General features: G+C 65.5%; 47 protein-coding genes, 1 tRNA gene and 2 pseudogenes (2 of these 50 running past the window's edge). 17 read left to right on the top strand and 33 right to left on the bottom strand.

Annotated features, from left to right (window positions below; genetic code table 11):
* The 3 genes in view from prmC to hisS are tightly spaced (at most 17 nt apart) and all read right to left on the bottom strand, a layout consistent with a single transcriptional unit that may run on beyond the window.
* Positions 1 to 170, bottom strand: the 5' end (the start) of a protein-coding gene (gene prmC, locus IM784_RS05685) for a peptide chain release factor N(5)-glutamine methyltransferase (protein WP_235976594.1). 661 nt of this gene lie to the left of the window's left edge; 170 of the gene's 831 nt are visible here — the first part of the coding sequence; the start codon lies at positions 168 to 170; its stop codon lies off the left edge, out of view.
* Positions 171 to 187: 17 nt separating this feature from the next.
* Complete coding sequence (gene prfA / locus IM784_RS05680; protein WP_199554337.1) at positions 188 to 1270, bottom strand: peptide chain release factor 1; 1083 nt, start codon at positions 1268 to 1270, stop codon at positions 188 to 190.
* Positions 1271 to 1276: 6 nt separating this feature from the next.
* Complete coding sequence (gene hisS, locus IM784_RS05675) at positions 1277 to 2617, bottom strand: histidine--tRNA ligase (RefSeq protein ID WP_199554633.1); 1341 nt, start codon at positions 2615 to 2617, stop codon at positions 1277 to 1279.
* A 119-nt stretch (positions 2618 to 2736) separates the two neighbouring features.
* On the opposite strand from hisS, the gene IM784_RS17400 reads away from it, so the two are divergent.
* Positions 2737 to 4536: an LnmK family bifunctional acyltransferase/decarboxylase gene (locus IM784_RS17400; protein ID WP_199554336.1), complete on the top strand. Its 1800-nt coding sequence runs from the start codon at positions 2737 to 2739 to the stop codon at positions 4534 to 4536.
* A gap of 35 nt (positions 4537 to 4571) precedes the next feature.
* Here the strand turns inward: IM784_RS17400 and IM784_RS05665 are convergent, their stop codons facing one another.
* From IM784_RS05665 to IM784_RS05575, 19 genes are all read right to left on the bottom strand, one after another.
* The gene (locus IM784_RS05665) at positions 4572 to 5228 is read right to left on the bottom strand and encodes a glutathione S-transferase family protein (protein WP_199554335.1); all 657 of its coding nucleotides are present in this window, start codon (positions 5226 to 5228) and stop codon (positions 4572 to 4574) included.
* Positions 5229 to 5266: 38 nt separating this feature from the next.
* Complete coding sequence (locus IM784_RS05660; protein ID WP_199554334.1) at positions 5267 to 5737, bottom strand: GNAT family N-acetyltransferase; 471 nt, start codon at positions 5735 to 5737, stop codon at positions 5267 to 5269.
* On the bottom strand, positions 5734 to 6888 hold the full coding sequence (gene ispG / locus IM784_RS05655; protein WP_199554333.1) for a flavodoxin-dependent (E)-4-hydroxy-3-methylbut-2-enyl-diphosphate synthase: 1155 nt from the start codon (positions 6886 to 6888) through the stop codon (positions 5734 to 5736). Before ispG ends, IM784_RS05660 begins: the two co-directional genes overlap by 4 nt.
* Complete coding sequence (pal, locus tag IM784_RS05650) at positions 6889 to 7443, bottom strand: peptidoglycan-associated lipoprotein Pal (RefSeq protein WP_199554332.1); 555 nt, start codon at positions 7441 to 7443, stop codon at positions 6889 to 6891. It abuts the gene before it with no gap.
* Positions 7444 to 7536: 93 nt separating this feature from the next.
* Entirely contained in the window at positions 7537 to 8862 is a 1326-nt protein-coding gene (gene tolB, locus IM784_RS05645) for a Tol-Pal system beta propeller repeat protein TolB (protein ID WP_199554331.1), read from the bottom strand.
* On the bottom strand, positions 8859 to 9668 hold the full coding sequence (locus IM784_RS05640) for a TonB C-terminal domain-containing protein (protein ID WP_199554330.1): 810 nt from the start codon (positions 9666 to 9668) through the stop codon (positions 8859 to 8861). Before IM784_RS05640 ends, tolB begins: the two co-directional genes overlap by 4 nt.
* Complete coding sequence (locus IM784_RS05635; protein WP_199554329.1) at positions 9665 to 10105, bottom strand: ExbD/TolR family protein; 441 nt, start codon at positions 10103 to 10105, stop codon at positions 9665 to 9667. The genes IM784_RS05640 and IM784_RS05635 overlap by 4 nt, the downstream gene beginning before the upstream one ends.
* The gene (tolQ, locus tag IM784_RS05630) at positions 10105 to 10782 is read right to left on the bottom strand and encodes a protein TolQ (protein ID WP_235976639.1); all 678 of its coding nucleotides are present in this window, start codon (positions 10780 to 10782) and stop codon (positions 10105 to 10107) included. Before tolQ ends, IM784_RS05635 begins: the two co-directional genes overlap by 1 nt.
* A 145-nt stretch (positions 10783 to 10927) precedes the next feature.
* Positions 10928 to 11389 carry a YbgC/FadM family acyl-CoA thioesterase gene (locus tag IM784_RS05625; RefSeq protein WP_199554328.1) on the bottom strand — a complete coding sequence of 154 codons (462 nt, stop codon included), beginning with the start codon at positions 11387 to 11389 and terminating at the stop codon, positions 10928 to 10930.
* An 8-nt stretch (positions 11390 to 11397) separates the two neighbouring features.
* A complete protein-coding gene (gene rplS / locus IM784_RS05620) occupies positions 11398 to 11787 on the bottom strand; it encodes a 50S ribosomal protein L19 (protein ID WP_199554327.1) in 390 nt (129 codons plus the stop codon).
* 94 nt (positions 11788 to 11881) lie between these two features.
* The gene (gene trmD / locus IM784_RS05615; RefSeq protein WP_199554326.1) at positions 11882 to 12565 is read right to left on the bottom strand and encodes a tRNA (guanosine(37)-N1)-methyltransferase TrmD; all 684 of its coding nucleotides are present in this window, start codon (positions 12563 to 12565) and stop codon (positions 11882 to 11884) included.
* The gene (locus tag IM784_RS05610) at positions 12562 to 12942 is read right to left on the bottom strand and encodes a type II toxin-antitoxin system VapC family toxin (RefSeq protein ID WP_199554325.1); all 381 of its coding nucleotides are present in this window, start codon (positions 12940 to 12942) and stop codon (positions 12562 to 12564) included. Before IM784_RS05610 ends, trmD begins: the two co-directional genes overlap by 4 nt.
* The gene (locus IM784_RS05605) at positions 12935 to 13204 is read right to left on the bottom strand and encodes an AbrB/MazE/SpoVT family DNA-binding domain-containing protein (protein WP_199554324.1); all 270 of its coding nucleotides are present in this window, start codon (positions 13202 to 13204) and stop codon (positions 12935 to 12937) included. The genes IM784_RS05610 and IM784_RS05605 overlap by 8 nt, the downstream gene beginning before the upstream one ends.
* Positions 13205 to 13235: 31 nt before the next feature.
* Positions 13236 to 13757, bottom strand: coding sequence for a ribosome maturation factor RimM (rimM, locus tag IM784_RS05600; protein WP_328799459.1), 522 nt, complete (start codon positions 13755 to 13757; stop codon positions 13236 to 13238).
* A 5-nt stretch (positions 13758 to 13762) separates the two neighbouring features.
* Positions 13763 to 14230: a 30S ribosomal protein S16 gene (gene rpsP, locus IM784_RS05595; protein ID WP_199554323.1), complete on the bottom strand. Its 468-nt coding sequence runs from the start codon at positions 14228 to 14230 to the stop codon at positions 13763 to 13765.
* A 64-nt stretch (positions 14231 to 14294) separates the two neighbouring features.
* Positions 14295 to 15728: a signal recognition particle protein gene (gene ffh, locus IM784_RS05590; RefSeq protein WP_199554322.1), complete on the bottom strand. Its 1434-nt coding sequence runs from the start codon at positions 15726 to 15728 to the stop codon at positions 14295 to 14297.
* Between the two features lie 343 nt (positions 15729 to 16071).
* On the bottom strand, positions 16072 to 16728 hold the full coding sequence (locus IM784_RS17085) for a PEPxxWA-CTERM sorting domain-containing protein (protein WP_235976593.1): 657 nt from the start codon (positions 16726 to 16728) through the stop codon (positions 16072 to 16074).
* 162 nt (positions 16729 to 16890) lie between these two features.
* Positions 16891 to 18210 (bottom strand): adenylosuccinate lyase, encoded by a 1320-nt coding sequence (gene purB / locus IM784_RS05580; RefSeq protein WP_199554321.1) that lies wholly within the window; start codon positions 18208 to 18210, stop codon positions 16891 to 16893.
* Positions 18211 to 18425: 215 nt separating this feature from the next.
* Positions 18426 to 20075 (bottom strand): alkaline phosphatase D family protein, encoded by a 1650-nt coding sequence (locus IM784_RS05575; RefSeq protein ID WP_199554320.1) that lies wholly within the window; start codon positions 20073 to 20075, stop codon positions 18426 to 18428.
* Positions 20076 to 20279: 204 nt separating this feature from the next.
* On the opposite strand from IM784_RS05575, the gene IM784_RS05570 reads away from it, so the two are divergent.
* Positions 20280 to 21071, top strand: coding sequence for a class II aldolase/adducin family protein (locus tag IM784_RS05570; protein WP_199554629.1), 792 nt, complete (start codon positions 20280 to 20282; stop codon positions 21069 to 21071).
* Between the two features lie 295 nt (positions 21072 to 21366).
* Here the strand turns inward: IM784_RS05570 and IM784_RS05565 are convergent, their stop codons facing one another.
* A complete protein-coding gene (locus IM784_RS05565) occupies positions 21367 to 21732 on the bottom strand; it encodes a hypothetical protein (protein WP_199554319.1) in 366 nt (121 codons plus the stop codon).
* Positions 21733 to 23401: 1669 nt separating this feature from the next.
* Here IM784_RS05565 and IM784_RS17690 point away from each other — a divergent pair.
* From IM784_RS17690 to IM784_RS17060, 4 genes and pseudogenes are all read left to right on the top strand, one after another.
* A pseudogene (locus IM784_RS17690) lies at positions 23402 to 25150 on the top strand (TonB-dependent receptor); the annotation flags it as partial.
* A 167-nt stretch (positions 25151 to 25317) separates the two neighbouring features.
* Positions 25318 to 25512: a hypothetical protein gene (locus tag IM784_RS17070; RefSeq protein ID WP_235976590.1), complete on the top strand. Its 195-nt coding sequence runs from the start codon at positions 25318 to 25320 to the stop codon at positions 25510 to 25512.
* Between the two features lie 2 nt (positions 25513 to 25514).
* Complete coding sequence (locus tag IM784_RS17065; RefSeq protein ID WP_328799458.1) at positions 25515 to 26546, top strand: MFS transporter; 1032 nt, start codon at positions 25515 to 25517, stop codon at positions 26544 to 26546.
* Complete coding sequence (locus IM784_RS17060; RefSeq protein ID WP_328799478.1) at positions 26516 to 27769, top strand: sulfatase-like hydrolase/transferase; 1254 nt, start codon at positions 26516 to 26518, stop codon at positions 27767 to 27769. The genes IM784_RS17065 and IM784_RS17060 overlap by 31 nt, the downstream gene beginning before the upstream one ends.
* Before the next feature lie 73 nt (positions 27770 to 27842).
* Here IM784_RS17060 and IM784_RS05555 read toward each other — a convergent pair whose 3' ends face one another.
* Positions 27843 to 31358 carry an indolepyruvate ferredoxin oxidoreductase family protein gene (locus IM784_RS05555; RefSeq protein ID WP_199554317.1) on the bottom strand — a complete coding sequence of 1172 codons (3516 nt, stop codon included), beginning with the start codon at positions 31356 to 31358 and terminating at the stop codon, positions 27843 to 27845.
* A 67-nt stretch (positions 31359 to 31425) separates the two neighbouring features.
* Positions 31426 to 33267: pseudogene (gene ilvD / locus IM784_RS05550) on the bottom strand (dihydroxy-acid dehydratase); the annotation flags it as partial.
* 96 nt (positions 33268 to 33363) lie between these two features.
* Between ilvD and IM784_RS05545 the strand changes: the two are divergent.
* The 4 genes from IM784_RS05545 to IM784_RS05530 all read left to right on the top strand — a co-directional run bounded on the left by IM784_RS05545 (position 33364) and on the right by IM784_RS05530 (position 40642).
* Positions 33364 to 34053, top strand: coding sequence for a Crp/Fnr family transcriptional regulator (locus IM784_RS05545; protein WP_199554315.1), 690 nt, complete (start codon positions 33364 to 33366; stop codon positions 34051 to 34053).
* 235 nt (positions 34054 to 34288) lie between these two features.
* Positions 34289 to 35791, top strand: coding sequence for an aldehyde dehydrogenase (locus IM784_RS05540; protein ID WP_235976587.1), 1503 nt, complete (start codon positions 34289 to 34291; stop codon positions 35789 to 35791).
* 140 nt (positions 35792 to 35931) lie between these two features.
* Complete coding sequence (locus IM784_RS05535; RefSeq protein ID WP_199554314.1) at positions 35932 to 38283, top strand: TonB-dependent receptor; 2352 nt, start codon at positions 35932 to 35934, stop codon at positions 38281 to 38283.
* Between the two features lie 196 nt (positions 38284 to 38479).
* Positions 38480 to 40642 (top strand): PQQ-dependent dehydrogenase, methanol/ethanol family, encoded by a 2163-nt coding sequence (locus IM784_RS05530; RefSeq protein WP_199554313.1) that lies wholly within the window; start codon positions 38480 to 38482, stop codon positions 40640 to 40642.
* 375 nt (positions 40643 to 41017) lie between these two features.
* Here IM784_RS05530 and IM784_RS05525 read toward each other — a convergent pair.
* The 6 genes from IM784_RS05525 to IM784_RS05500 all read right to left on the bottom strand — a co-directional run bounded on the left by IM784_RS05525 (position 41018) and on the right by IM784_RS05500 (position 46969).
* A tRNA-Lys gene (locus IM784_RS05525) sits at positions 41018 to 41093 on the bottom strand.
* Positions 41094 to 41183: 90 nt separating this feature from the next.
* Complete coding sequence (gene rodA, locus IM784_RS05520; RefSeq protein WP_235976586.1) at positions 41184 to 42299, bottom strand: rod shape-determining protein RodA; 1116 nt, start codon at positions 42297 to 42299, stop codon at positions 41184 to 41186.
* Positions 42296 to 44254 carry a penicillin-binding protein 2 gene (gene mrdA / locus IM784_RS05515; RefSeq protein WP_199554312.1) on the bottom strand — a complete coding sequence of 653 codons (1959 nt, stop codon included), beginning with the start codon at positions 44252 to 44254 and terminating at the stop codon, positions 42296 to 42298. The genes rodA and mrdA overlap by 4 nt, the downstream gene beginning before the upstream one ends.
* 4 nt (positions 44255 to 44258) lie before the next feature.
* On the bottom strand, positions 44259 to 44774 hold the full coding sequence (mreD, locus tag IM784_RS05510; protein ID WP_199554311.1) for a rod shape-determining protein MreD: 516 nt from the start codon (positions 44772 to 44774) through the stop codon (positions 44259 to 44261).
* Positions 44771 to 45859 carry a rod shape-determining protein MreC gene (gene mreC, locus IM784_RS05505; RefSeq protein WP_199554310.1) on the bottom strand — a complete coding sequence of 363 codons (1089 nt, stop codon included), beginning with the start codon at positions 45857 to 45859 and terminating at the stop codon, positions 44771 to 44773. The genes mreD and mreC overlap by 4 nt, the downstream gene beginning before the upstream one ends.
* Before the next feature lie 63 nt (positions 45860 to 45922).
* The gene (locus IM784_RS05500) at positions 45923 to 46969 is read right to left on the bottom strand and encodes a rod shape-determining protein (RefSeq protein ID WP_328799457.1); all 1047 of its coding nucleotides are present in this window, start codon (positions 46967 to 46969) and stop codon (positions 45923 to 45925) included.
* A 299-nt stretch (positions 46970 to 47268) separates the two neighbouring features.
* Between IM784_RS05500 and mutL the strand changes: the two genes are divergently transcribed.
* The 4 genes from mutL (at position 47269) to IM784_RS05480 (ending at position 50356) form a co-directional block, all read left to right on the top strand.
* The gene (gene mutL / locus IM784_RS05495) at positions 47269 to 49038 is read left to right on the top strand and encodes a DNA mismatch repair endonuclease MutL (RefSeq protein ID WP_199554308.1); all 1770 of its coding nucleotides are present in this window, start codon (positions 47269 to 47271) and stop codon (positions 49036 to 49038) included.
* Positions 49039 to 49228: 190 nt separating this feature from the next.
* The gene (locus tag IM784_RS05490; RefSeq protein ID WP_199554307.1) at positions 49229 to 49561 is read left to right on the top strand and encodes an MliC family protein; all 333 of its coding nucleotides are present in this window, start codon (positions 49229 to 49231) and stop codon (positions 49559 to 49561) included.
* 9 nt (positions 49562 to 49570) lie between these two features.
* Complete coding sequence (locus IM784_RS05485; protein ID WP_199554306.1) at positions 49571 to 49882, top strand: MliC family protein; 312 nt, start codon at positions 49571 to 49573, stop codon at positions 49880 to 49882.
* 12 nt (positions 49883 to 49894) lie between these two features.
* Positions 49895 to 50356: an MliC family protein gene (locus IM784_RS05480; RefSeq protein WP_199554305.1), complete on the top strand. Its 462-nt coding sequence runs from the start codon at positions 49895 to 49897 to the stop codon at positions 50354 to 50356.
* A gap of 201 nt (positions 50357 to 50557) precedes the next feature.
* On the opposite strand, the gene IM784_RS05475 is transcribed toward IM784_RS05480, so the two are convergent.
* The gene (locus tag IM784_RS05475; RefSeq protein ID WP_199554304.1) at positions 50558 to 52093 is read right to left on the bottom strand and encodes a 2-isopropylmalate synthase; all 1536 of its coding nucleotides are present in this window, start codon (positions 52091 to 52093) and stop codon (positions 50558 to 50560) included.
* Between the two features lie 329 nt (positions 52094 to 52422).
* On the opposite strand from IM784_RS05475, the gene IM784_RS05470 reads away from it, so the two are divergent.
* The 3 genes from IM784_RS05470 to ptsP are packed head-to-tail and all read left to right on the top strand — an operon-like array spanning position 52423 to position 56935.
* Positions 52423 to 53643: an aspartate kinase gene (locus IM784_RS05470; protein ID WP_199554303.1), complete on the top strand. Its 1221-nt coding sequence runs from the start codon at positions 52423 to 52425 to the stop codon at positions 53641 to 53643.
* A complete protein-coding gene (locus IM784_RS05465) occupies positions 53640 to 54668 on the top strand; it encodes an NAD(P)H-dependent flavin oxidoreductase (protein ID WP_328799456.1) in 1029 nt (342 codons plus the stop codon). The genes IM784_RS05470 and IM784_RS05465 overlap by 4 nt, the downstream gene beginning before the upstream one ends.
* On the top strand, positions 54668 to 56935 hold the full coding sequence (gene ptsP / locus IM784_RS05460) for a phosphoenolpyruvate--protein phosphotransferase (RefSeq protein WP_199554302.1): 2268 nt from the start codon (positions 54668 to 54670) through the stop codon (positions 56933 to 56935). The genes IM784_RS05465 and ptsP overlap by 1 nt, the downstream gene beginning before the upstream one ends.
* A 177-nt stretch (positions 56936 to 57112) precedes the next feature.
* Here ptsP and IM784_RS05455 read toward each other — a convergent pair whose 3' ends face one another.
* Positions 57113 to 57671: the 3' portion of a hypothetical protein gene (locus IM784_RS05455; protein WP_199554301.1), read on the bottom strand. Its footprint extends 170 nt past the window's final position; 559 of the gene's 729 nt are visible here — the last part of the coding sequence; its start codon lies beyond the right edge, outside the window; the stop codon is at positions 57113 to 57115.

The following is a 57671-nucleotide window of genomic DNA, read 5'->3' as shown; positions in this document are numbered from 1 at the left end:
AGCCGCTCGAAGCGCACCGCATCGGTTTCGCTCACCGCCTCGCGGCTCGCCAGCACAGCCAGCCGCTCTTCCCCCAGCACATGCGCCAGCAGCAATTCCGCATCCAGCCGCGGCGTGTCGCCCGGCAAAGTCTCCGCCGCCCCGCGCAAAAGCGCATGGCGATCACGCATGTTGGTCGCCATCCGGCTCAGGCATCCAGCGCCGCCAACCGCTCCGCTTCATCCTCGGCAATCAAAGCCGTCACCAGCTCCTCCAGCCCGCCGCCTTCCAGAATCTCCGGCAACCGATGCAGCGTCAGGTTGATTCGATGATCCGTCACCCGCCCTTGCGGGAAATTATAGGTGCGGATCCGCTCGGACCGATCGCCCGACCCCACCATCGCCTTCCGGTCCGCCGACCGCGCGCTCGCCAGCTTCTCCCGCTCCATGTCATACAGCCGGCTGCGCAGCACCTTCAGCGCCTTCGCCTTGTTCTTGTGCTGGCTCTTCTCATCCTGCTGGATCACCACCAGCCCGCTGGGCAGGTGCGTGATCCGCACGGCGCTGTCGGTGGTGTTCACGCTCTGCCCGCCCGGCCCCGAAGACCGATAGACATCGATGCGCAGATCCTTGTCGGCGATCTCCACATCCACTTCCTCGGCCTCGGGCAGCACCGCCACCGTCGCCGCCGAAGTATGGATGCGCCCCTGCGCCTCGGTCGCCGGAACCCGCTGCACGCGGTGCACGCCGCTCTCGAACTTCATCCGCGCAAACACGCCTTCGCCGTTCACGCCCATCACCACTTCCTTGAAGCCGCCCAGCTCCGCCGGCGAAGCACTGATCGTCTCCACCCGCCAGCCGCGAAGCTCGGCATAGCGCTGGTACATCCGCGCCAGATCGCCCGCGAACAAGGCCGCCTCATCCCCCCCGGTCCCGGCGCGGATTTCCAGAATTGCCGGCTTCGCATCCGCCGAATCCTTGGGCAGCAGCTTCAGCGCCAGGGCCCGCTCGGCCTCCGGCAACCTGGCCTTCAGCTCCGGCAATTCCTCCGCCGCCAGCTCGCGCATCTCGGCATCGGCAGACGCATCGCCAACCAAGGCCTCCAGCTCCGCCAGCTCCCGGCGCATAGCCGCCACCGCGCGCGCCGCATCCGCGGCAGGCGTCAGCTCCGCATAATCCTTGGACAGCGAAACAAAACGCGAAGGCTCCAAAGCCGGATTCGACATCTCGCTGGCCAGCGCTTCATGCCGTTGGATCAGCTGCGCCAGCCTTTGGTCGGGCAGATGCACCATCAGCGCCTATGTCCTGGAAAAGAATGAGAGATTGCCTGGCCCGTCTTCATTTTGGTCGCCTGAAAAATCCAACGCATGACCGTTCGCCAAGGCATTCTTGATATCATTGGCAAAGATGAGTGTTTCATCTCTAGAATCGGTTCCTCTTTTTGGTTCGACGCCAACCGATTTGCTTCCAAACGTCGGTGCGTTAACCATTAGAATGATTTTCGGTTGTCTCTTTTTGGCCTTTTCGAAGCGCTTATTGGGAGAGCCCGCCAGGACTGCCTCTGCCGGCAAACCCACCGAATGCAGTGCAGCTACCAACTCGTGACAATAATCGTCTGAGCGCCCATCCTCAGACGTAACAGCGATCATGCCTTCGAGCGGCTCCTCAAATGGCGCCAGCATCATCAACCGCTCGATCCCACCAGCCCAGCCAACCGCCGGCGTGCTCGGCCCGCCCATGCTCTCGATCAGCCCGTCATAGCGCCCGCCGCCAATCACCGTCGCCTGCGAACCCAGGGCATCGCTCACAAACTCAAAAGCCGTATGCCGGTAATAATCAAACCCGCGCACCAGCCGCGCAGCCCGCTCAAACGCCACCCCGCTAGCCTGCAGCCCCCTCTGCACACTCTCGAAAAACGTGCCCGCCTCTGCACTCATATAGCCGTCGATCGAAGGCGCCGCCTCCACCAGAGGCCGATCCTGCGCTTCCTTCGAATCCAGAATCCGCAGCGGATTCGTCTCCAGCCGCTTCAAACTCTCTTCGCTGAGCGCATCTCGGTGCGCCGAAAAATGCGCCACCAGCGCCTCGCGCCACTTCCCGCGAGTCTCCGCATCGCCCAGCGTATTCAGCTGCAGGGTCACCCCGGCAACACCCAGCTCCTTCAGCAGCAAATCCGCAAAGGCGATCAATTCCACATCGGCCGCAGGCTCAGCCGCCCCAATCACCTCGGCATCAATCTGGTGAAACTGCCGATAACGCCCCTTCTGCGGCCGCTCGTACCGAAACAGCGGCCCCGCAGTCACCAGCTTCAGCGGCGCAAACTGCTGCCACCCTTCCGAGATATAGGCCCGGCAGATCCCCGCCGTAAACTCCGGCCGCAACGTCAGCGATTCGCCGTTGCGATCCTCGAACGTGTACATTTCCTTCGAAACCACGTCCGTCGTCTCGCCCAGCGTCCGCGCAAACACGCTGGTAAACTCCACCACCGGCACCTGCACGCCCTTGAAGCCGAAGCGCCGCCCGACATCGCGGAACGTCTCCACCACATGCTCGAACCGCGCCGCCTGATCTCCCAGGAAATCCTGCATGCCCCGCACGGGTTGCGCCTTCGCCGGCTTCTGCTGCTTCACATCGCTCATGGCGTGCGCGCCTAGCAGCAGCACGCCGCACACGCAAAGCCGCGCCATGCTGCACTGCAACAACTTGACAGCCTGCCCACCCGCACCGCATCAACCCCGCGTCAACGCAGGGAGCAAGCATGGGCCTCGTCCGCAATCTTACCGACCGCGCCATGGTCCGCCTGCACAGCCGGCGCGAATATGAAAGCCCGGAGCTCCGCGCCTACTTCAAGCAGCATTATGATATCGAAGTCGGCCTCTACACCATCGGCGCCTTCGATCGCTGGCGCATCCCGCCCGGCAGCCGCATCGGCCGCTACTGCTCCATCGCCCGCTCGTCGCGGCTGCTCGATGCCGATCACCCGATCAGCGCGCTCAGCACCCACCCCTATTTCTACCTCGGCCAGTTCGGGCTCGTCGGCAAGGACCAGCTGCACCTCATCGCCCCGGTGATCGAGGACGACGTCTGGATCGGCCACAACGCCATCATCACCCCCTCCTGCAACCACATCGGCCGCGGCGCCATCGTCGGCGCCGGCGCCGTCGTCACCAGGGACGTCCCCCCCTACGCCATCGTCACGGGAGCCCCCGGCAAGCTCGCCCGCTTCCGCTTCGATCCCGACACCATCGCCGTGATAGAGGCCAGCCGCTGGTGGGAGCTGAGCCGCGAGGAACTCGCCGCCGCCGGCAAGGCCGCTCCCCTGTTCCTGCTGCAACCCAGCCGCGAAACCGCCGCCCCCTTCTTCGCGCATCTGGGCCGCGATCTGCCGCCGCCCTATGTCTACAAGGCGGAAAGCGCCTCCCCGCTCGCCCGCGCCGGCAAGGCCGAACTTCTCACGCTGCTGAAAACCGAAATCCCCGATTTCGATGAAGCGCACCCGGAAACGCCTTTCAACCGCCTGTCCATCGACAGCTTCGGCCTCATCACCCTGCGCATCGGCATCGAGCAGCTGATCGGCGGCCAGATCAGCGACCGCGAATGGGGCGCCCTGCAATCCCCGGCAGATCTGCTGTCCCTCGCAGGCTCCACCACCACCGCCGCACCAGCAGCGAAACCCAAAAAATCCGTCAAGACAGCCGCAGCCCCCAGCGAAACCGTCACCACCGCCGGCACCCGCCCCGCCTCCGAAGCCCGGCGACAGGTCATCAACATGCCGCAGATGGCGATGCGCGGCCTCTCCGAATCCTGGCTGTTCAAGGAAATGGGCGATCTGCACTGGCACACGCTGTGCAAGGGCCTCGAAACGCCCTCCTCGGCAATCGCAGACAGCGAAGGCAGCCGCCTCTACGCCACCTTCACCCGCATCCGCCTGGAGCTGCAGGCCCCGCTCACCGACTTCCGCGAAAATCAGGAGCTGCTCCTCGATCTCGCCCCCAGCCGATTCGGCGCCGGCATGTTCTTCGGCGACATAGAAATCAGCGGCGAAACCGCCACGGCCCACGCCTCCCTGATGACCAGCTTCTCGAAGTTCGGCGAGGCCGGCGCCAACACCTCGCTGATGAAGGGCCAGCCGGTCATCCCCGAAGGCTGCGAAATCCCCAGCCTCACGGCCGCCCCCGAATTCGCCGCCGGCTACCGCGCGCTGCGCGCCGAGGAGCTGCCGCCCGCCCTCTTCGAAACCAGCTACGAAATGCAGCCGGTGCACGACATCAACGGCGTCGGCCTGCTCTATTTCGCCGCCTATCCGATGATCGCCGACATCTGCGCCGCCCGCCATTTCGGCCCCGAGCTGCTGTCCCGCCGCAGCACCACGCTGCGCGACATATGCTATTTCGCCAACGCCATGCCCGACGAAATCCTCGTCTATCGCCTCCACGCCGAACAGACAGAGGGCGACCGCCTCCGCTACCGCGCCACCCTCTCCCGCAAGAGCGACGGCAAGACCATGGCTCTCATCGAAACCGAAAAGCAGACGGTGGATCTTCCGCCAATCAAGTAAGGCAAGCCCCGCCGTCCGGAGGCAAAAAAGCCGCCTCAGTCCCGATCAGGTGCCCCCAAGGGAAAATAACGCCGATACGGCCGTGCCTCATCCACCACATGCACCACCGACGGCCGCGCCAGCAACCGCGCCCGATAGGCCTGCAGGCCGGGGCAGCTATCGGGAATGGCCTCCACCCAGTCGGCATAGAAGAGCGCCGGCGCCGCCGCGCAATCCGCGATTCCGAAATCCCCGCCAGAGCCCCATTCGCGCCCGGCCAGTTTCTTCTCCAGCCAGCCATAGCTGCGCAGCAGCTGCCCCTTGGCCTGCACCACCGCCCGCACGCTGCGCTCGGCTTCCGGCGCCAGCGCATCGTTCACCACCTTCTGCATCACCTCGTTGACGTAATCGTCGAAGATCTCCGCCATCATCCGCGCCTCCAGCGCGTCCGTCGGGTCAGGGGGCACCATCGGCGGATCGCCCGGCGCATGGAGGTCCAGATATTCGATGATCACATTGCTTTCGCAGATCTCGCACTCGCCATGCACCAGCACCGGGAACTGGCCGATGGGCGCCATCTCCGCCAACCGCGCCGAGTTGTCGGGATGCCCGGGGTCCACGTTGCGAAAGCGAAACTCCACCCGCCGCTCATGAAGCGCAATCAGCGGCTTCCAGGTGAACGACGAAAAAGGATGCCCATAAAGCTCGAACATCGAATGCCTCTCCCCGGTTTCCCGCCATTCCGGCGCGATCAGCTCCCCAACGTCTGCAGCGCCTCGCCCTCCAGTCGCCAGGTCTCCCAACCCGTGGCGTGCCGCGCGCCCAGCATTTCATAGAATCCCTTGGCGCTCACATTCCAGTCCAGCACATTCCATTCCATCCGGCCGCAATTCTCGGCCACGGCCATCCCCGCCAGCCGCTTCAGCAGCGTCAGCCCCAGCCCCTGCCCGCGCACCTCCGGCGCCACGAACAGGTCCTCCAGGAACAAGCCGCGCTTCCCCGTCCAGCTGGAAAAGTTGAAGAAATACAGCGCCATCGCCACGGCCCGCTCACCGTCAAAGGCCAGCAAGGCGCGCACATACCCGGCCGCCAGCGCCTCGCGGGCGCCGGCCTCCGTCATCTTCACCTTGTCCAGCTCCTTCTCATATTCGGCCAACGCCTTCACCAGCGCCAGCACATGCCCGGCGTCGTCCGCCGTGGCTGCCCGAATGGAAATGCTCACTCGGCCGCCTGCAAAGTCTCCGCAGCCAGCTTAGCCGCCTCGATATCGGCGGCCTTCGCCCGTTCTATCTGGTCGGCCTTCGCCTCCACCAGCTTCACGATATGCTCGACGATGGCCTCGTCCGCCACATGGTGGTCGGTCACGCCCGACAGATAGACCATATGCTTGCCGTTGCCGCCACCGGTCAGCCCGATGTCGGTCTCGCGCGCTTCTCCCGGCCCGTTCACCACGCAGCCCAGCACCGACAGGCTCAGTTCGGTGGTGATATGCGCCAGCCGCTTCTCCAGCTTTTCCACGGTGCGGATCACATCGAAACCCTGCCGCGCGCAGCTGGGGCAGGAAACGATCTTCACGCCCCGCGCCCGGATGCCCAGCGATTTCAGGATGTGATAGCCAACCTTCACTTCCTCTTCCGGCTCGGCCGACAGCGATACGCGGATGGTGTCACCCACCCCGCCCCACAACAGCATGCCCAGCCCGATCGAGGATTTGACCGTCCCGCCGATCAACCCGCCCGCCTCGGTAATTCCCAGATGCAGCGGATAGTCCGACCGCGCCGCCAGCTCGTTATAGGCAGCGACCGCCATGAACACGTCGCTGGCCTTCACCGAAATCTTGAACGCGTGGAAGTCGGCATCCTCCAGCAGCTTCGCATGCTCGAACGCGGATTCCACCAGAGCCTCGGGGCAAGGCTCGCCGTACTTCTCCAGAAGGTGCTTTTCCAGCGAACCGCCATTCACCCCGATCCGGATCGAGCAGCCATTCGCCTTCGCCGCCCGCACCACTTCCTTCACCCGCTCGGGCGAACCGATGTTGCCCGGATTGATCCGCAGGCAGGCAGCCCCCGCATCGGCCGCTTCCAGCGCCCGCTTATAGTGGAAATGGATGTCGGCAATGATCGGCACCTTGGCGGCGCGCGTGATCAGCGGCATCGCCGCCGTCGCCTCCACCGTCGGGCAGCTCACGCGGATCATGTCCGCGCCCACTTCCTCGCACCGGCGGATCTGGTCGATGGTCGCCGCCGCATCCTCGGTCGGCGTGTTGGTCATGGTCTGGACCGCAATGGGCGCGTCTCCGCCCACCGGCACCTTGCCGACCATGATCTGCCGGGATTTGCGGCGGTGAATGTCCCGCCAGGGTCGATGCGACACTTAACGTCCTCCGGTCACCACCGTCACGGCGCGACGGTTCTTCGCCCAGGCTTCCTCGTTCGAGCCATCAACCGCCGGGCGCTCCTTGCCATAGCTGATGATCGACATCCGGTCAGCATCCACACCCTGCGCGGCAAGGAAATTCTTCGCCGCATTCGCGCGACGCTCGCCCAGCGCCAGATTATATTCCCGCGTCCCGCGCTCGTCGGCATGGCCTTCGATCGTCACCCGCACATTGCTGTTCTGCGCCAGCCAGCCGGCCTGCGCGCCCAGGATCTGCCGCGCCGGCTCGTCCAGCCCATAGCTGTCCAGCGCAAACAGCACGGTATCGGAACCGGCGGCCTCGATCAGCGCCGCCTGGCTGCCCGGCAGGGCAGTAGATCCGACCGGTTCGGCCGGCGGCACCGTGCCCGCCTGGTCGATGGCATTGTTCGCCGGTGGCTGCGCCGGCGCCGGCTGCCACGCCTCGGGCGGCAGCACATCGCGGTTCTTGGTGCAGCCGGCCACTGCCAGCGCCCCCGCGATCAGGATCAGGGGAAGGGCCTTGCTGTTCATTCTTGTCTCCTTACGCATGCTTTCTCCCGAATGGAATCATTTCAACAACGGCCCCGCGTCGGCCGAGAGGCCGACCACAGGAAACTGTCGGGGTCATTTCAACAAAGGACCCCACGCCGGGTCGCTCGCTTCCAGGGGTGTCGGTATCCGTCGGTCATTCCGCCCGGTCAGGTCGATCGAGCGCAGGCTGGACTTGCCGCCGCGCTCGGTGCGGCTGAACAGGATCACCCGCCCGTTCGGCGCCCAGCTGGGGTTCTCATCCTGCCAGCTATCCGTCAGCAGCCGCTCGCCGGAGCCATCGGGCTTGATCACCGCCACACGGAACTTGCCGCCCTGCATCCGGGTAAAGGCAATCAGGTCGCCGCGCGGGCTCCACACCGGGCTTGCCGCCCGCCCGTCGCCAAAGCTGATCCGCTGCGCACCCGATCCATCGGCATTCATCACATACAGCTGCTGCGAACCGCCCCGGTCGCTCTCGAACACGATCTTGCGCCCATCCGGCGAAAAGCTGGGCGAGGTATCGATCGAATTGCCGTTCGTCAGCCGCCGCGTCGCCCGCGTTCCCACGTCATAGGCATAGATGTCGCTGTTGCCGGCACGCGTCACGCTGAACACCAGCGTCCGCCCGTCCGGCGAAAAGCGCCCGGCAAAGCTCATGCTGTCGAACTCGCCCACCGTCTGCTGCGCGCCGGTCGAGATATTGTAGATCATCACCCGCGGCCGGTCGCCGGCAAAGCTCATATAGCTCAGCGTCTCGTTCACCGGCGAAAAGCGCGGCATCAGCACCAGCGATTGCCCGCTCGTCAGGAAGCGGTGGTTCGCCCCATCCTGGTCCATCACCGCCAGCCGCTTCACCCGCTTCGTGCGCGGGCCACTTTCCGCCACATAGACGATGCGGCTGTCGAAATAGCCGCTCTCCCCCGTCAGCCGCGAATAGACAAGGTCGGAGCATTTATGCGCCGCCCGCCGCCAGCCCGCCGGCGTCACGGTAAAGCCCTGCCGGATCAGCTCCTCTTCCGAGAACACGTCATAGAGGTAACAGCCGATGGTCAGCGTCCCGTCCGGGTTTGCCGTCACGAACCCCGTCACCAGCGCCTGCGCGGCAGCGGTGCGGAATGCCGCGAACTGCGGCGCCGTCACCTCTCCGACGCCCGGAGCCGGAAAGGCGGAGGCCGAAATCGGCTTGAACAGCCCGGAGCCGGCCAGATTGGCGGAAATGATCCCCGCCACCTGCCGCCCCAGCTCGGCGGTATTCCCGGCCGCCGTCTGCGCCGAAGCCCCGGTCGGGAAAACCGGCACGGCAATCGGCATCGGCGCCTCGGTGCCGCTGGTAATGTCGATCCTGAGCTGGGCCGCAGCCGGCGCCGCCAGCATCGCAGGAGCAGCCAGCAGCAGCAGCGCAAGAAATCGCAGGATCATGTCATCAGCCTCGGATCGAAGTTCAGTTCAAACTCCTTCCAGTATGGAAAGAGGTCATCGGGCAATTGCAGCGGCGCACAGCGAAGCACCGCCCGCTTCGCCGTCTCCACAAACGCCCGGGCATAGGCCTGGTTCCCGGCCGTCGCGCCGGTCTGGCTGACAAATTCCGGTGCTCCCGCCACGCTGCCGTCGCGGTTCAGCCGGATCCGGAGCACGGCGGTCATCCCGGAAACGTCGGCTCCGCCGATCGGCGGGTTCCAGCACGGCGCGATCTGCGCCCGGATCGCCTGCTCCAGCGTCGCCGCCTGGATCGCCGACAGCTTCGAGTTCTTCGGAATCGCCTTCTCGATCGTCTTCGCAAACTGCGACGTGTCCTTCGGCTTCACCGGCGCCTCGGGCTTCGACTTGTCGATCAGGCTCGCCATCGCCCCGGGGTCAAAGCTCTCCTTCGCCTTGGCCGGCGGCGCAAGCTTCGGCTTCGGCGCCTTCGCCGCCTGCTCGGCAATCGCATCCTGCGGCGCGGTATCGTCCGGCGCCTTCACATCGGGGGCAGGCGGCGTCGGCAAGACCGGCGCTTCCGCCACGCTCTCATAAGGCGCAGGCGGCCCGGCCTCGCGCGGCGCGGCGTCCATCGAAGGCTTCGGCGGCTCCGTCACCTGCGCCACATCGGTGATGTTCACAAACTCCACCGGCGTCACATCCGGCTCCGCCACCATCGACAAATGGCTCGCCAGCCCCAAAGAGAGCCCCAGCAGCAACAGCAGGTGCAGACCCGCCGCCAGCAAGAGCGCGCGCCCTTCCGTCACCCCTTCGGCTCCGGCGCCTGCGGACTGTTCACCAACGCCACCCTGGAAAAGCCGGCCCCGGTCACATCCGCCAGCAGGCTCGCCACCTGCCCATAAGGCAAGCCGGCGTCAGCCCGGATCACCACCCGCACATCCTCGCCCCGCGCTTGCTTCAGCGCCGCCAGCCGCGTCGCAAAGGCCGCATCGGAAAGCCGCTCGTCCCCGATCGACCGCCGCCCCTGCCCGTCAATGGTCACCGAAAGCGGCTCGGTATCGCTCGGCAGCGCCTTCGCCGCCGTCTTCGGCAGATCCACCGCCACGCCCGTCACCAGAAGCGGCGCCGCCACCATGAAGATGATCAGCAGCACCAGCATCACGTCCACCATCGGCGTGACATTGATCTCGGCCATCGGCTGCCGCCGCCGGCTTTTCCGGCTCTGGCCTACACCCATGGCCATCAGCTCACGCCATCCAACTCGCGCGACATCAGGGCATGAAAAGCCGAGGAAAAGCCCTGCAGCCGATCTTCCAGCCGGGTGATCCGGTGCAGCAGCCGGTTATAGCCGATCACGGCGGGAATGGCGGCAAAGAGGCCGATGGCGGTTGCAAACAGCGCCTCGGCAATGCCGGGCGCCACCACTGCCAGCGAGGTATTCTGCGTGACGCCGATGGCGATGAACGCCCGCATGATCCCCCACACCGTCCCGAACAGCCCCACGAAGGGCGCCACGGAGCCAATCGTCGCCAGCACGTTCAGCCGGTCGGACAGGTCGGAAACGCTGCGGTCGATGGAGGCCGCCATCACATTGCCAAGGCGCGCCCGCACGCCCTCGCGGTCGACGTTCGCACGTCCCTCAACCGAGGCCTGCCATTCGTCCATCCCGGCGCGAAACAGGTCGGCGGTCGGATGCTGGCCCTTCACCGCGTCCAGCTCGTCCAGCGTCTTCGCCTTCCAGAACTTCTCTTCAAAGGCCGCCGCCTCGCGGTCGATCTGCTTCAGCCGCCGCGTCCGCTCGAAAATGATCGCCCAGCTCCATACGCTCGCCAGCAGCAGCCCGATCATCACCGCCTTCACGACAATATCGGCCTGCAGGAACAGCGCCCAGGGAGACATCGTCTCCGCGGTCTTCAACATCACTTCGTTCAACGCGTCACTCCGGCTGGGGGCGGGCCAAATCGGGTTACATCTCCGAAATGTCGTTCAACGGCTTTACGGCATGTGAACGGCCCGGCTCAAGAGTCCGCGCGCCGGCCGAAAGGCCAAACTCAATGCGCAAAGCTCATCGAGCCTGTGTATGCGGCAGCATGGAGCGGAACTTTTCCACCCAATCGGCAGGCTGCCGACGCGGACGCCCCTCAGGCGTCAGGAACCCGGCCCGCACCGTCGCCTCGATCAGCAGCTCACCCCCACGCAGGATACGCTGGTCCATCGTCACGCTCGCCCCACCAATCGAAAGGCAACGCGTTTCCACCACCAGATCATCCTCCAGCCGCGCCGGCCGCACATAGCGGATCTGCAGATCGGCAACGGCATAGACGCCCTCGCCAGCCTCGAACGCCGCCCGTTGGGCAATCCCCAACACCCGCAGCAGATCGCTTCGCCCCCGCTCCATGAAGCGCAGATAGTTGGCGTGATAGACAATGCCGGAAAGGTCCGTGTCCTCGAAATAGACACGGACCGCAAGCCGGTGCACACCGGCATCGATCTGTCCGGAAGCCGGCGCGGGAAACACGCCGGCCATCGGGAATCCTAAGCTTCGGTCTTTTCGGCAACCGGGCGCGCATCGCGGCGCTCGGCGATACGGGCAGACTTGCCGGAGCGGCCACGCAGATAATACAGCTTGGCACGACGCACGGCGCCGCGACGGACGACTTCGATCGTCTCGATGATCGGCGAGTAGAGCGGGAAGTTCCGCTCCACCCCTTCGCCAAAGCTGATCTTGCGAACCGTGAAGCTGGAGCCCATGCCCTTGTTCGCGCGCGCAATGCACACGCCTTCGAACTGCTGCACGCGGGTGCGCTCGCCTTCCTTCACCTTCACGCCGACACGAAGCGTATCGCCGGGGCGGAAATCGGGAACAGCACGAGCGGCCTTCAGCTTGGCAATATTCTCGGCTTCGATGGTCTGAAGCAGGTTCATTCTTGTCTCCATATCCCCCCGCGAACCCTGTGGCCCACGGGAATCTGCCCTCTAGGGGGCTGGTTGGGTCGCCAGAGGGCGGATGCTTCGGGAATTATTCCTCCAGCAGGTCAGGCCGCCATAGCCTCGTGTCCTCGTGTGACCTCTGCTTGCGCCAGGCCTCGATCTTCCCATGATCACCAGAAGTCAGAACCTCGGGTATTCCATGCCCCTCCCACACGGCGGGTCGGGTATAGTGCGGATATTCCAGAAGGCCCTTTTCAAAGCTCTCTTCGTCTCCGCTAGAAGCGGCGCCCATTACGCCAGGAAGCAGCCGAACACAAGCATCCAGCAGCGCCAGCGCCGCAACTTCTCCGCCGGAAAGAATAAAGTCCCCCAAAGCAACGGGTTCCACATTCCGCCCCAGGAAGATGCGCTCGTCGAATCCCTCGAATCGCCCGCACAGCAAGGTAACGCCCGGTCCCGCCGCCAGCTGCCGCACCCGTTCCTGCGTCAGCCGGGGCCCGCGCGGCGTCAACGCCAGCACCGGCGCCTCGGGGCTGGCCGCACGCGCGGCATCCACAGCCCGCGCCAGCACATCCACCCGCAGCACCATCCCCGGCCCACCGCCAGAGGGCGTGTCATCCACGTTCCGATGCCGCCCCTCGGCAAAATCCCTCAGCTGCAACGCGTCCAGCCGCCAGGCCCCCTCCGCCATCGCCCGCCCCGCCAGCGACACGCCCAGAGGCCCCGGAAACATCTCCGGGTAAAGCGTCACGACCTGCGCCCGCCAGCTCATGCCAGCCAATTCTCGATGGAAAGGCCGGGCACATCGGCGAAGTCCGGAACATTGTTGGTCACCAGAACCGCGCCAAGGCTCAGGCATTGCGCGGCGATCAGACGATCCAGCCGTCCGCGCCTAAACGGCAGGCCAGCATATTGTTCGGCGGCCGCCTCGTCGTAAGGCAGCACTTTCACAAAGCCGAACAGCTCGCGCGCCACGCCCTCGTCGCTGCCCGATCGCCGGAATCCCAGCATGACTTCCCCAAAACAGATACTGGAGGTCACAAGCTGCCTCTCATGCTCTCGCATCCGCTTCCGCAGACCCTCTCGGCCGCCGCCGAGAAACGCAATGCAGATATTGGAGTCGAGCAGAAATCGCCGAGCTTCAATCAAGCTTTATCCCCAGCAGGTGCCAGTCCAGCTTACGCTCCTCAAACTCGCGGTCCTCGGGTGGAATGGGCTTCAGCCCCGGCACCGAACCATAGAGGTCATCCAGCGCCCGCGCGCGCGCCGATCTTACAGGCTCGATCACATACCGCCCCTGTTCCTCGCGCACGATCACTTCCTGCCCCAGCTCCAGCGGATAGTCCGCCGGCAGCCGCACAGCCTTGCTGTTCCCCGATTTGAAAACCTTCGTGCTGCGCGGCACACCCATGGCCCATCTCCGTATATACGACCTGTATATACTAAACCAGCCACTCCGCCGCAACAACAACCCGCTCGCCCACCTCAGGCACAGCCGCGGGTATCAAAGGCACCAGCACGCTTCCGCCGGCAGCCTTCAAAATATCCAGCACATCCGAGGCGCCATAATTCTCGACGCCAATCACCTGTCCCACCTCCACCCCATCCGAGGTGAACACGGGCAGTCCGACCAGGTCGTGCCAATAATATTCGCCCTCCGGCAAGGCCGGCAGGCTTTCGCGTGGCACCGTCAGCAGCGTCCCGCGCAGGGCTTCCGCCGCCGTCCGGTCGCCGATCTCGGCAAAGCGCGCAACAGCACCCTGCGGCCCGGGCCGCAAGGCCTTCAGGGTCAGCATCCGCCCACCCGCATCGAACTGCCTGTGCGCTTTCACGCCATCGGGCGAGGCGGTGAACAACTTCAACCGCACCTCGCCCGTGATACCGTGGGCGCCGGCCACGGCGGCCAGAACCACCGGACGGGCGCCGGCGACAGCCGCCAGAACGACTGGCCGCCCGGCGCCCACCGAAATCAGCCTTCAGCCTGCTCGGCGGCAGCTTCTTCAGCAGGCGCTTCAGCCGCCACTTCAACCGCAGGCTCTTCGGCGGCCACTTCTTCCACCGCCGGGGCAGCAGCAGCTTCAGCGGCCGCTTCCGCAGCGTCGGCCGCCTTCTGCGCCTTCACTTCGGCACGTTCCTTGGCCTTTTCGCCGGGTTCGCCCTTCGAAGGGTTGCTCCTGGCGGCTCGGGTGCGCAGGCCGGCGGCATCCAGGAAACGGGCCACGCGGTCCGAAGGCTGGGCGCCAACCGACAGCCAGTGCGAAGCGCGCTCGGTGTCCAGCGTCACGCGCTCGGCCGAATCCTTCGGCAGCAGCGGGTTATAGGTGCCGATCTTCTCGATGAAGCGGCCATCGCGCGGGGCGCGGCTGTCGGCCACGACGATACGATAAACCGGACGCTTCTTCGCGCCACCGCGCGTCAGTCGAATGGAAATTGCCATGATCTTCTTCCTTGCTATCTAAGTCTCTGTTTAAACTTGTATTTCTGCTCGAAGCCATGCGGCCTCATCGCTTGAATTTGAAACCACCGGGCAGCTTCGGCATCATGCCCGGCGGCAGCGCCGGCATCTCGCCGGCACCGCCGGGCATTCCGGGCATCCCGCCGCCGCCAAACATGCCGGCCAGCGCACCCAATCCGCCCATCTTCTTCAGCCGCTTCATCGCGGTTTCCATGTCGGCGTGCATCTTCAGGAGCTTGTTCACCTCCTGCACCGTCACGCCCGACCCCTTGGCGATGCGGATCTTCCGCCGCGCATTCAGGATCTCCGGCTTCGCCCGCTCCTTTGGCGTCATCGACAGGATGATCGCTTCCAGCCGCGCAACAGACTTGTCGTTGACCTTGCCCGCAGCCATCGCCTGCTCGGCCTTGGCCATGCCCGGCAGCATCTTCGCCAGCGCACCCAGCCCGCCCATCTTCTTCATCTGGCGGAACTGCGCGAGCAGGTCGGTCATATCGAACTTGCCCTTGGCAAGCTTCGCCGCCATCGCCTCGGCTTCGGCCACATCGATCGTCTCGGCGGCGCGCTCCACCAGCGAAACGACGTCGCCCATGCCCAGGATACGGCCGGCCGCACGCTCCGGATGGAAGGCCTCCAGCGCGTCGATCTTCTCGCCGGTGCCGACAAACTTGATCGGCTTCCCCGTGATGAAGCGCATCGACAACGCCGCGCCGCCACGGGCATCGCCGTCCATCCGCGTCAGCACCACACCGGAAAGCGGCACTTCGCGGCCGAAATTCTCGGCGACGTTCACGGCATCCTGCCCGGTCAGCGCATCGACCACCAGCAGCGTCTCCGCCGGCATCGATGCCTGCGACACCGCCTTCATCTCCGCCATCAGCGCCTGGTCGACATGCAGCCGGCCGGCGGTGTCCAGCATCAGCACGTCAAAGCCCTGCAGCTTCGCCGCCTGCAGCGCCCGGTTGGCGATATCCACCGGCTGTTGCCCGGCGATGATCGGCAGCGTCGCCACGCCAACCTGCTCGCCCAGCACCTTCAGCTGTTCCTGCGCAGCCGGGCGATTGACGTCCAGCGACGCCATCATCACCTTCTTTCCGCGCTTTTCCTTCAGCAGCTTCGCCAGCTTCGCCGTCGTCGTCGTCTTGCCCGAGCCCTGCAGACCCACCATCATGACGACGGCAGGCGGGGTCACCCCCAGCTCCAGCTCGGCATTCTCGCCGCCCAGCGTTTCCACCAGGCAGTCGTTGACGATCTTCACGACCTGCTGCCCGGGCGTCACCGATTTCAGCACTTCGGCGCCGACGGCGCGCTCGGTCGCCCGGTCGACAAAGTCCTTCACCACCGGCAGCGCGACATCGGCTTCCAGCAGGGCAATGCGCACCTCGCGCATGGCGGCGCGCACTTCCAGCTCGTTCAGCGCGCCGCGACCGCGCAGCTTGTCGAACACGCTGGAAAGGCGCTCGGACAGGCTCTCGAACATCAGGCTTTCACCTTCAAGGTCACGGCGTCATCGTCTCCATTTGCCCCGTCTCCGGTTAGGAAGGTCTCCGGTTACGAAGGCCCCCGCCTCGCCATGTCCCCGCCGGCCCAATCGCATGGGCACAACGCAAAACGCGCCGGTGGGCGAACCTTCGCTGACCGGCGTGCATCCTTGGACACGCGAAAACAGGTTTCGGGTGCAGTGCGGGCGGGCCTATGCCGCGCCACCCGCCAAAAGTCAAGTTCGCGCACCGTTCCGCACAAGCCGGCGCCGCGAGGGACGGACAACGAAAAAGGGCGGGGCCGTTTCCGGCCCCGCCCCTATTCTCAGTTCAGCGCTGCAATCAGGCCGAAACGACCGACAGCGTGGTCTTGCGGCGACGCAGCGAGAAGCCAACCATGCCGAAGCCAGCGATGAGCATCGCCCAGGTGGCGGGCTCAGGCACGACACCGCTGGAGAGGTTCACGAAGGCGTACTGGTCGTCATTATAGTCGAAGTCGCTCTTCCGGTTTCCATCGTGGTAGCCCATGATGTCCTCGAAAGCGAGATAGGTATAGTCGCCCAGCGGAACGCCGAAGTCACCACCACCATAGCTGGCCGAGTAAACTTCCTGCAGGCCGCCACCGTTGAGCGCCGGATCCGAGAAAATCTCGTTGCCGGCAACGACAGCAGGCTTGGTCAGCGTCAGCTTGAACACGAATTCATCGCCGGCGGTAAAGTCGCCGAGATCAAAATAGGCGCCCGGCGCCGTCGTGAAGTTGTACATCACGGGCGTGAAGGCGCTACCGTTCACGCTGTACGAGAACTGGGCACCATAGGAAACGGTGATGCCGCCCAGCCAGTAGAAGCCGACTTCACCGTCGCTAGCAGCCGTGAAGCTGTAGCTCGCGGTGTTCGGCGTCTTGATCGGCGAATAAACCGGGACCACGGCGTTGGCCGGGGCGGTAAAGCCAGCAGCAGCCGCAAGGGCCAGTGCCGGAAGCGCAAACTTGAAGTTCATTCGGTTGCTCCTCTGTTGGAAACTAAATCCACCAACAAGGGATGCAAGCATCGTGCCAAACTTCTAATGCCCTTGAATCAACAGCTTACAAAACAGCTGGACCCGAAAATGTAAGCAAAGTTTACACACCTCGCCATTTTCGATGCAGTGCAGCAAACAAGCTCAGTTCGCCGAACCGAACACCCTCTCGAATATGGCATCGATACTGCCAAAATGATGATCAAGCCCAAAGAGAGAGTCGAGTTCAGAGTCACTTAGGCACTTTGTCACATCCGGGTCCGCCCCCAGCAGATCCCTTAGCTGCAGTGCACCATCCGATTCCCAGACCTTCATCGCATTGCGCTGCACGATCAGATAGGATGCCTCCCGCGAACCCCCCGCCTGCGTCAGTGCCAGAAGTACGCGCTGCGAATGCACCAGCCCGCCCATCCGGTCCAGATTGCGCTGCATCCGCTCGGGATAGACCAGCAGCTTGTCGACAACCCCGGCCAGCCGCGCCAGCGCAAAGTCCAGCGTGATCGTCGCGTCCGGCGCAATCCCGCGCTCCACCGACGAGTGCGAGATATCCCGCTCGTGCCACAGCGCCACATTCTCCAGCGCCGGCGTCACCGCAGACCGCACCAGCCGCGCCAGCCCGGTCAGATTCTCCGTCAGCACCGGATTGCGCTTGTGCGGCATCGCCGAGCTGCCCTTCTGCCCCGGCGCGAAATACTCCTCCGCCTCCAGCACTTCGGTCCGCTGCAGGTGCCGCACCTCGATCGCCAGCCGCTCGATACTGCTGGCAATCACCCCCAGCGTCGCGAAATACATCGCATGCCGGTCGCGCGGGATCACCTGCGTGGATATCGGCTCGATCGCCAGCCCCAGCTTTTCCGCCACATGCGCCTCAACCTGGGGCGAGATATTCGCAAACGTCCCCACCGCCCCCGAAATCGCGCAGGTCGCAATCTCCGCCCGCGCCGCCACCAGCCGCGCCTTGCAGCGGTCGAACTCGGCATAGGCCTGCGCCAGCTTGAACCCAAAGGTCACCGGCTCCGCATGAATGCCGTGGCTCCGCCCGATCGTCGGCGTCATCTTGTGCTCGAACGCCCGCCGGCGGATCACCGCCAGCAACGCATCCATGTCGGCAAGCAGGATGTCCGTCGCCCGCACCAGCTGCACCGACAGGCAGGTGTCCAGCACATCCGAAGACGTCATCCCCTGGTGCATGAAGCGGGCCTCATCCCCCACCTGCTCCGCCACCCAGGTCAAAAACGCGATCACGTCATGCTTCGTCACCGCCTCGATGGCGTCGATCGCCGCCACATCGATGGCCGGCTTCGTCGCCCACCACTTCCACAGCGCATCGGCCGCGGATTGCGGCACCACCCCCAGCTTCGCCAGCGCTTCGGTCGCATGCGCCTCGATCTCGAACCAGATCGAAAAGCGGGTTTCGGGCGACCAGATGGCCACCATCTCGGGGCGGGAATAACGGGGTATCATGGGCGGGGGGCTTAAACCGCACGACCGATGGCCGCAAGCAAAACGGACGCGGGGGCCGGGCACAGCCCGCCCTCTCCGCTTGCACCGGCAAGCCAGAAGAAGAACGCGGCAAAGCCGCGTCGTCGGACGAGTTCGGGGGCCTGCAGGCCCCAGCCTCGCCGGCCGGGCTTGCGCCGGGTCCGCGAGCTACGGCTGCGCCATAGTCGCGGCCGGCTTCAGCCCATCTGCAACCTTTTCTGCCCCGCACCCACTCGCCCGCGCGTCATGCTCGCCAGCTTCGGCGCATGCCCGGTCACCGGCGCCGTAAACCGCCACTCGCAAACCGCCTCCGCCGGCGTCAGCGTCACCTGCATATAGCCCCGCCCGGACGTATCCGCCCATTTCAGCGTCGGGTTCGCCGCCACCATCGCAGCAGCCAGCGCCCCCGGCTCCGCCGCCCGCAGATAGGCCTCCAGCCCCGGAGACGTCACCGACTGCCCGGCAAACTCCACCCCCGCCGGCCGCCCGTCGTTCACCAGATCGCTCGCCCAGCCATTGTGGCTGTCGCCCGCCAGCACCACCAGATCCACCCCCTGCCGCTGCGCCGTCGACAGCACCCGCGCCCGCGCCGCCGGATAGCCGTCCCACGCATCCAGGTTGAACGGCAGCCCCACGCGCGAAGCCATTTCCGCCGCCCCCAGCGCCGCGGCCACCTGCCCGCCCGCATTCGGCCCCGCCATCTGCGAAGCCCCCGCCGGCGCCTTCAGCTTCCCCATCACCACCTGCTGCGCCAGCACCTGCCAGCGCACGCCGCGCCGTGCCGCCGCCTGCATCTCGCCAAACAGCCACTGCTCCTGCGGCACCCCCAGCAGCTGCCGGTTGCCCGCCACCCAATCCTCGTCCCGCAGCCGCTTCAGCGCCGTCATCGTATCCGGCCCGCGCTTGATCGCCTCGCCCACGTCCAGCGGCTCGTCCCGCCCGGCCAGCCGCGTATCCAGCCGGTACAGCGTCGCCAGCCGGCCGATGTCATACGTCGCCCAGCTCTGGTCCGAAACCGGCATCCAGTCGCGATAGGCCGCAGTCGCCGCCTTCACCCGATCCGCCCACACCCCCTCGTTCGGCTGCTGGTTCTCCGCCCCGCCGCGCCAGGCATCGTTGGCGATCTCATGGTCGTCCCACATCGCCACCCAGGGCACCCGCGCATGCAGCGCCTGCAGGTCCGCATCCGCCCGATAGCTCCGATAGCGCGCCCAGTAATCCTGCCGCCGCACCGCCTCGCCCGCCGGCTCGATCACCCGCCCGTCCACCGCCTTTGCCGGATAGGTGCCCCGCGCATATTCATAGATATAGTCGCCCAGATGCACGGCCAGATCGATGTCGTCGGCCGCCACCGCATGGCCATAGGCGTTGAACCAGCCGAACGGCAGGTTGGAGCAGGAAAACACCCCCATCCGGAACGCCCCAGGAGCCCCCTCCGGCAAGGTCTTCGTCCGCCCGATCTCCGAACGCACATTCTTCTCCGGCCCGATGAAGCGGTAATAATAGACCCGCCCCGGCGCCAACCCCTTCACCACCGTCCGTGCAGTCCAGTCGCGGCTCGGATCGGCATAGGTCTCCGCCACCACCTTCGCCCGCGCCATCCTGGGATCGCTCGAAATCTCCAGGCTTAGCGGCACCACCCGCTCGCCCGTCCCCTGATAGCGCGTCCAGAACAACATGCTCGTCGGCCCGGGCTCGCCGCTCGCCACCCCATGGCTGAAACCGCCCAATATCGTCGGCTGCTGCTTCTTCCGCTGCGCCCAGGCATCGCCCGGCAGCAGCAGCCCCGTGCCCGCCAAGGCACCCGCCGCCAGCAGATCCCGCCGCGAGAAATCCCTTTCACCCATGTCTGTCACTCATGTCTGTCACTCATGTCTGTCACCCATGTGCTTTCCTTTTCCCCCGGCGGATAAACGCAATCGATGACAGGCCGATCGCGCGCAGTCATGGCCCGCCCCAAACGCCGGTTCAATACCGCATCGCAGACTCTCTCAAGAAAGGGTCGCGCAACGGCCCCCGGCACGATATCTTCTCGCCCAAGGGAGAAGATGATGGCCACGCAACTGAAACCGCAATCCACCGGGTCTCTGGCAGACGTCCGCTCGCAGGTATCCGAAGAGGAATGGGCGCTCCGTGTCGATCTCGCCTGCGCCTACCGGCTGGTCGCCCACTATGGCTGGGATGACCTCATCTTCACCCATCTCTCGGTCCGCGTGCCGGGGCCAGAGCACCATTTTCTCATCAACCCCTACAACCTGATGTTCGATGAAATCACCGCCTCGTCGCTGGTAAAGATCGACATCCACGGCAACCCGGTGATGGAAACCCCCTACGTCACCAACCCGGCCGGCTTCACCATCCACTCCGCCGTCCACATGGCCCGCGAAGACGCCCACGCCGTCATGCACCTGCACACCCCCATGGGCCAGGCCGTCTCCGCCCAGTCCGAAGGGCTGATGCCCCTCACCCAGACCGCCATGCTCATCCGCGACGAACTGGCCTACCACCACTATGAAGGCGTCGCCGTAGACCTCGACGAACGCGAAAGACTGGTAGCCGACCTGGGCAGCAAAAACGCCATGATCCTCCGCAACCACGGCACTCTCGCAGTAGGTGAAACCGTAGGCGAAGCCTTCATCCGCCTCTATTTCCTCGAACGCGCCTGCGAAGCCCAGATCCACGCCCTCTCCGGCGGCCTGCAACTCCTCAACCACCCCCCGCAAGGCACCCCCGAAAAATCCGCCGACCAGGGCCGCGCCGGCCTCAAAATGGTAGGCAACCTCCTCGCCTGGCCAGCGCTCCTCCGCAAAATGGACAGAGAAAGCCCCGGCTTCCGCGACTGAGCCTCGCCTCCGGCGGGGCGGGCTCTGCCCGCCACCCGGCCCCCGGATCCCCTGCTTTCGCAGGGGCAGGCAAGTCCGGGGCAGGCGTCCAATGATTTCCCTGCACCCTCGATGTTTGGTGGCAGATCGGAGAGGTTGGGGCGAGGCTGAATTTTCTCGATTGCCTGCAGCGCCGGGTCCGCGTCGCGCGACACTTCAGCCATAAACGCCGACCAAACCCCACCTCAAAACCCACCTCAAAACCCACCTCAAAACCCACCTCAAAACCCACCTCGAAACCCACCTCAAAACCCGCTCAGGCTGAGCTTGTCGAAGCCCCACCCGGGTTAAGTATACTGTCCCCGGAATGCTCGCTGTCATGCGCATAGACGTCGGGACCCGCGTGCGAGAGATTGCCGCGGCCGTCCCAGCTCAGCGGGGTGTTGCCGGCCTTCGCATACTGGTCCAGCGCGGTCGTCGTATAGGCGCGCTGCACATTGTAATGCCCGCTCCACGCATAGGCGTCGTTCGTGCGGCTGCTGCTGGTGATCTGACCCACCCGGCTGTAGCCCTGGCTCCAGCTGACATCCGAGGCCGTGCCCGATAGATCGTGCGACAGGCCCTGCAGACGACCCTGACCATCATAGCCAAAGCTGCTGCTCGTCCCGTTGCCTAACGTCACCAGCGTCCGGCGGGAGGCGGTTAGGGCTGATTCAGTGCCGACGTGCGGCTGTCAGAGAGCGGCGGGAACCATCTAAATCAGTTACACAATACGCAATTCAGAGCCGAACAAATACGCTTAAATTCGTTCTTATGATGTATAATTGACAAGACATAAATTATATCTTCGGATGTCGATTTTGAATATGGTTAATCGATAATTTCAAGAACTTCTGGCAATGGCTCCCAATCTTTTGCTAGAAACTCAAAACATCCAACGCTATCGAGGTAGATCATGAAGTGTCGAGGCTTCCAATCGGAAATGTAAGGCGCCGGAACGTCTCGTCCCAATTCAACTATCCACGAAGAATCAATTATTTCAACTAAAGTGTCGTATGCATCTTCAATATGCCAAGCAGTACATAATCGTTCGCAGCGATTTCGAAATGCAAAAATCTGATTAAACTTGATTCCAGAATTCAATATCCCCTCATCTGAGCTATATTGATATCGGATCGTCGGAATAATACCAGAACAGTCCAAGTAGGCCTCTCGTGTAAAATCAGTTGATGGCGCGGGCACTGTATAAATAGGATGCTTCGTATCCACTGATCACCTCGGCCCAGGAGTTGGATTTAATATTCCGGTGCTATGGAGACCATTGCGTCGCAGTTGCGCAGTTAATCGTGCCTCTTCTGCAGTATTTCCAGTAACATTTACAGCATTCCACTGGGAACGTGGGATTCCGGCTCGCTGCAGCGCCTGTGCGGATCTTGTATTTAGCATTAAATTATTTCCATTTCGAACGATGTATTCGATGAGTACGTCCGCAGGCTTCATAGCGCCTGACCTCAGTGCACCTGCCAGAATTCCCGGGACAGCAGAATTCCGGGGACAGTATACTTAATTCTCCGGCCCAGCTGAAGCTGTAGCAGGCAGGTTTCGAGATCGACAAGGCAGGGTCCTGACGACCGAAACGTCGGGGGAGCAGCCACGGCATAGGTCTGTCCTACACGACCCAATCCGTGCCACCACAGCCGAATGCAGGCGCACTGCCAACCCGCATTGTCCGCTGTCCTACATCTCCGTCAAAAGCTACGCGCGCACCCGCGCCCATGCGCACGAGTCAGCGTGAAGTTTGGGAAGTTTCGCCCCCATAACCGGGGTGCAGGGGACAGATTCCCCTGCCGGGTGCAGGGCAGAACCCTGCCCGCCGGAGGCAAATCAGCGCGATACCTTCGCCTTCAACACCGGCTCTTCCGCCCCGACATCGATGCAGTGCACCCCGTTCACCTCGGGCCGAAGCCACCAGTCCTGGATATCGAGTTCGAGGAAAGCGACCGGCTGCTGGAGCGCGTCACCGTTTCCGGCGATATCGTCAGCCGCTGAGCCGCACTACGCCCGTCCACAGATTTTCTTTCTGGCATCTATAAATTCTACCAATAGAGTTGAGAAACAGGAACGAGCCGTCCTCTCATCAGGCTCCGCGGACTTTGAAAGCAGATTGCCCCGCGACACCAACGGCTAAAGCGCACGCAGTCCCAGGCGACAACGTCAGGCCTCGTGTTCCACCCCAAGTGAAGGATGGACATGATGATACACGCCAGCACCTGACGACCCCCGGGCCTCCTCTCCCTCCATAATTCCGGCCTGCCCGCCTGCCCACGCGCCTTTCGCGCGACGGCGGAGCCATGCCCCGCCTCCTGAAAGGTTTTTCCCGCGTGACATCTACGCGAACGCTTCCGCTTGCCTTTGCGACAACGCTGCTGGCGGCCCCCTATGCTGCGAGCGCCCAGCAAGCCGAAACCATCGAGCTTGCGGCCGCCGACGCGGCCGCAGATGCCGGTGAGTTCGCCGACAGCTCGCTCGACATCCTTGTCACTGCCCGTCGCCGCGAAGAGCGCGCGCAGGATGTGCCGGTTGCCTTCAGCGTCGTCTCTGCCGACACGCTGGCGCAGACCGGCGCGGTCAACCTGCAGCAGATTTCGCAGCTGGTCCCCTCGCTGCAGCTCTTCTCGTTCAACCCGCGCAACACCAACATCAACATTCGCGGCCTTGGCTCCAACGTGGCACTGGCGAGCGACGGCTTCGAGCAGGGCGTCGGCATCTTCATCGACGGCGTCTATTACGGCCGCATCGGCCAGTCGCAATTCGATCTGGTCGATCTGCAGCAGGTGGAAGTGCTGCGCGGGCCGCAGGGCACGCTGTATGGCAAGAACACCACGGCCGGCGCCATCAACATCACCACCCGCGCCCCCAGCTTCGAGCCGGAGGGCAGGGCGGAAGTAAGCTTCGGCAACTATGGCCGCAAGGAATGGCGCTTCTCCGCCTCGGGGCCGCTGATCGCCGACGTCGCCGCGCTCCGCCTCAGCGCTGCCTGGAGCAAGCGCGACGGCACGATCCACAACGTCCACACCGATCGTAACGTGTTCGATCAGGACAACCTCTCACTGCGCGGACAGCTGCTGCTGCGGCCGGCGGACGCCCTCGAAATCCGCATCATCGGCGACCTGTCGCAGTCTCGCACGGAATGCTGCGTCCAGTCGCTGGTCAGCCAGTTCAGTGCGTATGACAATGGCGCCGTCATCGCCAACAACTTCGCCCAACGCGTCGCCCGGGCGGGCTACACACCGCTGCCCTTCACGCCGTTCGATCGCCAGGTCGATGCCGATGGCCGCTTCCGCGCCGACATGGACGGCTATGGCGTATCTGGCCAGGTCGACTGGGATCTCGGCGGCGCCACCCTCACCTCTATCACAGCAGCCCGCTGGTGGGACTGGAACCCCGCCAACGACGGCGACCAGATCGGCCTTCCCGCCATCACCGTCGCCCAGCAGGCAAACCGGCAGCGCCAGTTCAGCCAGGAACTGCGCCTTGGCTCCAATGGCGAGCGCACGCTCGACTGGCAGGTGGGGCTTTACTATTTCCGACAAGTCATCCGTGGCTATGGCGCCACCGGCTATGGCAGCGCCGCACCGAACTGGTTCCTGCCGGCCGTTCCTGCCGCCGTTTCGGTGCCGGCGATCAGCGGCTTCGTCGCCGAGAGCTATTCCGATCCGCGCACCTGGAGCTACGCCGGCTTCGGCCAGCTCAGCTGGTCGCTGACCGACCGGCTGAAACTAACCGGCGGTCTCCGCCTCACGCACGAGAAGAAAAGCGGCACCTATTCGCAGTGGCAGGCATCCGGCGCCAACCTGAGCCTGCTGCCACCGGCACTCGCTGCCGCCGCACAGGGCATCCGCAACAGCTTCAACCCTGTGGCCAGCGTCGAATCGAGCTTCAGCAACACCAGTCTCTCCGGGCTCGTCAACGCCTCCTATGAGGTCGGCAGCGACGCCATCGTCTATGCCTCATACCAGCGCGGCGAGAAGTCCGGCGGCCTCAACCTTTCGGTACTTCCGGCCGGAATCGAACCGGATGTGAAGCCGGAAACCGTCGACAATTTCGAAGTCGGGCTGAAGTCGCAGTTCTTCGACCGCCGGCTCACGCTGACGGCAGCCAGCCGGTCGGCTCCATCGGGGGGCGCGCTTCCGAACTCTATGCCAGCGCCGACTGGAACTACCGCTCCAGCTACTACACCAACGTCTCCAACAGCCGCTGGTCGCTGGTGGACGGCTACGGCCTGCTGGGCGGGCGGATCGGCCTCCGCAGCGAAGACGGCATCCTCGATCTCTCGGTCTTCGCCCGCAACCTGCTCGACAAGGATCACTACCAGACGCTCTCCCCCAACGCCTACGGCGTGGTCACCGCCATCCTCGGCGAACCCCGCACCTGGGGCGTCACCCTGCGCTCGAGGTTCTGACCATGGCCAGTATCGCCTTCCTGCCTGGATATGCCGAAACGCGTTCGACGCAGCTTCCGGCCGGAAGGCTGGCGGCGCTGTCGTCGCTCGCCTGGCCGATGGCCACTGCCGGGCTGCCGCTCGGCGTGCTGCTGCCCGCCATCTACGCCCAGCAATATGGCGTGCCTTTGGCGATGCTCGGGCTGCTGTTTCTCGTCTGCCGCATCTGGGACGCCGTCACCGATCCGCTGATCGGCGCGCTTTCCGATCGCACGCGCAGCCGCTGGGGCCGCCGCAAGCCGTGGATCGCCGCCGGCGCCGTGCTGTTTGGGCTGTTCGCCTTCCTGCTGTTCTTCCCGCAGGGCGAGGTGACGACGCTGTCGCTCGGCCTCATCCTCTTTGCCTTTTACCTCGGCTGGACGATGATCCAGATCCCGTTTGCGGCCTGGACGGGCGAGATTTCCGGCGAATATCACGAGCGCACCCGCGTGCAGACCTTCCTGCACGTCTCCACCGCCGCAGCGCTGTTCGCCACACTTCTCATCCCGACTTTCCTCGATCAGGTCCGCCCGGGCGACAACGCGCTGAAACTGGCGGCGATGGGCGGCTTCGTACTCGTCACCCTCGCCATCTCGGTGCCGCTGGCGCTGCGCTCCTTCCCCGAGCCGAAGCCCGGCCCGGAGGGCGAGCGCGCCAGCCTCGGCGAAACCCTGCACGCCGTCGCCTCCGACCGCCTGCTGCTCCGCATCCTCGCCTCGGATTTCGCCGTGTCGCTGGGGCAGGGCATCCGCGCCTCGCTGATCGTCTTCTATGTCAGCTTCGTTATGGGCCGCCCGGAATGGGGCGCCGGGCTCTATCTGCTGCAATTCGCCTTTGGCATCGCCGCCGGCCCGATCTGGCTGAAGATCGGCCGCCGCTTCGGCAAGCATCGTACCGCGGTCGTCGGCGAGATCGCGCAGGTCGGAATCAACCTCGGCCTGCTGGCGGTCACGCGCGACGCCTTGGCGAAGCGGGCTATGCGACGCTGCTGTCGGGCAAATGGCATCTGGGCCTGACGCCGGAGCAGGACCCGCACGCCCGCGGTTTCCAGCAGAGCTTCACCCTGCTGCAGGGCGGGCACAACCATTTCGGCCTTGGCGCTTCGCAGGATCTCACCGTCTTCAACGCTACCTACCGCGAAAACGGCAAGCCGGTGACCGTGCTTCCCACCAACTTCTTCTCGTCGGACACCTTCGCCGGCAAGCTGATCGGCCAGCTCGGCAATGTGCCGAAAGACAAGCCCGTCTTCGCCGTCCTCACCTTCACCGCCCCGCACTGGCCGCTTCAGGCCCGGCCGGAGGACATTGCCCGCTTCAAGGGCCGGTACGACGCGGGCTATGAAGCCCTGCGCACGGAACGCCTGGCCCGCCAGACGCAGCTGGGGCTGCTGGCCCCGGGCACAGTCCCGCACGAGATACAGGGCAGGAAATGGGCCGAGCTCAGCCCGGCGGAACAGGCAAAACAGGCCCGCCTCATGGAAATCTATGCCGCGATGGTCGCCAATCTCGACAGCAATGTCGGCCGCGTCGTCGCCGAGCTGAAGCGGCAGGGCCGCTATGATGACACCGTCATCCTCTTCTTCTCCGACAATGGCGCGGAGGGGATGAATGTCTCCGACCTGAAGCTGGGGCCGCTATCCGAGCGGCTTGCAAAGGTCGACAACAGTCTCTCCAACCTGGGAGCCGCCAGCAGCTATGAAAGCTATGGCCCGGGCTGGGCGCAGGCGGCCACCTCGCCAAGCTGGCTCTACAAGGCCTTCCAGAGCGAAGGCGGAACCCGTTCGCCGGCCATCCTGAAGGTGCCGGGCGTCACCAAAGCCGGCGGCATCGCGCGCTGGAATGCCCACATCACCGATGTCGCACCCACCGTCCTCGACTTCGCAGGGGTCGCCGAAAAGCGGACAGTTGCCGGACAGGCCGTAAAGCCGATCAGCGGCAATAGCTGGAAACCCGTCCTCGCTGGCACAGCGCAAGCCGTTCGCGGCCCGACCGACACAATCGGCGGCGAACTGTTCGGTTCGCGCAAGCTGCGCCAGGGCGACTGGAAGATCACCGATATCGGCGATGGCAAGTGGAAACTGTTCAACCTGGCGCAGGATCCCGGCGAAACGCGGGACCTCTCGGCCGACCAGCCGCAACGATTCCAGGCCATGCAGGATGCGTGGGCCCGATGGGCCGGAAGCGTGGGCGTGGCGCTGCCAGACAGAGTTTTGCCGCGCCCTGAACTGAACACACGTTGAGGCAGGTGAACGGTCAGTGTCCATACTTCCTTCAAACTGGCGCACTGGCGAAATCGCTCGGGAACGAAGGAGCTTAAGCGCCCATATGCGCCTTAACCCATTTCGCGGTTACTGGCTTTTTCTGACCCAGTTCCTCGCGCAGCTCCGCGTGTCTCTCGTGAAGCCGATCGATGTTGCGCAACTTCACATCCTCATAGCCGCGCGCCAGATCGGGCAGTTCCAGCAGCTGCACCAGCGTGCCATGGTCGTCGACACCGATCCGTCCTGCGACATCGTCGATGATCGCCTCATAGTCGGTTATCAACTGCCGTTCCGCCCGCCGCACCCGGGTCGCGCCGAACAGGTCGAAGGCGGATCCGCGCACGCCCTTCATCCGCGCCAGAACGCGTGCAACCGGGATGAACCAGCCCCCCAGATGCACCTTCTTGCGAACCCCCAGCGCACGCAGGAAGGTTGGATGCAGCAGCCACTTCACCTTTTGCGTGCTGTTGATCTCGCCCGAAGCCCGCGCCTCGTCATAATGGGCCACCATCAGCCGGGCGACTTCATACTCATCCTTGTAGGCCAGCAGCTTGTAGAGGTTGAGGGCAACCGCCGCAGTCAGGCGCGTGTCGGCCCCTCCGCCGCGCATCTCTGCCGCCCGAACGACCCCGAGCCGAGACAGATAGTGCCCTGCCAGAGCGGCATCCTGAAAGGCCACCAGCTCCGCCACCCGCAGATGCACCCGGTCGGCAAGCTCGGGCGGAAGGTCCAGATGGGCGATCGCCGCCTGCAGATCCGGCTCCACGGCCGCGCGCGACGCCGCCGGCTTTGCTTCCGGCTCCAGCAGAGACTTCAGCACGGCCGGCTCGGCCACCGCAATCCGCCCCCAGCGCAGGGCGTTGAGGTTCACCTCCACCGATACGCCGTTCATGCGGATTGCCGCTTCCAGCGCGTTCAACGGCAACGGCAGCGCCCCCGCCTGATAGGCCGCCCCCACCAGCAGCAGATTGGCGGCCACCTCGTTGCCGAACAACCGGCGAGACAGCGTCAGCGCGTCGATCAGGATCGGGTCCGGGCGCGTAACGGCGGCAAGGCGCCCGCGCAGCATCTCGGATGGCGGTGCGATCCGGTTCACATCGCTCACCATCGCCCCCGTGGGCACCGCGTCGCCATTGGCCACCAGCACCGTGCGCTGCGGGCTGGCGACCACGATGTTGGAACGGTCCGCCGCCGACAGAAGATCGAAGGCCAGAAACAGGTCCGCGCCGCCCGCCGGAACCCGGCTGGCGCCTGCCCGCTCTTCCATCGCGATGCGCAGGTGGGAAACCACCGGCCCTGCCTTCTGGCTTGATCCGGTCTGGTCCATGCCGCGCACGGTTCTTCCCGCCAGCGCGCCGGCCATGCCCAAGATCTGGTTTACCGTCACCACGCCCGTGCCGCCGATCCCCGCCATAACGATGGCGAAATCCGCTTCCGGCACGCAGAACACCGGCTCGGGAAGGGCGATCTCCGGCATCACCACAGGCTTGCGGCGGCGGGGCGCGGCAGCGCCCTCGATCGTCATGAACGAAGGGCAATCGCCCAGCAGGCATGAAAAATCCTGATTGCACGATGTCTGGTTGATCCGAGTCTTCCGGCCGAACTCGGTCACCACCGGCTCCACGCTCAGGCAGTTGGACTTCACGCCGCAATCGCCGCAGCCTTCGCACACCCGCTCGTTGATCAGCACCCGGCGCGGCTTGCTTTCCAGCTTGCCGCGCTTGCGCAGGCGGCGCTTTTCCGCCGCGCACTGCTGGTCGTGGATCAGCACGGTCACGCCGCTGACACTTGCCAGCTCTTTCTGCACCTCCTGTAGTTCATCCCGGTGCCGAACCGTGGCGATCGGGCTCAGCTGCTGGCCGCGATAGCGCTCAGGCTCATCTGCCGTCACGATAATGCGCTTCACGCCTTCGGCCGCCAGCTGATCCACGATGGAGCGGACAGGCTGCCCGGCAAAGACCGATTGCCCGCCCGTCATGGCGACAGCGGAATTATAGAGCAGCTTGTAGGTGATGTTGGTGCCCGCCGCGACCGCGTTGCGGATCGCCAGGCTGCCCGAGTGGGCGTAGGTGCCGTCCCCCAGATTCTGGAAGAAATGCCCGGTGTCGGTGAAGCGCGACAGGCCCACCCACTGCGCCCCTTCACCGCCCATCTGCGTATAGCCCACCACGTCGCCCATCACCGGCCCCATCCAGAGCGTCATGATGTGGCAACCGATCCCGGCCCCGGTGACCGAACCTTTGGGCGTCTTCAACGAGCGGTTGTGTGGGCAGCCCGAACAGAAATAGGGGGAACGCGCTTCCGCCAGCGGCACGATCTGCGCCGGGGTGAGGACAGCCGGCTGGCTTTCCGCCAACCCTAGCCAGCGCGCGACCGCCACCCGGATCAGGTCGACGGAAAGTTCGCCGCTTGCCGTCAGCAACGGCTTGCCGTCGGCGTCCTTCTTCCCGGCCACCCGCGGCGCGCCTTCGCGGCCATACAGGGCTTCCTTCAGGAAGGTCTCCACGAAGGGGCGCTTGTCTTCCACCACAAGCACGTCTTCCAGCCCCTCTGCAAAAGCGATCCCGATCGTCTCGTCGAACGGGAAAGGCATGCCGATCTTCAGCAGGCGGATTCCGGCCTGCTTCAGCGCACGGTCGTTCAATCCCAGCGCGTGCAGGGCTTCCCGCAGATCCTGATAGGCCTTGCCCACGGCTACGATCCCGCGCCGCGCGTCGGGCGCTGGGATCATGATCCGGTTGATGCCGTTCAGCCGCGCATAGTCGCGCGCCACGGCCAGCCGGCCATAATAGATCTCGCGTTCGCGCTCGATCATCGGGGCACCGGCCTGGTTGGGCTTCAGGTCAAGCTGTAGCGGCGCGCCATCCAGCGTCGCGTCCGGGATCACCGGCACAAGGCGGTCGGGATCGACATTGGCCGTGCCGAAGCCATCCGCCACGTCGGAGATCAGCTTCAATCCCACCCACAGGCCACAAGCGCGGGAAAGCGCATAGCCGTGCAGGCCGAAATCGATCACCTCCTGCACCGTGCCCGGATACAGGATCGGCATGTAGAAGCTCGAAAGGATCACGTTCGAATCCGCGGGCAGGATCGTCGAGCGCGCGTGCGGATCGTCGCCCGCCACCACCAGCACACCCCCATTTCGCGCCACGCCGTGGTAATTGGCATGGCGGAAGGCATCCGCCGCGCGATCGACACCGGGCGCCTTGCCGAACCACATGCCGAACACGCCGTCATGCTTCGCACCCGGCACCTGATGCAGCAGCTGCGTGCCATAGACGGCGGTCGCCGCCAGCTCCTCGTTCAGCCCCAGCTGATGTTGAACGGATTCCGCTTCGAACTGCTTCGAATTGCGCTGATATTCGGAATCCACCCCCCCCAGCGGAGAGCCCGGATAGCCGCACAGAAAGCCTGCCGTGTCGAGGCCCTGCCGCCGATCCGCGCGCGCCTGCTCCACCAGAATCCGCAGCATCGCCTGCATGCCCGTCAGGAAGATGGTGCCCGATCCCGCCGTGTAGCGGGTGTCGAGGCTGATGGGCGCCAGCGCCACGGCTGCTTGGTCAGTCACGGCCGGCGCTTTCAGTCGCCGGCACCGTGGCCCGGCTCTGGAAATCATACAGCTCGCGCAGCTGCCGCTGCAGGGCTGCCACATCGCGCACCGCCCCGGTCGAGGCAGAGGTCACCATCAGGCCATAGGCCTGCAACGCTTCCGAAACGCGGCGTTCGCGCTCGCCCGCCTGCCAGGGGCGCGGCCCGGCCAGCATCCGGCGCTGCCGTTCCGCCAGCACCTCGTCGCTCACCGCCAGATGGATGCGGCGTTCGGGGATGTCGATCTCGATCCGGTCGCCCGCCTCCACCAGCGCGATCAGTCCGCCGGCCGCCGCCTCGGGGGAGACATGGCCGATGGACAGCCCGGCCGAGCCGCCGGAGAAGCGCCCGTCGGTGATCAGCGCGCAACTGTCGTGCAGGCGGTTCGCCTTCAGAAGGCTGGTCGGCTTCAGCATTTCCTGCATGCCCGGCCCGCCGCGCGGCCCCTCGTAGCGGATCACCACCACGTCTCCAGGCACAACTCCGCCGTTGGAAATGCCCTCCTCGGCGTCGTTCTCGCTTTCGAAGATCACCGCCCGGCCAGTGAAGCGCAGGATGCTCTCCTCCACGCCCGCCGTCTTTACCACGCAGCCTTCTGGCGCCAGGTTCCCGAACAGGATCGCCAGCCCCCCATCGCTCGAATAGGCATGCGCCCCGTCGCGCACGCAGCCAGACACGCGGTCGGTGTCGAGGTCGTCGTGGCGCTTGTTCTGCGAAAAGGGCTGGATGGTGGGAACCCCGCCTGGGGCCGCCTTGAAGAAGTGCACGACCTCTTCGCTGGGCGATCCCATGATGTCGTAGCTGTCGATCGCCTGCCCGATGGTGGGGGCGTGCACGGTGGAACAGTGGCGGTGGATCAGCTTCAGCCTGTCAAGCTCGGCCAGAATCGAAAGCACGCCGCCCGCCCGGTGCACATCCTCGACATAATAGTCCGAACTCGAAGGCGCGAGCTTGCTCAGGTGCGGCGTTGATCGGGAGATGCGGTCGATATCGCGCATCCGGAAATCCACCTTGGCCTCATGCGCGGCGGCCAGCAGATGCAGGATGGTGTTGGTGGAACCACCCATCGCCACGTCCAACCGCATGGCGTTCTCGAATGCCTCGAAATTGGCGATCGCGCGTGGCAGCACGCTGTGGTCGTCATGCCCATAGTAGCGCCGGCACAGGCTGACGATCAGGTGCGCCGCCTGCACGAACAGCCCGCGACGGTCTGCGTGCGTCGCCAGCACAGTGCCGTTCCCCGGCAGGGCAAGACCCAGCGCCTCCAGCAGGCAGTTCATCGAATTCGCCGTGAACATGCCCGAGCAAGACCCGCAGGTGGGGCAGGCCGAGCGCTCGAAATGCGCGATCTTCTCGTCGGAAGAGGTCGGGTCCCCCTGTGCCACCAGCGCTTCCACGCCGGAAATCCGCTTTTCCGTCCCCGTCCAGTCGCTCCGACCGGCCTCCATTGGCCCGCCCGAGACGAAGACCGTCGGGATGTTCAACCGCAGCGCAGCGAGCAGCATGCCCGGCGTGATCTTGTCGCAGTTGGAAATGCACACCAGCGCGTCTGCGCAGTGCGAATCGACCATATATTCCACTGAATCGGCGATCAGGTCGCGCGAAGGCAGTGAATACAGCATCCCGTCATGGCCCATGGCGATGCCGTCATCCACAGCGATGGTGTTGAATTCCTTGGCGATGGCGCCCGCGGCTTCGATCTCGCCGACGACCAGCTGGCCGACCTCTTTCAAATGCACGTGGCCGGGCACAAACTGGGTGAAGCTGTTTGCCACGGCGATGATCGGCTTGCCGAAATCCTGTTCGCGGATTCCGGTCGCGCGCCACAGGGCACGCGCCACCGACGACGTGCGGCCGACCGTCGTGCGGTCCGAACGTAAGTTGACCATAAACTCCCCTCTCATTTGTCGGGAGCATAGCCCTGCGCAGGGCGGGTTGATGTCAATCGCTTTACATTTTTATGGGCCTGCGCAAACTTCGCGCGCATGGAGCGGACTGCGGAAATCGAAACTGTGCTGCGCCGGAACAGCTGGTTCCGGGATCAGGCGCCCGAACTGATGGACACGATCTTCCGGCATTCCGTCGGCATCAGCTACGCCCGCGGCAAGGTCATCTACTCGATGGGGGACCTGGGCGGGGCCTGCTACATGGTGATTTCGGGTGGGGCCCGGATCTCCTATTTTTCTGCCAGCGGCGAAGAGGTTTTGCTGTCGATCCACCGCGCGGGCGAGTGGTTCGGCGAGCTTTCCGAGATCGATGGCCTGCAACGGCCGAACACCGCAGTGGCGGGCCAGCGAACCGAATTACTGATGCTTCCGCGCGCAGGCCTCCGGCAAGTTGTTCAGGAAGCACCGGAATTCAACGCTTTCCTCGCCGGGCTGATGGCGGGCCACCTCCGCCGGGCGCTGGAACTGCTGATCCATCGGCAGATCCTTTCGGTTCGCGGTCGCATCGCACAGGTGCTCCTCGATTCGACGCCGAGCACCGGGGGCGGCCCGGAAATGCGCGGCATTTCCCAGTTCGATCTGGCCGCCATGGCCGGTGTCTCGCGGCAGACGGTCAGCAAGTTCCTGCAAGCCTTCCGGCGCGAAGGCATCCTTCACATCGGCTACCAACGCATCGAAATCCGGGACCGCCGCGCCCTTCGCGCGGTGATCGAGGAAGACCAGGAGTAATCGAAACTCAATTGTCTTCCGCTTGACAGTTTACGCCCAAACAATCGTGTATCCCCAACAGCGTTCCACGTGGCAGGCAAGCCTTGCGCCCGAAGAAGGCAGGCGGCCTGCAGCGGCGTGAACGGCGGGGCGAGGCAGCGGTAGCGCGCTGCCGGCCCGGAGCGAGGACAATGGGAGAGACCCTCCGTGCGGACAACAAGATCCGAGGGCAGGGGCGCAATTTGGGGAGATGCGGATGACTGCAGCCATGACACATGCGGGTGTTCCGATCGGGCATCCGGAACGGCTGTTCATTGACGGGGAATGGGTAATCCCCTCGTCCGACAGCCGGTTTTCGGTCATCAATCCTTCCAGCGAAGAGCTTTACGCCACCGTCGCCGAGGCGCAGGCGGCAGACATCCACCGCGCGGTTGCCGCCGCGCGCACCGCCTTCGACCATGGCCCCTGGCCGCGGATGAGCCACCAGGAGCGGGCCGCCCATCTGTCGGCGGCGGCCGCCATTCTGGCGCGCCGGGCCGGCGAGGCGGCCACCATCTGGGCCAGCGAAGTGGGCATCGTGAACACGTCCGCGCAGGCGCTCGTCTCGGGAATGCCCGATGCGCTCAGCTACTACGCCGGTCTGGCAGACAGCTTCCCGTTCATCGAACCCCGCCAGGGACAAGACCCGACGCGTCAGGCCTTCATCGTGCGCGAGCCTGTCGGCGTCGCGGCGCTGATCGTGCCGTGGAACTCGGCCCTTGCTCTGCTCCTCTATAAATCGTCGCCCGCGCTTCTGGCGGGCTGCACGCTCATCGTGAAGATGTCGCCGGAATCGCCGCTCGATGGCTATCTGATGGCGGAAGTCTTCGCCGAAGCCGGCATTCCCAGGGGCGTCTTCAACGTGGTGACGGCCGACCGTGAGGTATCCGAACTGCTGGTGCGCCACCCGGACGTAGACAAGGTCAGCTTCACCGGCTCGACGCTTGCCGGCAAGAAGATCGCCTCCATCTGCGGCGAACGGATCGCCCGTTGCACGCTCGAACTGGGCGGGAAATCGGCGGCGGTCGTGCTCGACGACTATGATGTCGGCAAGGTCGCAGAGGTCATCGCGGGCTCCACCTGCCTCCTCACCAATCAGGTCTGCTCGGCGCTGAGCCGCATAGTGGTCACGAAGTCCCGCCACGATGAAATGGTCTCGGCACTCGCCTCGGCCTTCGGCAGCATCCGCGTCGGCGATCCCTTCGATCCGACCACCCAGATGGGCCCGCTGGCCATGCGCCGCCAGCGCGACCGGGTGGAATCCTATATCGAGCGCGGCGTCAGCGACGGCGCCGTGCTGGCCACCGGCGGGCGCCGCCCCCGAGACCTGAACCGCGGCTTCTTCATCGAGCCGACGGTGTTCGGCGACGTCCCCCCCGATGCGGTGATCGCGCAGGAAGAGATTTTCGGCCCGGTCGTCACCGTGACCCCTGCCGAGAACGAGGCGCAGGCTGTAGAGATTGCCAACGGCACGCCGTTCGGCCTGAACAGCGCCGTCTTCACCAACGACATCCAGCGCGCCTATCGCGTGGCGCGCGGGCTGCGGGCCGGCACCGTGGGGCACAACAGCTTCCAGACGGATTTCACGGTCAGCTTCGGCGGCTTCAAGCAATCCGGGATCGGGCGCGAGGGCGGAACCGAAGGGCTGCTGCCCTATCTGGAGACCAAGACGATGATCCTGGATCGAACCCCGGATTTCCGCGAGCCGTTGACCAGCTGACAGACCGAAAATCGCCCGCCGCCGGACATGGGAGACCGGCCGCGAGCACGAGCAGAGCATCCTTTTTGAAACAGCAGATGAATGGCGGCGGGGCAGAACAGGCCCCGTGCACAAGCCATATATCCTTGGGAGGGAGACATATGAACATCAGGTTTCTGATCACCACCGGCCTGTGCGGAATCGCCGCCATGCTCGCCAACCCCGCCTTCGCGGCCGAAGGAGCTGCTGACGAATCCTCGTCGGCGGACGACATCATCGTCACCGCGAACAAACGGGAGCAATCCGCCAACAAGGTCGGAATCACCATCACCGCGCTGGGCGGCGAAGAGCTGGCCAGGCGCCAGATCTCTTCCCTGTCAGACGTGGCGAACGCGGTTCCGGGCCTAGTCTTCTCGCCCAGCACGGCAAACACGCCGATCTTCACGCTGCGCGGCGTCGGTTTCAACGAAAAGGCGCTCGGTGTCTACCCGGCCGTCAGCGTCTACCTGGATCAGGTTCCCCTGCCGTTCCCGGTTCTCGCCTCGCACGCAGCCTTCGATCTGGAACGCATCGAAGTGCTGAAGGGTCCGCAGGGCACGCTGTTCGGGCAGAACGCCACGGGCGGCGCCATCAACTATATTGCCGCCAAGCCCACCGACGAATGGATGGGCTCGGGAAGCCTCGGTTATGGCCGCTTCAACCGCGTCGAACTGAACGGCGTGGTCAGCGGGCCGGTGGCCGATGGAGTCGGCATCCGCCTGGCGGTGCAAGGTGTCCACTCCGGCGACTGGCAGCAGAGCGCCACCCGCGACGACACGCTGGGCAAGGAAGAATATCTGGCCGGCCGCCTGCTGGTCGATCTCAACATGTCAGGGCCGATCCGGGCTCAGCTCAACCTCAACGGCTGGATCGACAAGTCGGACCCGCAGGCCCTGCAATATTTCCTGCTGCTGCCCAACCCGCCCGGCGTGAACGAGGCCGTGCAGAACTTCCCGTTCGCGAACCTCAATCCCCGCTCGGCCGACTGGTCGACCGGCAAGTATCGCCCCCGCGCCGACCGCCGCTTCGGGCAAGCGGCGCTGCGCGTCGATGGAGACCTGACGAGCGACCTGACGATCACCTCGCTGACCTCGTTCATTGCCTTCAAGCAGGAGCAAACGGCGGATGGCGACGGCATGTCGCTGGCGCTGCTCAACAATTCGCCCGACGATGGCACGATCGATTCCTTCACGCAGGAACTGCGCATCGCCAACAATCCGGGCGGCCGGCTGAACTGGCTGGTCGGCGCCAACCTTGAGAAGAGCAAGGTGAAGCAGAGGCAGGATATCTACTTCCCGGACGGCAGCGTGAACAATCCGGGCAACCTCAACATCTTCCAGAACGCCAACCAGACCCGGCAGGATTTCTCCACCCTGGCGGCCTTCGTCAGCGGCGACTATGCCATTGCCGACCGCCTCACCCTGAAGGCGGGAATCCGCTACACCAGCTCGGAAATCAAGGCCAACCTCTGCGGGATGGACGCGGGCGACGGCCGCATCAACGAGCTCTTCACGCTACTGGGCAACCTGCTGAGTGGCACCGTTGTGCCGCCGCTGCAGCCCGGGGACTGCTACTCGCTGAACGAAAAGAACATTCCCGGCGAACCCTTCATCGACCGACTGAAGGAGGACAATGTCTCGTGGCGGGGCGGCCTGGACTTTCAGGTGAACCCGGACCTGCTCCTCTACGGCAACATCTCCAGAGGCTATAAGGCCGGCAGCTATCCCACCATCGCCGCTGCCACCACCGTGCAGCTCTCGCCCGCCAGGCAGGAGCATGTGACCGCCTACGAAGCCGGCTTCAAGGCCCGCATCATCGACCGCACGCTGCAGCTGAACGGCGCCGCCTTCTACTATGATTACGGCGACAAGCAGGTGCTGGGCAAAGTCCTCGACCCGATCTTCGGCCTGCTGGACAAGCTGATCAATGTGCCGAAATCCCGCATCATCGGGGCGGAACTGGAAGCCAGCTGGACCCCCTCCGACAACATCTCCGTCCGGGCGGGCGGCACCTACATCAACTCCCGCGTGCAGGATTACAGCGGCTACGACGTGCTGGGCGAGATTCAGGACTTTGCAGGTGTGGCGCTGCCCTTCACTCCTAAATGGACCTACTCGCTGGACGCGGAATACCACACGCCGGACCTGATATCCGGCGGCGAGTTCTTCGTCGGCGCCACGCTTACCGGCAAGTCCGCGCAGGATGCCGTATTCGCCGGAGACCGTGTCTCCCTGCCGGACCGGGAGGGCGCGAAGGTTGTCGACGACCTCGCCCACCCCTTCCACATCGACGCCTATGCAACGGTGGATGGACGCATCGGCTACAACGCCGACAGCGGCTGGCGGGCGATGGCCTATGTGAAGAATGCCTTCAACACATACTATATCGCCAACGTCATCCCCGGCGCCGACAACTCCGCGCGCTTCGCCGGCCGGCCGGTGACCTACGGCGTTGAGGTCGGTTTCGACTTCTGACGACCGGTGCCGCGTCCTCCCCAACTCAGCGCGGCCCGACTTCGGCCATGCCCCCCAACCGGGGGGCATGGCCAGTACTTTGCCCGGCCGGCACATATCGGCACGCACATATCGGTCGCACACGCCCGGCTGCCCCGAGAACAAGGCTGAAGAGATGGTGAATTCAACGAGGCTTTCCAAAGCTGCCAAAGCCCTGATGGCCGGGGTTTCCGTACCCCTCCTGGCCCTCGCCCTCGCCGGCTGTTCGGGGCACACCGCCGACCCGCAGCCCGGCGCGGAAGGCGCCGGTGCAGAGGTGGCAGCCACCGGTCGCCGGATCATCGCGGCAGACGCCGAGCCGCAGAACTGGCTGGCCCATGGCCGGAACTATCAGGAAACCCGCTTCAGCCCCCTGGACGAGATCGACGCCGGCAATGTGTCGAAGCTGGGGCTCGCCTGGTTCCACGATCTCGACACCAACCGCGGGCAAGAGGCCACGCCCCTCGTCGTCGACGGCATCATCTACACCACCAGCGCCTGGTCCAAGGTGCAGGCGCTCGATGGAGAGACCGGCAAGCTCCTCTGGCAGTTCGACCCGGAGGTCCCCGGAGAAACGGCGGTAAAGGCCTGCTGCGATGTCGTGAACCGCGGCGCAGCCTATTGGGAAGGCAAGCTGTTCGTCGGCACGCTCGATGGCCGCCTGATCGCGATCGACGCGAAGACCGGCAAGCAGCTCTGGTCCACCGTCACGGTCGACCAGTCGAAGAACTACACCATCACCGGCGCCCCGCGCGTGGTGAAGGGCCGCGTGATCATCGGCAACGGCGGCGCCGAATTCGGTGTGCGCGGCTATGTCTCGGCCTATGATGCCGAAACCGGCCAGATGGACTGGCGCTTCTACACCGTGCCCGGCGAGCCCGGAAAACCCGACGGCGCCGCCTCCGACGCGATCATGGCGAAACTCGGCGCCGCCACCTGGTCTCCCGATAGCTGGAAGCTCAGCAACGGCGGCGGTGGCGGCACGGTCTGGGATTCCATGGCCTATGATCCCGAACTCAACCTGCTCTACATCGGCGTCGGCAACTCCAGCTACTGGCCGAACCGCTTCCGCAGCCCCGCCTCGGCAGACGGTCGCAGCAACGACAATCTGTTCGTCGCCTCCATCCTCGCCCTGAGGCCGGAAACCGGCGAATATGTCTGGCACTATCAGCAGACGCCCGGCGACCAGTGGGACTACACCTCTACCCAGCACATGATCCTGACCGATCTCTCGATCGACGGGCAGAAGCGCAAGGTGCTGATGCAGGCGCCGAAAAACGGCTTCTTCTACGTGATCGATCGGGAGACAGGGAAGCTGATCTCGGCCGAACCCTATGCCACCGTGACATGGGCCAAAGGCATCGACATGAAGACGGGCCGGCCGATCATCAACCCGGCGGCAGACTATGACAAATCCGGCAAACCCTGGACGGCGCGGCCCGGAACCGAAGGCGCCCACAACTGGCCGCCGATGTCGTTCAGCCCGCGAACGGGGCTAGTCTATATCCCGACGCAAGAGCGCAGCTCGACCTTCATCGTAGACCCGGATTTCAAGCCGCTGGCCAAGGGCTACAACATCGGCCTCGACGTGGCGGCCACCCTGCCGCCCACCGATCGCAAGGTGGTGGATGGCGCCCGCAAGTCGATGAAGGGCTACCTTACCGCCTGGGATCCGGTAAACCAGCGCCTCGCCTGGCAGGTGCCGCAGGAAGCCCACGCCAATGGCGGCATCCTGTCCACCGCTGGAGACCTGCTGTTCCAGGGCGGCGCGCCCGGCCTCTTCTGGGCCTATGACGCAAGGACGGGGAAGCGCCTCTGGTCGTTCGACGCGCAATCCGGCGTGCTGGCCTCCCCTGTGACCTGGTCGAAGAAGGGCCGGCAATATGTCACGGTGATGTCCGGCTGGGGCACCAACGAAGCGATGGGCGCCGGCCCGATGGGCTGGTCCGACAAGGGGCCAAGGCGTAACATCAGCCGTGTGCTGACCTTCGCGCTGAACGGCAAGGCCAAGCTCCCTCCCGTGCCCGAACTGCCGAAAGCGGAACTGCAGCAGGTGAAGCAGTTCGCCGATGCCGCCACCATCGAACAGGGCCGGGTCCTCTTCCACCGCTCCTGCTTTGGGTGCCACGGCGTCCTTGCGATCAGTGGCGGCGTGATACCCGACCTGCGCCACTCCCCCACCATCGGTGATCCGGCGATGTGGTCGGCCATCGTCGCAGACGGTGCCCTTTCCGCCAACGGAATGGTGGGCTTCAAGGACAATTACTCGGCAAAGCAGATCGAAAGCATCCGCGCCTATGTGATCGCTCAGGCCAACAACTCCTCGGGGTTCGAGCCATGAGCGGGCAGGCTCACACCTCCGAAAGCGCCGAGGCGCCCATCGGTCTCGCCGCGACGCTCGCCATCGTGCCGATCGGCGCTAACGGCAACAACCGCAGATAAAGCTGCAAATCCGGTCAGCGGCAAACGGCCAGCAGGGCGTTCCAGAAACGGCGAGCAGCTCACTATCAGGCCAGATTCTAATCAAGCTCGGAGGAAAAGCAGGGGGTCAGGTCACGATCCCACTATTTTCGCCGAGTACAGGTCGGCCGCCAGTTCGAAGCGTCTGGCGAAGGCAGGTCTCAGGAAGGTAAAGGCGCAGGTGGATGGCCACGACAATTGAAGTAGCCGAAACGGCCTGCTAACATGTTGTTCTAGCAAGGAGAAAAACTGTGAATGGTGGACGCACTAGGGCTCGAACCTAGGACCCGCTGATTAAGAGTCAGCTGCTCTACCAACTGAGCTATGCGTCCGTACCATGGCGCGCGAAGGAAAGCCGTCGCGGGAGGCGGGCCGTTACCAAGACCTGCCCTCCTTGTCCAGCGATTATCACGAAAAAAGTGTCAGATATGCTCTTCGTCGCGCTGCCGATAGATTCCCATCAACAGGCCAAAGGCGATCATCACCGTCATCATCGCGCTACCGCCATAGCTCACCAGCGGGAATGGAATGCCCACCACAGGCGCCAGTCCCATCACCATCATGCTGTTGATGAGCACATAGAAGAAGATGGTCATCGACAGGCCCACCGCCACCAGCCGAGCGAACAGGGTTTTCGCCGAAAGCCCGACGCGGATGCCCCAGTTCAGGATGATGCCATAGGCAAAGATCAGGAATATGCCGCCAAACAGCCCCCATTCCTCCGCCATGGTGGCAAAGACGAAGTCGGTATGCTGTTCCGGCAGATATTGCAGGTGGCTTTGCGAGCCCTGCAGATACCCCTTGCCGAACAGGCCGCCCGAACCGATGGCAATCTTCGACTGGGTGATATGGTAACCCGCACCCAGCGGATCGGCCTCCGGATCCAGGAATATCAGCACCCGCTTCTTCTGGTATTCGTGCAGCATGTTGAACACCAGCGGCAACGCCGCCAGCCCGGCGCCGCCCGGTATCAGGAACCATTTCAGCGGCAACCCGCCCAGGAACATCATCGTCGCCCCCCCGGCCACGATCATCAGCGCCGTGCCGAGATCGGGCTGGGTCATCACCAGCAGGAAAGGAACGCCGATCAGCGCCAGCGGCGGCCAGATGCCGGGGAGCTTCGACGCATAGCCGCGCGGCAGATAGTGATAGAAGCGCCCCAGCGCGAGGATGATCGCCAGCTTCATGAATTCCGACGGCTGCAGCTGCATGAAGCCGAGGTTCAGCCAGCGCTGAGATCCGCCGCGGATGCCACCCACCACCTCCACGCCGATCAGCGCCACCAGCACCACCCCATAGAGCGGATAGGCGATATTCAGCCAGAAGCGCAGCGGCACCTGCGAGATCAAGATCGCCGCGCCAAGGAAGATGGTGAAGCGAACCGCATGGTTCAGCGCCCAGGGCGTCATGCTGCCCCCCGCCGCCGAATAGAGGACAACCACCGCGAAGGCGCCGATCAGCGAGATGGTCAGGATCATCCGCCACGGCAGCGCCAGAATGCGCTGCGGCCAGCGGGCGTTCAAAAGGCCGCCCATCATGGCCGGTTCGTTCCTGCCGCCGGAGTTGCTGCCGGCGCAGCGGACACCGCGCCGGGATTCAGCGCCGCCTGCCGGGCGGCTTCCGCCTCTGCCGCTGCGCGCGCAAGCGCCTCCTCGGCGGCGACACGCGCACGCTCGCGCGCCTCCAGCACGCCGGCCAGACGCTTCTCCGCCTGCTCCCTGTCATAGATATAGGTCAGCACGTCCTTGGCGATCGGCGCCGCCGCCTTCGATCCGCCGATGCCATGCTCCACTACCACGCTGATGGCATAGCGCGGATTGTCGACCGGCGCGAAGGCGATGAACAGCGCATGGTCGCGATACTTCCACGGCACACCCGCGCCGCCACGGAATCCGGCCGAAATCCGTCGCACCTGTGCCGTCCCGGTCTTGCCGCCCATGCGGATCCCCGGCACGTTCAGCTGCGAAGCGCGCGCAGTGCCGCCGGGGCCGTTCACGACATCGTCCATGCCCTGCCGCACCACTTCCAGATAGTCGAGCGGCACCGGCAGCGGAGCAAACGCCTTCTGCGGCGCCCCCGCCAGCATCCGCGGCTCGACAATCTTTCCGGTGGCGATCCGCGCCGTCATCACCGCCAGCTGCAGCGGATTCACGATCACATAGCCCTGCCCGATGGCCATGTTCAGCGTGTCGGCCACGCTCCACTTCTGGTCATAGCGTTCCTGCTTCCACGCCGGGTCAGGGATGATCCCGGCACGCTGCACCGGCATCGGCAGGTCAAACTTGTGCTCCAGCCCCAGCACCCGCGCCATGTCGGCAACGGCCTGAGGGCCGACGCGGCGGGCCATGGTATAGAAATAGACGTTGCAGCTCTTGGCGATGCCCGAACGCATGTTCACGGTGCCGTGGCCCGAGCGCTTGTGACAATGCCAGGTGTTGTTTCCCACCCGATAGGCGCCGCTGCAATGGACCTGATCCGTGGGTAGTATCCCCTCGTGCAGGGCCGCCAGCGCCGTCACCGGCTTGAACGTGGAGCCTGGCACATAAAGCCCCTGCAGCGTCTTGTTCAGCAGCGGCTTCTTCTCGTCGGCCTGCAGGTCCTTCCACAGCTGCGACGGGATGCGGTTGGAAAAGACGTTCGGATCGAACGCCGGCATCGAGAGCAGGCATTTGATGTCGCCCGTCACCACGTCGATCACCGCAACAGAGCAGCTTTCATTGCCCACCCGCGCTGCGGCAAAGGCCTGCAAGCCGCGATCGATCGTCAGCTGCACATTGTGCCCCGGCACGTCGATCCGGGTATCCAGTTCCTTGACGATGCGGCCGCGTGCGTTCACTTCCACCCGACGGGCACCGGCCTTGCCGCGCAGCACCGCGTCCTCCGAACGCTCGACGCCGTCCTTGCCCACGCGGAAGCCCGGCACCAGATACAGCGGCTCCTTCGTCTTCTTGTACTGCTCCGCCGTCGCCCGGCCGACATAGCCGGTCACATGCGCAAAGGCATCGCCATCCGGATAGTGGCGCACATAGGTTCGCTGCGGCTGCAGACCGGCCATGTCGGCCAGTTCCACATTCAGCGCCGCAAACGCGTCCCAACCGATGTCGTCGGCGATCGTCAGCGCGGCGGACGGCGGCAGATCCTTCGCCTCCTCCAGAATCCGGGCCCGGTCGGCCGGGTCCAGCGGCACTACGGCGGCGATCCGCTGCAGCGCAGCTTCCAGGTCCGGCACCAGCGACGGAATCAGGTCCACGGCATAGGCCGGCCGGTTGGTGGCGATTGCAGCGCCCGCGGCATCGACGATCCAGCCCCGGCGCGGCGGAATCAGGTGCAGCGCCACCCGATTGTCCTCGGCTGCCATCTTGTATTTGTCGGCCTCGGCGATGGACAGATAGGCCATCCGCCCCAGCAGCGCGACGCCCGCACCCGCCTGAATGGCCCCCAGAAAGAAAGCGCGGCGCTCGAACAGGCGTGCGTTACCGCCATCCTGCGCCATCCGCTCAGCCCTGTACGTCGATCAGCCGGCGCTGGATGCGGCCGGCGACCACGGCGGCGAGCGGATAGGCAAGGATGGTAATCAGCACCTGCACCATCAGCGGCAGCAGCGGCGCCTCCCAGCCGGTGAAGTGCAGGAACTGCCAGCACAACAGCTGCGCCAGGATCAACAACACCGAGGCAAAGGCCCAATCGATGTTGAGGCTGTGCCCCTCGGCCCGGGATTCGGCCATGCCGACGGCAATGGCGCAAGCTGGATAGAGCAGGGCCCAGACGCCGATCGGCCCGCCAAACAGCAGGTCGGCGAACAGACCCAGCCCAAACGCCGCCCAGCTGGGCATCAGCCGCGGCTGCAGGCTGGACCAGATGATGACGAACAACAGCGCAAGATTCGGCATCACCCCCCAGGCGAACGGCATCGGCAGCGTCATCACCAGCATGGAGAGGAAGACCGTGGCGGACGGCACCATCCGGCGGATCGTCTCCCCGGGGCTGAACTGATCGTTGGCCAGATAGCTCATGGGCGCGGCGATGCCGGCGTGGCGGCGGCAGGCGCCGGCGCCGGACGTGCAGCCGTGGGCGCCGATGCAGGAACGCCCGCCGCAACGCCTGCAGACGCAGCCGGTCGGCCCGTACCGCTTCCCGCGGCGCCCGTTGCCGGTGCAGTGCCGGCAGGCACGGGCGGCGCAAGCTTGCGGTCAGCTTCGGGCGCGGCCGGCGCTGCGGGCACGAACACCGGCGGTGGCAGCCAGGGCGCCTCCACGATCACCGCGCCAAGGCCGGTCGGGTTGGCCAGCGGACGCGCGCGCGGCGGGCTGGCATCGGCGTTGATGATCACGCCCACCGGCAGCCCGGGCGGGAACAGTCCGCCGTCGCCCGTGGTAACCAGCCGGTCGCCGACGCGGATACGATCGGAACCAGAGGCGATGTCGTACTGGAAATCCAGCAGCGTGCCGCCGTTGCCGACCGCAAGCCCGGTCCAGCCGGTGCGGACTACCTTCACCGGAATGCGGCTGTTGGCATCGGTCAGCAAAAGGATTCGCGCCGAACCCTGCCCGACATCCGTCACCCGACCGGCAAGGCCGCCGGACGCGATCACCGGCATACGCGGTTTCACCCCGTCGCCCAGTCCGACGCTGATGATGGCGGTTCGCATGCCGGCGTTGGCGGAAACGGCCGAGGCGACCCCGCTCGCCACCACCCGCCGCTCCGGCCGCTGCAGGCCGATCAGCTGCTCCATCCGCTTCACTTCGGCGGCAAGCTGGTCGCTTTTCGCAACTTTCGCCTGCGCTGCCTTCAGCTGCGCCTGCAGCTCGCGATTCTGCTCCACCACCCGGAAATGGTCGCCGATCGCGCCACCGAGCATGCGCATGCCCTCAAACGGCGCGCGCGCCACAGAAATCAGCGGCGAAAGCGCATCGGCCGTGGCCCCGCGCAGACGGCTCCCCAGCTCGGGATTTACCCGCTGGGTAACCAGCAGCACCAGCGCAAAGGCCAGCACGATGCCCGCAAACAGCGCGCCCAGCAGCGCCAGGTTGCTGTCGCGCCGGGCAAAGCTGGTGCGGCGGGTGCCACGAAATCGAGAAGGCTGGCTGTTCCAGGCCATGAACCGGTCAACTCCGCGCGGCGGGGTCAGGAAGCGGAAAGCAGGGCGTCATCCGGTCCGGATTCACGCCCCTTGCAGCACGCCGCGATAGACCGGATCTTCCAGCGCGCGGCCGGTTCCCAGCGCCACGCAGGAAAGCGGATCTTCGGCGATGGTGACGGGAAGCCCCGTCGCCTGCCGCAGCGCCTCGTCGATGCTGCCCAGCAGCGCACCGCCGCCGGTAAGGACAATGCCCTGGTCGACGATGTCGGCCGCCAGTTCCGGCGCGGTGTTTTCCAGCGCCAGCCGCACCGATTCGACAATCTGCGAAACCGGTTCCGAAAGCGCGTCGGCGATCTGCCCCTGGTTGATCGTGATTTCCTTCGGCACGCCGTTCACAAGGTCGCGGCCCTTGATCTCCACCGTGGTGCCGATGCCGTCGACAGGCGGTAGCGCGGTACCGATTTCCTTCTTGATCCGCTCGGCCGTTGCGTCGCCGATCAGCAGGTTATGGTTTCGGCGGACATAGTTGACGATGGCTTCGTCCATCTTGTCGCCGCCGACACGGACGCTGGTGGTATAGGCAAGCCCGCGCAGCGACAGCACCGCAACCTCGGTGGTGCCGCCGCCGATATCGACCACCATCGATCCGATCGGTTCCGTCACCGGCATGCCGGCGCCGATCGCGGCCGCCATCGGTTCCAGGATCAGGTGCACCTGCGAAGCGCCGGCATTGTTGGCGGCATCGCGGATGGCGCGGCGCTCGACAGGGGTGGAGCCCGACGGCACGCAGATCACGATCTCGGGCCCCGAAGGCAGCCAGTTGGAGCGACCATGCACCTTGGCGATGAAATATTTGATCATGTCTTCGGCGACTTCGATGTCGGCGATCACGCCGTCGCGCAGCGGCCGGATGGCCTCGACATTGCCCGGCGTCTTGCCCATCATCAGCTTGGCGTCGTTGCCGACGGCCTTCACGCCCCGACGGCCGTTCACCGTTTCCATCGCCACCACGGAAGGTTCGTTGAGGACAATTCCGCGCCCGCGCACATAGACGAGGGTGTTTGCGGTGCCGAGATCGATCGCCATGTCCTGGCTGAGGAAACCGAAGATACGATTGAAGAAGTTCACGTCTTTGGCAGACCTTATTTCTGGTGCGAGACACCGTTTCCGGTGCACCGCACCGACCTTGCCGCACTTGCACTGGAAGGCCGCCACCCAGCCTGGCCGGGCAAACCGGCGCATGTTCGGGCGGAAGGCCCCGCCCAGTCCACGGCCAGGACATTGTTGCGGATTAACCCACGCGCATAAGCGGTCACTGCCGGGGGCGCAAGGCACAAGCCGTGCCGGAAAAGCCCAAACCGCTCCATTTCCGATGAGTTGTTTCCAGACTTGCGACGGCCGGCGTGCGGTGCGAGACGATCCCCCTGATGCCGATCCGCCGCCTCCCCTCCCACCTCGTCGACCGCATCGCGGCCGGCGAAGTGGTGGAACGCCCCGCCTCGGTGGTGAAGGAGCTGGCCGAGAACAGCCTGGATGCCGGGGCGAGCCGGGTGGAGGTGCATCTCTCCGGCGACGGAACCCAGCGAATCCAGATAGTTGACGACGGCCATGGGATGAACCCGGAAGACATGCGTCTGGCGCTGGAGCGCCACGCAACCTCCAAGCTCCCTGACGACGATCTCCTCGCCATCCACAGCTTCGGCTTTCGCGGCGAGGCGCTGCCGGCCATCGCCTCCGTCTCCCGCTTCACGCTGGAAAGCCGAACGGCAAATTCTGAATCGGGCTGGCGGATCGCGCTGGATGCCGGCGAAATCCTGTTCGACGGCCCGGCCGGCATTCCGCACGGCACCCGAATCACCGTCGAAGGGCTGTTCGCCCGCATTCCGGCGCGTGCGAAGTTCCTGAAATCCCCCCGCACCGAGATCGGCGCCGTCGCCGACACCGTCCGCCGGCTGGCGATGGCCCACCCCGGCGTTTCCTTCCTGCTCACCCACGAAGGCCGCCGGCTGCTGGATGTCGCCGCCGAAGCCGAGCCGGGGGTCCCCGGCCTCGCCCGCCGCGTAGCGCGCCTGCTCAACGACAGTGCGGACATGGTCCCGGTGGATTTCGTCCGGGATGACCTCACCATCGGCGGCCTCGCCGGCCTCCCGGCCGCCAGCCGCTCCACGTCGGAACAGCAATATCTGTTCGTCAACGGACGCCCGGTAAAGGACAAGCTGCTGGTGGGGGCGCTGCGCGGCGCCTATGCCGAGCGCCTGCCCGCCGGCCGCCACGCCATGGCGGCGATCTTCCTGACGCTCCCCAGCGACGACGTCGATGTGAACGTCCACCCGGCAAAAACCGAAGTCCGCTTCCGCGAATCGCCTCGCATCCGCGGCAGCCTCATCTCCGCCGTCCGGCAGGCGCTGGACACTGCCGGCATCCGCCCGGTAGCCGCCGCCAGCACCGCGCTCGCCGAAGCCTTCGCCGCACCGCAACCGCAGACGCCCGGCTTCTTCCGTGCGCCGCCACCCGGCGTGCTGGCGCGGGAAGCTCAACCAGCCTGGTCGCCGCCCGCAGGCCGCGCCCCCGATTCGCCGCTCGTGCCCTATGCCGCGACCCTCCCAACCGAAGCGCCGCAATTCCCTCTGGGGGTCGCCCGCGGGCAGGTCGCCAACGCCTATATCGTCGCCGAAACCGTCGATGCGCTGGTGCTGGTCGATCAGCACGCCGCCCACGAACGGCTGGTGCTGGAGGCGATGCGCGGCCGCGCCGGCGACGCACCCATCGCCCAGCCGCTGCTGATCCCCGAAGTCGTCCAGCTCGATCCCGCCGCCTGCGACCGGTTGCAGGAAGCTACCGCCGAACTCGCCAACCTGGGCCTCGAACTCGAACGCTTCGGCGACGACGCCTTGCTGGTCCGCTCGGTCCCCGCCGCGCTGGGCAAGCCCGCCCTGCCGCCACTGCTCGCCGATCTGGCCGACGAACTGGCCGAGGGGGGCAGCACCCGCTCCCTCACCGACCGCCTCGACCATGTCGCTGCCACCATCGCCTGCCACGGCAGTGTCCGCGCCGGACGCGCGCTCAGCCTCGCGGAAATGAACGCCCTCCTCCGGCAGATGGAGGCCGTCCCCGCCAGCGGCACCTGCAACCACGGTCGCCCAACCTTCCTCCGGCTCACCAAGGACGAGCTGGAGAAGCTGTTTCATCGGCGCTGACTTGAATTGCGGTGATCGGTTCCGATCGCCGCAAGCGCGACTGCGCGCCGGCGGTAGTCCGCCGCAGGCCTGAACGGTCAAATGAACAGCTAAGTGGTTGACGCTGACTGCCCAAGCGGCCCATGCTCCCCACACGCAATCCAATAGGGGAGACGGTTGCATGACAGGGAAATCCACATCTCGCGCGGCGTTGACGGGCGCACTTCTGCTGATCGCTGCCTGTGCGCCCAAGGCGCCACCGCCACCGCCTCCGCCGCCACCCCCGCCGATGCAGCAGGCGCCGGCCGAAATGCGCGTCAACTACAGCTGCACCAACGGCGAGCAGGTCACGGTGCGCTACTTCCCGCAGCAGGGTGTCGGCACGCTGGTGCGCGGCGGCCAGAATATCGAGCTGCAGCAGCAGTCCTCGCCTCCGGGCTTCCTCTATATCGGCGCCCACACCGTGCTGCGCGTCCAGGAAGACCGGCTGCGGATGACGATGACGGTGGGCAATATGGCCGCCACCAACTGCACCGCCATCTAGGAGGAAATCATGCGGATCCTCTTGCTCGCGCCGCTGGCGGCACTGGCGGCCTGCGCCACCACCCCGTCCGCGCCCAACACGCGGGAAGCCCGCATGCAGGGCACGTTCGATTATCTGTGCGGGACCCAGTCCGCACAAGTGACGTTCGACAACGGTGCCGGCACGGCGACGCTGGTGATGAACGGCCAGCAGCAGGTCATGGGCCGGCAGGCCACACGCTCGGGCTTCATCTACCAGAACCCCAGCACCCAGATCATGGGCAACGGCAAGCAGTTGCAGATCACCGGCCCGGCAGGCCAGATCAGCTGCGTGATGAAATAGGAGGAAATGTCGATGCGTGCATCCCTGCCCCTGCTGGCCCTGTGCGGCCTGCTCGCCGCCTGCAAGCCGGCCGAAAAGCCTGCCGATCCCGCCGCGCCGGCAGAGACAACCGCGCCGGTCACACCAGCTGCCGAGGCTGCCATGCCCGCAGCGCCGGAGATTCCGCCGGATCGCTCCACCCCGGCGCAACTGGCAGAGGCAAAGGCAGCAGCCGAAAAGATCGGCATGGCCGAGCCGACCAGGGTCTCGCGTGGCACCTGGACATGCGACAATGACGAGAAGATCGAGCTGCGCTTCTTCCCCGACCAGGGCATCGCGGTGCTGGTGCGCGGCGGGCAGAATCTGGAAATGCAGTCGGTGCCCACGGCCTCCGGTTTCAAATATCAGAGCGGCCCGACCACGATCCAGGGCAAGGGCGAAGAGCTGCAGATGAACGTCGGGATGATGGCGACCGCGAAGTGTAAATTGGACTAGGACGCGAAGGCACGGCCGCGTGGCAAAGCCGCGCGAGTCCGTGCGCCAAAACAGGATAGAGAAAGGCAATCGCGGCAAAGCCGCGATTCGTCGAACCGGCGGCGGGTAGAGACCCGCCGCTCGGCCGGCCGGGCCGGGAGCCGGCGAGTCCGCAGACCTTCAGACGATTGCTGCGCAATCCTCCTCCAGGCTGCGGCCGCCTCAGGCGGCTAGCGCCGACCTGCCCCGCTTCACCACCAGCTTGTTCAGCGCATTCACATAAGCCCGCGCGGACGCCACCAGCGTATCGTTGTGCGCCCCAACACCGCGCACCGTACGGCCATTCTCCGCCAGCACCACGCTGACTTCTGCCTGCGCATCGGTACCGGCCGTCACCGCCGAAACCTCATACAACTGCAACGAAGCGTCATCATGCGGCACCAGCTTGCGCACCGCGTTGAACAGCGCATCCACCGGGCCGTTGCCCCTGGTGGCAGCCGTCACTTCCTCGCCGTCGATGTTCAAGGTCAGGATCGCCCGCTGCGGCCCGTTCGAGCCGCAATAGACTTCCACTTCGGTCACCTGAATGCGGTCGTGCCCGCGCAGCACCTCGTCATCCACCAGCGCCACGATATCCTCGTCGAACACCTGCTTCTTGGCGTCGGCCAGATCTTTGAAGCGCTTGAACGCATCCAGGAATTCATTGTCGGCCAGATCATAGCCCAGCTGCGAGAGCTTGTCCTTGAACGCCGCCCGCCCCGAATGCTTGCCCAGCACCAGCGAGCTATGGCCCTGTCCCACCGATTCCGGCGTCATGATCTCATAGGTGGACGAGTCCTTCAGCATCCCGTCCTGATGGATGCCGCTCTCGTGCGCAAAGGCATTCGCGCCGACGATCGCCTTGTTCGGCTGCACATGCATCCCCGTCACCGCCGAAATCAGCCGCGACGCGCGGGTGATCTCGGTGGAAACGATGCCGGTGCGATAGGGCAGCACGTCATGCCGCACCTTCAGCGCCATGGCGATTTCCTCGACCGCGGCGTTGCCGGCGCGCTCGCCGATGCCGTTGATGGTCGATTCGACCTGCCGCGCGCCCGCCGCCACCGCCGCCAGCGTATTGGCGACGGCCAGGCCCAGATCATTGTGGCAATGCGTGGAGAACACCGCCTGATCGGCGTTCGGCACCCGGCCGATCATGTCGCGGAACATCGCGCCATAGGTTTCCGGCGTGCCATAGCCGACCGTGTCGGGCAAATTGATGGTGCGCGCCCCGGCCTTGATCGCGGTTTCAATCGCTCGCGCCAGAAAGTCCGGCTCGCTGCGCGTGGCGTCCTCGGCAGACCATTCCACATCGTCCACCAGGTTGCGCGCCAGCGACACGGACTCGCGGATCGATTCCAGCACCTGCTCGGGCGACTTGTTCAGCTTCACCTGCATGTGCAGCGGCGACGTCGCGATGAAGGTGTGGATGCGCGGCCGCTTCGCCGGCTTCAGCGCTGCACCCGCACGCTCGATATCGGCCCGCGCCGCCCGGGCGAGGCTGGCGACAATCGCCTTCTCGCACTGGCCGGCAACGGCGTGGACGGCCTCGAAGTCGCCTTCGGAGGCGATGGCAAAGCCCGCCTCGATGATGTCGACGCCCAGCGCCTCCAGCTGCGCTGCGACGCGCAGTTTTTCCTCGAGGTTCATCGAACAGCCGGGTGACTGCTCGCCGTCTCGCAGCGTGGTGTCGAAAATCAGGATCTGGTTCTGGCTCATGGCATGCCTCGTTCGCGTAAAATCAAAGGGGTTTGGTTTCATCCACCCTTAGACGCGTCAGGCACGGCCGCAGACGGCCGGAAGCACGCGCCTAAGGGCGCGTAAGTCGAAGCAGGCTGAGAATGGCCTTCGAGCACATATGCCGCCGCCCTTATCATCGCCGCTGCGCCGCTGTAAAGCGACGTGCCGCTTTCCGGCGAAAAACCTGGGGCAGCCGTGCAAGATTGCTGCGCACAATGCCCTCCGCCGTTGTCAACGGCGCGCCCTCTCCCTAATAGCCGTGACCACACGCCACAGGCACACAAGTTGAGGACGGCCCCACAGACCCCATGGCACGTATCGTGATGAAATTCGGCGGCACTTCCATGGCCGGCATCGAGCGGATCCGGGGCGTGGCCGCACGGGTGAAACGCGAAGTGGAGGCCGGCAACCGCGTGGCCGTCGTCGTTTCCGCGATGGCCGGCGAAACCGACCGCCTCGTCGGCTTCTGCCGCGAAGCCTCGCCGCTCGCCGATCCGGCCGAATATGATGTGGTCGTCGCCTCGGGTGAACAGGTGACCTCCGGCCTCCTTGCCATCGTGCTGCAGTCGATGGGCCTGCGCGCCCGCTCGTGGCTCGGCTGGCAGCTGCCGATTTCCACCTCCGAGGCGCACGGCAAGGCGCGCATCCTGGATGTGGATACCAAAGCGCTGCTCACGGCGATGGAAAGCGGCGAAGTCGCCGTGATCCCCGGCTTCCAGGGCCTGACGGATGCGAACCGCGTCACCACGCTGGGCCGTGGCGGCTCCGACACCTCGGCCGTGGCGGTAGCCGCCGCACTCAAGGCCGACCGCTGCGATATCTACACCGATGTGGAGGGCGTCTTCACGACGGACCCGCGCATCGTCCCGCGCGCCCGCAAGCTCGGCAAGATCACCTATGAGGAAATGCTGGAACTCGCCTCCGTCGGCGCCAAGGTGCTGCAGACGCGCTCGGTCGAACTGGCGATGAAGGAAAAGGTACGCGTGCAGGTGCTGTCGAGCTTCTCCGACGAGCCCGGTACGATGGTAGTGGATGAGGATGAAGTCGTGGAACAGGAACTGATCGCCGGCGTCGCTTACGACCGCAACGAAGCCAAGGTGACGATCGGCGCCGTGCCGGATCGTCCCGGCATCGTCGCCGCCATCTTCGGCCCGCTGGCCGACGCCAACATCAACGTCGACATGATCGTGCAGAACATCGCCAACGAACAGGCGACCGACGTCACTTTCACCGTGCCGCGCACGGAACTGGCGCGCGCGCGCACCGTGCTGGAAGCGAACGCCGAAGCCATAGGCTATGCCAAGCTGGTGACCGACGACAGCGTGGTGAAGATTTCTGTCGTCGGCGTCGGCATGCGCAGCCACGCCGGCGTAGCCGTCACCATGTTCCGTGCCCTCGCCGACCGCGGCATCAACGTGCTCGCCATCACCACGTCGGAAATCAAGATCAGCGTGCTGATCGCCGAGGAGTATCTGGAGCTCGCGGTCCGCGTGCTGCACACCGCCTACGGTCTGGACGCAGCTGCGTGACGGATACCGCCAGCCCTAATCTGGACCGCCTCACAGCTCGGGGCCGCGCCTTCCTCGGCACCCGCCACGCCATCATGGCGGGCGCGATGAGCTGGGTGTCCGAGCGCAATCTCGTCTCCGCCATCTCCAACGCCGGCGGCTTCGGCGTGATCGCCTGCGGGGCGATGTCGCCCGAACTGCTGCAGGGCGAAATCGCCGCCACCAAGGCGATGACGCAAAAGCCCTTCGGCGTGAACCTCATCACCATGCACCCGCAGCTGATGGACCTGATCGGGGTCTGCCGCGCGCAAGGGGTGACGCATGTGGTGCTGGCGGGTGGCGTGCCGCCCGGGCCCGCCATCGCCGCCATCAAGGAATTCGCGAAAGTCGTCGCCTTCGCGCCGAACTTCGCCTTCGCCCGCAAGCTGCTGCGCTCCGGCGCCGACGCGCTGGTGATCGAAGGCTCCGAGGCAGGCGGCCATATCGGCCCCGTCAGCCTCGCCGTGCTGGCGCAGGAAATCCTGCCCGCCCTTCCCGACGCCACCATCTTTGCCGCCGGCGGCCTCGGCCGTGGCTCGGGCATCGCCGCGATGCTGGAAATGGGCGCGTCGGGCGTACAGCTGGGCACCCGCTTTGCCGCATCGGCGGAATCCATCGCCCATCCGAACTTCAAGAAGATGTTCATCCGCGCCGCCGCGCGCGATGCGGTGGCCTCCGTGCAGTTCGATCCGCGCCTCCCCGTCATCCCGGTGCGGGCGCTGAAGAATGCCGGCACCGAGGCCTTCATGGAAAAACAGCGCGAAGTCGCCGGGCGGCTGGAGCGCGGCGAAGTCGAGCTCGCCGTCGCCCAGCTCGACATCGAGCATTACTGGGCAGGCGCGCTTCGCCGCGCGGTGATCGACGGCGACGTCGAGAACGGCTCGGTCATGGCCGGCCAGTCGGTCGGCATGGTCAGCTCCGAGGAAAGCGTCCAGACCATCATCGACGAACTGGTGACCGAGGCGGAGGCGGTTCTCACCAGCCGCGCTCCGGCAAGCGCCGCTTAATGCCGCCGGGATCCGGCGCACGGGAGCTGTTGCGCCGGCTCCACGACGTCATGGCGGCCCGCACGCCGACCCAGTCCAAGCTGGACCAGGTCGCCGTGCTGATCGCCGGTGCGCTCGAATCCGAAGTCGCCTCCATCTATCTCCTGCGCGAGGGGATGCTGGAGCTGTTCGCCACGCGCGGCCTGAAGCAGCAGGCCGTCCACGTCACCCGCCTCGCCTTCGGGCAGGGCCTTGTCGGCACCATCGCCGAAAGCCGCGAGCCGCTGAACCTCGCCGAAGCCAGCGCCCACCCGCGCTTCGCCTACCGCCCCGAAACCGGTGAAGAACGTTTCCACAGCTTTGCCGGCGTTCCCATTATCCGCCGCGAGCGCACCGTCGGCGTGCTCGCCGTTCAGCACATGCGGCCGCGCGACTATGACGATGTGGAGATCGAGGCGCTGCAGACGGTCGCCATGGTGCTGGCCGAGCTGATCGCCGCGGCCGGCCTCGTCGACGACCAGGCCGCCGCCCCGCGCGCCCCGCGCGACACCTCTCCGATCCGCATCGCCGGACTCAAACTGGTCGACGGCATGGCGCGCGGTGTCGCCGTCTATCACGAGCCGCGCGTCGTCATCACCAACACCGTCGCCGAAGATGCAGAGGTGGAGCGCGAACGGCTGAAGGCCGCCTTCACCCGCATGCGCGAAGACATCGACACGATGGTCACCCGCGCCGAATTCGCCGGCCCCGGCGACCACGACGAAATCCTCGAAACCTACAAGATGTTCGCCCTAGACGAGGGCTGGGCGCGCCGCATCAACGACGGCATCGACGGCGGCCTGACGGCCGAGGCCGCGATCGAGGCAGTCGCACAGGCACAGCGCATCAAGCTGGGTTCGGCGGCTGACCCCTATCTGCGCGAACGCCTGCATGACCTGGAAGACCTCTCCAACCGCCTGATCCGCATCGTCTCCGGCCAGTCCGGCACGGCGGCCGAGCGCGGTCTCACCGAGCCCGCCATCCTCATCGCCCGCAACCTCGGCCCGGCCGAGCTGCTGGAGTATGACCGCCGCCAGCTGGTCGGTGTCGCGCTGGAGGAAGGCTCGCTGACGGCGCATGTCACCATCCTTGCCCGCGCAATGGGCATTCCCATGCTCGGCCGCGCCAGGGATCTGCGGGCGCAGGTGGCAGAGGGCGATCCGCTGCTGCTGGATGCCAGCGCCGGCGCCCTGTTCGTCCGCCCGCCACAGGCGGTGATCGACAGTTTCTCGGCCCAGACGGCACTCCGCGCAAAGAAGCAGGCGGAGTTCGAGAAGCTGCGCGACCTGCCCGCCACCAGCCTGGACGGCGTCCGAATCGAGCTGATGATGAACGCAGGGCTCCGCTCCGATCTGCCAGCCCTGGAACTGACCAACGCCGACGGCATCGGCCTGTTCCGCACCGAATTCCAGTTCCTCGTCTCCGCAACCCTGCCGCGCAAGGGCCGGCAGGTGGCGCTCTATCGCGACGTGCTGGAGGCCGCCGGCGACCGCCCGGTGGTGTTCCGCACCGTCGACATCGGCGGCGACAAGGCCGTCCCCTATGTCGAGGAAAAGGGCGAGCGGGAGGAAAACCCGGCGATGGGCTGGCGGGCGCTGCGCCTGGCACTCGCGCGCTCCGGCCTGATGGCCGCGCAGTCCAGCGCCCTTCTCGAGGCAGCCGCCGGCCGCACGCTGAACCTCATGTTCCCGATGGTGGCCGAACCCTGGGAGTTCCAGGAAGCCCGCCGCATCGTCGAGCAACGCCGCGAACGGCTGGCAAGGGCCGGCCTGCCCCACGCCGCGCATGTCCGCTTCGGCGCCATGCTGGAAGTCCCGGCACTGGCGATGGTTCTCGACGAGCTGCTGCCGCACCTCGATTTCCTCTCCATCGGCACCAACGATCTCACGCAATTCCTGCTTGCGGCCGACCGCGGCAACCCGAAGCTCGCCGATCGCTACGATTGGCTGTCTCGCGGCGTGCTGCGCTATCTGAAGCTGGTCGTCGATCAGGCCAACGCGGCCGACGTTTCCGTCAGCGTCTGCGGCGAAATGGGCGGTCGCCCGCTGGAGGCGCTGGCGCTGATGGCGCTGGGGGTAAAGCGGCTGTCGATCACGCCCGCGGCCATCGGCCCGGTGAAGGCAATGGTGCGCTCGGCCGAGCTGGCGCCGCTGCGCATGGCGATGGCGGACTGGCTGGCAACACCCGGCTGCGATATCCGGCGGGAACTGACAGTGCTGGCCGAGCGGCAGGGAATTCGGCTGGACTAAGCGCCGCCGCGGGCGAAGCCCGCGAGCCCGCTTCGATTCATCAGCCAATAGAAGAAAGAAGGTCGGGCAAAGCCCGACTCGTCGGACTGGCGATGGCTGGAGAGCCATCGCTCAGCCGGCCGAGCTTGCGGCGAGTCTTTGAGTTGGCGCTGCGCGCCAATCAAAGCCGCCTTCAGCTTAGAAAGCGACGGCCCCGCCGAGCATCACAGCCCGATCATCCTTGTTCGGATCCAGAGGCGTCGGGTTCTCAGGCGCCAGCCGATAGCGCAGGCTGCCGCCCACCGAAATCGCCGGAGACAGCGCCACGGCTCCGCGGGCTTCCAGCGCATAGCGCGGATCCGGCGAGCCGGCGCGCGGCACCAGATAAGCCGAATCACGCTCCGCCGAAGCGAGCAGGCCCGCCTTCCAGTTGCGCTGGCCATAGCCCAGGCCAACATCGACACCTTCGCGGGTGCGCCCGGCGCCAAGACCGCCGATACCGGCGTCAACGCGGCTGACGCCGCCCGACACGGAAAGCCCGCGATAGCCGACCGAGAGATCGAAATTATAGCCGCCAGGCGCCAGGCCGATCGAAGGATCGGCAGCCGCGGTCCGTTCCGCAGAGCCCGCCGCGACCGTGCGGGTCGTCATGCCGACCGATACGCCCTTCGCCGAACGCGACGGCGTGAAGGTAAAGCTGCGCTCGACTGTCTGCACCTTGGTGGAGGCAACGCGGCCAGGCGCCGTGAAGGCAAAG

The organism is Sandaracinobacteroides hominis, from assembly GCF_016464365.1.
Taxonomy (GTDB): domain Bacteria; phylum Pseudomonadota; class Alphaproteobacteria; order Sphingomonadales; family Sphingomonadaceae; genus Sandaracinobacteroides; species Sandaracinobacteroides hominis.
The sequence above is the reverse complement of the archived record's forward strand: the minus strand, read 5'-3'. Positions and strand labels throughout refer to the sequence as shown.

What these genes read in the sequence shown, in the direction of transcription:
- prfA (WP_199554337.1), bottom strand. Translation starts at nt 1,270, where the DNA reads ATGGTGCATCTGCCCGACCAAAGGCTGGCGCAGCTGATCCAACGGCAT.
- hisS (WP_199554633.1), bottom strand. Translation starts at nt 2,617, where the DNA reads ATGAGCGATGTGAAGCAGCAGAAGCCGGCGAAGGCGCAACCCGTGCGG.
- IM784_RS17400 (WP_199554336.1), top strand. Translation starts at nt 2,737, where the DNA reads ATGGGCCTCGTCCGCAATCTTACCGACCGCGCCATGGTCCGCCTGCAC.
- IM784_RS05665 (WP_199554335.1), bottom strand. Translation starts at nt 5,228, where the DNA reads ATGTTCGAGCTTTATGGGCATCCTTTTTCGTCGTTCACCTGGAAGCCG.
- pal (WP_199554332.1), bottom strand. Translation starts at nt 7,443, where the DNA reads ATGAACAGCAAGGCCCTTCCCCTGATCCTGATCGCGGGGGCGCTGGCA.
- tolB (WP_199554331.1), bottom strand. Translation starts at nt 8,862, where the DNA reads ATGATCCTGCGATTTCTTGCGCTGCTGCTGCTGGCTGCTCCTGCGATG.
- IM784_RS05635 (WP_199554329.1), bottom strand. Translation starts at nt 10,105, where the DNA reads ATGGCCATGGGTGTAGGCCAGAGCCGGAAAAGCCGGCGGCGGCAGCCG.
- tolQ (WP_235976639.1), bottom strand. Translation starts at nt 10,782, where the DNA reads ATGTTGAAGACCGCGGAGACGATGTCTCCCTGGGCGCTGTTCCTGCAG.
- IM784_RS05625 (WP_199554328.1), bottom strand. Translation starts at nt 11,389, where the DNA reads ATGGCCGGCGTGTTTCCCGCGCCGGCTTCCGGACAGATCGATGCCGGT.
- rplS (WP_199554327.1), bottom strand. Translation starts at nt 11,787, where the DNA reads ATGAACCTGCTTCAGACCATCGAAGCCGAGAATATTGCCAAGCTGAAG.
- trmD (WP_199554326.1), bottom strand. Translation starts at nt 12,565, where the DNA reads ATGAGCTGGCGGGCGCAGGTCGTGACGCTTTACCCGGAGATGTTTCCG.
- IM784_RS05605 (WP_199554324.1), bottom strand. Translation starts at nt 13,204, where the DNA reads ATGGGTGTGCCGCGCAGCACGAAGGTTTTCAAATCGGGGAACAGCAAG.
- rpsP (WP_199554323.1), bottom strand. Translation starts at nt 14,230, where the DNA reads ATGGCAATTTCCATTCGACTGACGCGCGGTGGCGCGAAGAAGCGTCCG.
- ffh (WP_199554322.1), bottom strand. Translation starts at nt 15,728, where the DNA reads ATGTTCGAGAGCCTGTCCGAGCGCCTTTCCAGCGTGTTCGACAAGCTG.
- IM784_RS17085 (WP_235976593.1), bottom strand. Translation starts at nt 16,728, where the DNA reads ATGAACTTCAAGTTTGCGCTTCCGGCACTGGCCCTTGCGGCTGCTGCT.
- purB (WP_199554321.1), bottom strand. Translation starts at nt 18,210, where the DNA reads ATGATACCCCGTTATTCCCGCCCCGAGATGGTGGCCATCTGGTCGCCC.
- IM784_RS05575 (WP_199554320.1), bottom strand. Translation starts at nt 20,075, where the DNA reads ATGGGTGAAAGGGATTTCTCGCGGCGGGATCTGCTGGCGGCGGGTGCC.
- IM784_RS05570 (WP_199554629.1), top strand. Translation starts at nt 20,280, where the DNA reads ATGGCCACGCAACTGAAACCGCAATCCACCGGGTCTCTGGCAGACGTC.
- IM784_RS17065 (WP_328799458.1), top strand. Translation starts at nt 25,515, where the DNA reads ATGGCCAGTATCGCCTTCCTGCCTGGATATGCCGAAACGCGTTCGACG.
- IM784_RS05545 (WP_199554315.1), top strand. Translation starts at nt 33,364, where the DNA reads ATGGAGCGGACTGCGGAAATCGAAACTGTGCTGCGCCGGAACAGCTGG.
- IM784_RS05540 (WP_235976587.1), top strand. Translation starts at nt 34,289, where the DNA reads ATGACTGCAGCCATGACACATGCGGGTGTTCCGATCGGGCATCCGGAA.
- IM784_RS05535 (WP_199554314.1), top strand. Translation starts at nt 35,932, where the DNA reads ATGAACATCAGGTTTCTGATCACCACCGGCCTGTGCGGAATCGCCGCC.
- IM784_RS05530 (WP_199554313.1), top strand. Translation starts at nt 38,480, where the DNA reads ATGGCCGGGGTTTCCGTACCCCTCCTGGCCCTCGCCCTCGCCGGCTGT.
- rodA (WP_235976586.1), bottom strand. Translation starts at nt 42,299, where the DNA reads ATGATGGGCGGCCTTTTGAACGCCCGCTGGCCGCAGCGCATTCTGGCG.
- mrdA (WP_199554312.1), bottom strand. Translation starts at nt 44,254, where the DNA reads ATGGCGCAGGATGGCGGTAACGCACGCCTGTTCGAGCGCCGCGCTTTC.
- mreD (WP_199554311.1), bottom strand. Translation starts at nt 44,774, where the DNA reads ATGAGCTATCTGGCCAACGATCAGTTCAGCCCCGGGGAGACGATCCGC.
- mreC (WP_199554310.1), bottom strand. Translation starts at nt 45,859, where the DNA reads ATGGCCTGGAACAGCCAGCCTTCTCGATTTCGTGGCACCCGCCGCACC.
- mutL (WP_199554308.1), top strand. Translation starts at nt 47,269, where the DNA reads ATGCCGATCCGCCGCCTCCCCTCCCACCTCGTCGACCGCATCGCGGCC.
- IM784_RS05485 (WP_199554306.1), top strand. Translation starts at nt 49,571, where the DNA reads ATGCGGATCCTCTTGCTCGCGCCGCTGGCGGCACTGGCGGCCTGCGCC.
- IM784_RS05480 (WP_199554305.1), top strand. Translation starts at nt 49,895, where the DNA reads ATGCGTGCATCCCTGCCCCTGCTGGCCCTGTGCGGCCTGCTCGCCGCC.
- IM784_RS05475 (WP_199554304.1), bottom strand. Translation starts at nt 52,093, where the DNA reads ATGAGCCAGAACCAGATCCTGATTTTCGACACCACGCTGCGAGACGGC.
- IM784_RS05470 (WP_199554303.1), top strand. Translation starts at nt 52,423, where the DNA reads ATGGCACGTATCGTGATGAAATTCGGCGGCACTTCCATGGCCGGCATC.
- ptsP (WP_199554302.1), top strand. Translation starts at nt 54,668, where the DNA reads ATGCCGCCGGGATCCGGCGCACGGGAGCTGTTGCGCCGGCTCCACGAC.